Source organism: Lacrimispora sanguinis (assembly GCF_044987295.1).
Lineage (GTDB): Bacteria > Bacillota > Clostridia > Lachnospirales > Lachnospiraceae > Lacrimispora > Lacrimispora celerecrescens_B.
The window spans coordinates 1,499,459-1,557,129 of record NZ_CP173277.1; the positions used below are offsets into that span (position 1 = coordinate 1,499,459).

The 57,671-nt window shown below is 43.6% G+C and carries 49 protein-coding genes, 2 tRNA genes, 1 pseudogene and 1 riboswitch (2 of these 53 running past the window's edge); of the genes and pseudogenes, 15 read left to right on the forward strand and 37 right to left on the reverse strand.

Annotation, left to right across the window (positions count from 1 at the left end):
* The 5 genes and pseudogenes from ACHZES_RS07005 to ACHZES_RS07025 all read left to right on the forward strand — a co-directional run.
* A pseudogene (locus ACHZES_RS07005) lies at nt 1–160 on the forward strand (VirB4-like conjugal transfer ATPase, CD1110 family); it begins 1,974 nt to the left of the window's first position.
* Nucleotides 161–239: 79 nt separating this feature from the next.
* On the forward strand, nt 240–1,325 hold the full coding sequence (locus tag ACHZES_RS07010; protein ID WP_395548428.1) for a hypothetical protein: 1,086 nt from the start codon (nt 240–242) through the stop codon (nt 1,323–1,325).
* Between the two features lie 57 nt (nt 1,326–1,382).
* Complete coding sequence (locus tag ACHZES_RS07015; RefSeq protein WP_395548427.1) at nt 1,383–1,613, forward strand: hypothetical protein; 231 nt, start codon at nt 1,383–1,385, stop codon at nt 1,611–1,613.
* A 113-nt stretch (nt 1,614–1,726) separates the two neighbouring features.
* Entirely contained in the window at nt 1,727–2,410 is a 684-nt protein-coding gene (locus ACHZES_RS07020) for a hypothetical protein (protein ID WP_395548426.1), read from the forward strand.
* An 83-nt stretch (nt 2,411–2,493) separates the two neighbouring features.
* Nucleotides 2,494–4,011, forward strand: a complete 1,518-nt coding sequence (locus tag ACHZES_RS07025) for a PIN domain-containing protein (protein ID WP_395548425.1) — start codon at nt 2,494–2,496, stop codon at nt 4,009–4,011.
* A gap of 126 nt (nt 4,012–4,137) precedes the next feature.
* Here the strand turns inward: ACHZES_RS07025 and ACHZES_RS07030 are convergent.
* A tRNA-Ala gene (locus ACHZES_RS07030) sits at nt 4,138–4,210 on the reverse strand.
* A gap of 211 nt (nt 4,211–4,421) precedes the next feature.
* A riboswitch (FMN riboswitch) is annotated at nt 4,422–4,538 on the forward strand.
* An 83-nt stretch (nt 4,539–4,621) separates the two neighbouring features.
* Between ACHZES_RS07030 and ACHZES_RS07035 the strand changes: the two genes are divergently transcribed.
* Both ACHZES_RS07035 and ACHZES_RS07040 read left to right on the forward strand, forming a co-directional pair.
* Complete coding sequence (locus ACHZES_RS07035; RefSeq protein WP_395548424.1) at nt 4,622–5,290, forward strand: ECF transporter S component; 669 nt, start codon at nt 4,622–4,624, stop codon at nt 5,288–5,290.
* 329 nt (nt 5,291–5,619) lie between these two features.
* Nucleotides 5,620–6,420, forward strand: coding sequence for a CPBP family intramembrane glutamic endopeptidase (locus ACHZES_RS07040; RefSeq protein ID WP_395548423.1), 801 nt, complete (start codon nt 5,620–5,622; stop codon nt 6,418–6,420).
* A gap of 132 nt (nt 6,421–6,552) precedes the next feature.
* On the opposite strand, the gene ACHZES_RS07045 is transcribed toward ACHZES_RS07040, so the two are convergent.
* From ACHZES_RS07045 to xylB, 4 genes are all read right to left on the reverse strand, one after another.
* Entirely contained in the window at nt 6,553–8,031 is a 1,479-nt protein-coding gene (locus ACHZES_RS07045; protein WP_038277886.1) for an L-fucose/L-arabinose isomerase family protein, read from the reverse strand.
* A 75-nt stretch (nt 8,032–8,106) separates the two neighbouring features.
* Entirely contained in the window at nt 8,107–8,733 is a 627-nt protein-coding gene (locus ACHZES_RS07050) for a DUF4867 family protein (RefSeq protein WP_395548422.1), read from the reverse strand.
* An 18-nt stretch (nt 8,734–8,751) separates the two neighbouring features.
* Nucleotides 8,752–9,405 (reverse strand): fructose-6-phosphate aldolase, encoded by a 654-nt coding sequence (gene fsa / locus ACHZES_RS07055; protein ID WP_038277881.1) that lies wholly within the window; start codon nt 9,403–9,405, stop codon nt 8,752–8,754.
* 32 nt (nt 9,406–9,437) lie between these two features.
* Nucleotides 9,438–10,961 carry a xylulokinase gene (gene xylB, locus ACHZES_RS07060; RefSeq protein WP_395548421.1) on the reverse strand — a complete coding sequence of 508 codons (1,524 nt, stop codon included), beginning with the start codon at nt 10,959–10,961 and terminating at the stop codon, nt 9,438–9,440.
* A gap of 381 nt (nt 10,962–11,342) precedes the next feature.
* Here xylB and ACHZES_RS07065 point away from each other — a divergent pair, with 381 nt between their 5' ends.
* A complete protein-coding gene (locus ACHZES_RS07065; RefSeq protein WP_395548420.1) occupies nt 11,343–11,963 on the forward strand; it encodes a sugar O-acetyltransferase in 621 nt (206 codons plus the stop codon).
* 3 nt (nt 11,964–11,966) lie between these two features.
* Here ACHZES_RS07065 and ACHZES_RS07070 read toward each other — a convergent pair whose 3' ends face one another.
* The gene (locus ACHZES_RS07070; protein ID WP_395548419.1) at nt 11,967–13,817 is read right to left on the reverse strand and encodes an ATP-dependent nuclease; all 1,851 of its coding nucleotides are present in this window, start codon (nt 13,815–13,817) and stop codon (nt 11,967–11,969) included.
* A 131-nt stretch (nt 13,818–13,948) separates the two neighbouring features.
* Between ACHZES_RS07070 and ACHZES_RS07075 the strand changes: the two genes are divergently transcribed.
* Both ACHZES_RS07075 and asnB read left to right on the forward strand, forming a co-directional pair.
* Complete coding sequence (locus ACHZES_RS07075; RefSeq protein WP_395548418.1) at nt 13,949–15,319, forward strand: citrate transporter; 1,371 nt, start codon at nt 13,949–13,951, stop codon at nt 15,317–15,319.
* 27 nt (nt 15,320–15,346) lie between these two features.
* The gene (gene asnB / locus ACHZES_RS07080) at nt 15,347–17,197 is read left to right on the forward strand and encodes an asparagine synthase (glutamine-hydrolyzing) (protein WP_395548417.1); all 1,851 of its coding nucleotides are present in this window, start codon (nt 15,347–15,349) and stop codon (nt 17,195–17,197) included.
* A gap of 54 nt (nt 17,198–17,251) precedes the next feature.
* Here asnB and ACHZES_RS07085 read toward each other — a convergent pair whose 3' ends face one another.
* Nucleotides 17,252–18,541: an FAD-dependent oxidoreductase gene (locus ACHZES_RS07085; protein ID WP_395548416.1), complete on the reverse strand. Its 1,290-nt coding sequence runs from the start codon at nt 18,539–18,541 to the stop codon at nt 17,252–17,254.
* A gap of 244 nt (nt 18,542–18,785) precedes the next feature.
* On the opposite strand from ACHZES_RS07085, the gene ACHZES_RS07090 reads away from it, so the two are divergent.
* Nucleotides 18,786–19,580: a MerR family transcriptional regulator gene (locus ACHZES_RS07090; RefSeq protein ID WP_038277861.1), complete on the forward strand. Its 795-nt coding sequence runs from the start codon at nt 18,786–18,788 to the stop codon at nt 19,578–19,580.
* 19 nt (nt 19,581–19,599) lie between these two features.
* On the opposite strand, the gene ACHZES_RS07095 is transcribed toward ACHZES_RS07090, so the two are convergent.
* Nucleotides 19,600–21,510: an APC family permease gene (locus ACHZES_RS07095; RefSeq protein ID WP_395548415.1), complete on the reverse strand. Its 1,911-nt coding sequence runs from the start codon at nt 21,508–21,510 to the stop codon at nt 19,600–19,602.
* 270 nt (nt 21,511–21,780) lie between these two features.
* The gene (locus tag ACHZES_RS07100; RefSeq protein ID WP_395548414.1) at nt 21,781–25,530 is read right to left on the reverse strand and encodes a phosphoribosylformylglycinamidine synthase; all 3,750 of its coding nucleotides are present in this window, start codon (nt 25,528–25,530) and stop codon (nt 21,781–21,783) included.
* A 311-nt stretch (nt 25,531–25,841) separates the two neighbouring features.
* Between ACHZES_RS07100 and ACHZES_RS07105 the strand changes: the two genes are divergently transcribed.
* Nucleotides 25,842–26,159 (forward strand): hypothetical protein, encoded by a 318-nt coding sequence (locus ACHZES_RS07105; RefSeq protein WP_038277851.1) that lies wholly within the window; start codon nt 25,842–25,844, stop codon nt 26,157–26,159.
* Nucleotides 26,160–26,209: 50 nt separating this feature from the next.
* On the opposite strand, the gene ACHZES_RS07110 is transcribed toward ACHZES_RS07105, so the two are convergent.
* Nucleotides 26,210–26,818 (reverse strand): histidine phosphatase family protein, encoded by a 609-nt coding sequence (locus ACHZES_RS07110; RefSeq protein ID WP_154521531.1) that lies wholly within the window; start codon nt 26,816–26,818, stop codon nt 26,210–26,212.
* Between the two features lie 18 nt (nt 26,819–26,836).
* Entirely contained in the window at nt 26,837–27,445 is a 609-nt protein-coding gene (locus ACHZES_RS07115; RefSeq protein ID WP_395548413.1) for a sigma-70 domain-containing protein, read from the reverse strand.
* 140 nt (nt 27,446–27,585) lie between these two features.
* Between ACHZES_RS07115 and ACHZES_RS07120 the strand changes: the two genes are divergently transcribed.
* On the forward strand, nt 27,586–28,461 hold the full coding sequence (locus tag ACHZES_RS07120) for a LysR family transcriptional regulator (RefSeq protein ID WP_038277844.1): 876 nt from the start codon (nt 27,586–27,588) through the stop codon (nt 28,459–28,461).
* A 46-nt stretch (nt 28,462–28,507) separates the two neighbouring features.
* Here ACHZES_RS07120 and ACHZES_RS07125 read toward each other — a convergent pair whose 3' ends face one another.
* The gene (locus tag ACHZES_RS07125; RefSeq protein WP_395548412.1) at nt 28,508–30,874 is read right to left on the reverse strand and encodes an ATP-dependent DNA helicase; all 2,367 of its coding nucleotides are present in this window, start codon (nt 30,872–30,874) and stop codon (nt 28,508–28,510) included.
* 130 nt (nt 30,875–31,004) lie between these two features.
* Nucleotides 31,005–31,247, reverse strand: a complete 243-nt coding sequence (locus tag ACHZES_RS07130; RefSeq protein WP_038277839.1) for an HPr family phosphocarrier protein — start codon at nt 31,245–31,247, stop codon at nt 31,005–31,007.
* 437 nt (nt 31,248–31,684) lie between these two features.
* On the opposite strand from ACHZES_RS07130, the gene ACHZES_RS07135 reads away from it, so the two are divergent.
* Nucleotides 31,685–31,755, forward strand: a tRNA-Trp gene (locus tag ACHZES_RS07135).
* Between the two features lie 690 nt (nt 31,756–32,445).
* Here the strand turns inward: ACHZES_RS07135 and ACHZES_RS07140 are convergent.
* Nucleotides 32,446–33,498 carry an NAD(P)-dependent alcohol dehydrogenase gene (locus ACHZES_RS07140; protein ID WP_038278740.1) on the reverse strand — a complete coding sequence of 351 codons (1,053 nt, stop codon included), beginning with the start codon at nt 33,496–33,498 and terminating at the stop codon, nt 32,446–32,448.
* A gap of 237 nt (nt 33,499–33,735) precedes the next feature.
* Between ACHZES_RS07140 and ACHZES_RS07145 the strand changes: the two genes are divergently transcribed.
* Nucleotides 33,736–34,083, forward strand: a complete 348-nt coding sequence (locus tag ACHZES_RS07145; RefSeq protein WP_038278742.1) for a DUF3888 domain-containing protein — start codon at nt 33,736–33,738, stop codon at nt 34,081–34,083.
* Between the two features lie 132 nt (nt 34,084–34,215).
* Here the strand turns inward: ACHZES_RS07145 and ACHZES_RS07150 are convergent, their stop codons facing one another.
* The 23 genes from ACHZES_RS07150 to ACHZES_RS07260 all read right to left on the reverse strand — a co-directional run.
* Nucleotides 34,216–34,779, reverse strand: a complete 564-nt coding sequence (locus ACHZES_RS07150) for a 6-pyruvoyl trahydropterin synthase family protein (protein WP_395548411.1) — start codon at nt 34,777–34,779, stop codon at nt 34,216–34,218.
* Nucleotides 34,780–34,867: 88 nt separating this feature from the next.
* Complete coding sequence (locus tag ACHZES_RS07155; protein ID WP_038278747.1) at nt 34,868–35,254, reverse strand: transcriptional repressor; 387 nt, start codon at nt 35,252–35,254, stop codon at nt 34,868–34,870.
* Between the two features lie 184 nt (nt 35,255–35,438).
* Complete coding sequence (locus ACHZES_RS07160) at nt 35,439–35,834, reverse strand: hypothetical protein (protein ID WP_154521548.1); 396 nt, start codon at nt 35,832–35,834, stop codon at nt 35,439–35,441.
* Nucleotides 35,835–35,997: 163 nt separating this feature from the next.
* Nucleotides 35,998–36,471 carry an acyl-CoA thioesterase gene (locus ACHZES_RS07165; protein WP_395548469.1) on the reverse strand — a complete coding sequence of 158 codons (474 nt, stop codon included), beginning with the start codon at nt 36,469–36,471 and terminating at the stop codon, nt 35,998–36,000.
* Nucleotides 36,472–36,614: 143 nt separating this feature from the next.
* Nucleotides 36,615–36,800, reverse strand: a complete 186-nt coding sequence (locus ACHZES_RS07170) for a hypothetical protein (protein WP_038278755.1) — start codon at nt 36,798–36,800, stop codon at nt 36,615–36,617.
* A 76-nt stretch (nt 36,801–36,876) separates the two neighbouring features.
* Complete coding sequence (locus ACHZES_RS07175; protein ID WP_038278758.1) at nt 36,877–37,083, reverse strand: helix-turn-helix transcriptional regulator; 207 nt, start codon at nt 37,081–37,083, stop codon at nt 36,877–36,879.
* A gap of 5 nt (nt 37,084–37,088) precedes the next feature.
* Complete coding sequence (locus ACHZES_RS07180) at nt 37,089–37,385, reverse strand: hypothetical protein (RefSeq protein ID WP_038278761.1); 297 nt, start codon at nt 37,383–37,385, stop codon at nt 37,089–37,091.
* A 261-nt stretch (nt 37,386–37,646) separates the two neighbouring features.
* Nucleotides 37,647–37,970 (reverse strand): hypothetical protein, encoded by a 324-nt coding sequence (locus ACHZES_RS07185; protein WP_395548410.1) that lies wholly within the window; start codon nt 37,968–37,970, stop codon nt 37,647–37,649.
* 247 nt (nt 37,971–38,217) lie between these two features.
* Entirely contained in the window at nt 38,218–40,101 is a 1,884-nt protein-coding gene (locus tag ACHZES_RS07190; RefSeq protein ID WP_395548409.1) for a DUF2264 domain-containing protein, read from the reverse strand.
* A 47-nt stretch (nt 40,102–40,148) separates the two neighbouring features.
* Nucleotides 40,149–41,270, reverse strand: coding sequence for a glycoside hydrolase family 88 protein (locus ACHZES_RS07195; RefSeq protein ID WP_038278766.1), 1,122 nt, complete (start codon nt 41,268–41,270; stop codon nt 40,149–40,151).
* Between the two features lie 44 nt (nt 41,271–41,314).
* Nucleotides 41,315–42,211 carry a carbohydrate ABC transporter permease gene (locus ACHZES_RS07200; protein ID WP_154521559.1) on the reverse strand — a complete coding sequence of 299 codons (897 nt, stop codon included), beginning with the start codon at nt 42,209–42,211 and terminating at the stop codon, nt 41,315–41,317.
* A gap of 13 nt (nt 42,212–42,224) precedes the next feature.
* Entirely contained in the window at nt 42,225–43,151 is a 927-nt protein-coding gene (locus ACHZES_RS07205) for a sugar ABC transporter permease (RefSeq protein WP_038278768.1), read from the reverse strand.
* Between the two features lie 148 nt (nt 43,152–43,299).
* A complete protein-coding gene (locus tag ACHZES_RS07210) occupies nt 43,300–44,961 on the reverse strand; it encodes an extracellular solute-binding protein (RefSeq protein WP_395548408.1) in 1,662 nt (553 codons plus the stop codon).
* Between the two features lie 149 nt (nt 44,962–45,110).
* A complete protein-coding gene (locus ACHZES_RS07215; protein WP_038278772.1) occupies nt 45,111–47,375 on the reverse strand; it encodes a helix-turn-helix domain-containing protein in 2,265 nt (754 codons plus the stop codon).
* Nucleotides 47,376–47,423: 48 nt separating this feature from the next.
* A complete protein-coding gene (locus ACHZES_RS07220; protein ID WP_395548407.1) occupies nt 47,424–48,542 on the reverse strand; it encodes an alginate lyase family protein in 1,119 nt (372 codons plus the stop codon).
* 144 nt (nt 48,543–48,686) lie between these two features.
* A complete protein-coding gene (gene radA / locus ACHZES_RS07225; RefSeq protein ID WP_038278778.1) occupies nt 48,687–50,084 on the reverse strand; it encodes a DNA repair protein RadA in 1,398 nt (465 codons plus the stop codon).
* Between the two features lie 86 nt (nt 50,085–50,170).
* The gene (locus ACHZES_RS07230) at nt 50,171–50,584 is read right to left on the reverse strand and encodes a hypothetical protein (RefSeq protein WP_038278780.1); all 414 of its coding nucleotides are present in this window, start codon (nt 50,582–50,584) and stop codon (nt 50,171–50,173) included.
* A gap of 102 nt (nt 50,585–50,686) precedes the next feature.
* Nucleotides 50,687–53,137, reverse strand: coding sequence for an ATP-dependent Clp protease ATP-binding subunit (locus ACHZES_RS07235; protein ID WP_038278781.1), 2,451 nt, complete (start codon nt 53,135–53,137; stop codon nt 50,687–50,689).
* A 16-nt stretch (nt 53,138–53,153) separates the two neighbouring features.
* Entirely contained in the window at nt 53,154–54,185 is a 1,032-nt protein-coding gene (locus ACHZES_RS07240; RefSeq protein WP_395548406.1) for an ATP--guanido phosphotransferase, read from the reverse strand.
* Nucleotides 54,178–54,762: a UvrB/UvrC motif-containing protein gene (locus ACHZES_RS07245; protein ID WP_038278786.1), complete on the reverse strand. Its 585-nt coding sequence runs from the start codon at nt 54,760–54,762 to the stop codon at nt 54,178–54,180. Before ACHZES_RS07245 ends, ACHZES_RS07240 begins: the two co-directional genes overlap by 8 nt.
* A gap of 22 nt (nt 54,763–54,784) precedes the next feature.
* Nucleotides 54,785–55,171 (reverse strand): GntR family transcriptional regulator, encoded by a 387-nt coding sequence (locus tag ACHZES_RS07250; protein ID WP_038279289.1) that lies wholly within the window; start codon nt 55,169–55,171, stop codon nt 54,785–54,787.
* A gap of 217 nt (nt 55,172–55,388) precedes the next feature.
* On the reverse strand, nt 55,389–57,152 hold the full coding sequence (locus tag ACHZES_RS07255; protein ID WP_395548405.1) for a cadherin-like beta sandwich domain-containing protein: 1,764 nt from the start codon (nt 57,150–57,152) through the stop codon (nt 55,389–55,391).
* Nucleotides 57,153–57,176: 24 nt separating this feature from the next.
* On the reverse strand, nt 57,177–57,671 hold the final stretch of the coding sequence (locus ACHZES_RS07260; RefSeq protein WP_395548404.1) for a dockerin type I domain-containing protein. The gene runs 1,842 nt beyond the window's last position; only the last 495 of its 2,337 coding nucleotides appear in the window; the start codon falls outside the window, past its right edge; its stop codon occupies nt 57,177–57,179.

A 57,671-nucleotide genomic window follows, 5' to 3' on the forward strand; every position in this document is an offset into this window, starting at 1 on the left:
TATCTCGCCCCACCAGCTTTCTTATGTGACTCACTCCGGCGAGGGCGAAGGGCTGCTCTTTTATGGCAATGTGATTTTGCCATTCGTGGATAAGTTCCCGAAAGACACTGAGCTGTATCGCATTATGACCACCAAACTCACCGAAACTGTTAGGGAGTAGGAGTTACAATGCTCATAAGTTTTCTCTATAAAAAAAAGAAATTATGCGATATAATAACAAGAGAAAGGGGTGATGAGCTTTGGAATATGATATGCTACCAAAAAAGTTTTGGGGAAAACAGGATTACTTGTTGTACGTTTATGATGTAATTGCTGATATGATACGACAAGCTGATAGAAAAGAGCTTTCATCTTTCCATTTGACATTTGAAACAGAACAGCAGGCACAATCATTTGAAAAAGCTGAGGATATGCTTGAATGGATGGATAAAAATAATAAACATGACATTTCCTTGAAAATGTTTGAAAGTCATGTGTTCTTCAGCTTACTTAAAGACTTTTGTTTTTATATTTACGAATCCATAAGTTGTGCCAGTCGGGGAAAAGTTACAGTTGCATATTCATTATTAAGAAAGCCATTGAGGGATAACTTGCTATATCTTGAATGGCTATTAGCTGACAAGGAGGAATTTTATAAAAGTTTTTTATATGGCGATGTCCAGTCCTGTGATGTGGCAAACTACAAAGTCTTTGATAGGACAAGAATTAGAAAAATCATTAAAGAGGCAAGTAGTAAGTCCTATATGGGGCAATCAGTAAATTCAAATAACATAGTTTATAGGTTTAGATTCAATAGCAAAGAGGATATTGGCTTACAAAGAATTTGGAATCAATCCATGCACTTAGTGACCTCATCGCCTAATTATGCAACCGAAAATGGAAATTTGAATTTTGTCTTTGCAGATGCAAAAATTTGGGATGATTACTGGAACTATTACTATCTTGTAGTGCCTCAAATTATGGCGTATGCTTTAGAAATTTGTGAAGCTCTTTTCCTTAATGTTTGTAATGCAGATACATTTGAACTATTATTAAACCGTATTATTCGAATAAACAAATACATGAAGGTTATACCTGAAACAGATGAGCAGACAGAGGTTAGAGGCTTAGCACAGGAACTCATTAAAACACTTGAAGAAAGTAATGTCACGGCTCAAATGAAATGCCAGAATTGCTCTAAAGATATTGCTATTACAACAGATGTAATAAAACAAATGATTGAAAATTGGGCAATAATATGTCCTCATTGCCAACAAGAACATAATATTTGTAAGTATTACAACGAGATTGAATATTCAGTAGAAAGCGATACCGATACAGTATAGAAGCCCACCCACTGCGGTGGGTTTTCTTATGCCTAAAATTAAGAAAGGAGGTGTTCTATGAGTAAAAAGAGCAAAAAGCCGTTCCGTCCTGTGGGCAAGGTATCACGCCTTACCTTTACTGAAGAAGAACGTGCTGACCCTACCCTTGAAAAGCCACTGAAAAAGGCAGAAAAAGCTGGAGACAAATTAGAGCAAGCATATGGTAAAATCCCCAAAAAGAAAAATATTGCAGCAGAACGCACCGTTAATGCCGACACAGGCAAAAAGACGGTGCGTTTGTATTTTTAAGAAATCGACAAACCTAAGTCCCCTCCAAGCTGTCCCATGATGTTAAGAATATCCCTCAAAGGGAGCTGCTCAATAAAATCCATAAAGAGATCCGTGAGGGTGAGCAGGACAATGTGGGCGTGGAGTCTGCTCATAAGTCCGAACAGGCGGTAGAGTTTGGGGTGAGACGGATACAGAGTGCTTACAACAGCCATAGACTAAAGCCTTATCGTCAGCTTGCCAAAGCTGAAAAACAGACGGTCAAAGCTGAAACAAATTATTTGTATCATAAACGTCTGCGTGATGACCCATTGCTTGCTTCTAACCCCATATCTAGATGGCAGCAAAAACAAGCCATTAAAAAAGAATATATTGCCGCCCGTTATGGCAAGAGCGCAAAAACAGCACAGAAAACCGCTGAAAATACCAAAACAGCGTTTTTACAGGGTATCTGCGATATGATAGAAAGCCTTGTACAGGCCTATGAGGTAATTAAGGGCGCTGATGTACTGTTCCCTTCAAAGGTTGAAAGCATCGGTATATGCCCTCGCTGCGGCAGCAATGTTGCCGAGAATAAAAAGGGCTTTTGTTGTTCTGATAAGTCTTGCGGCTTTGCCCTTTGGAAAGAAAATAAGTTTTTTACCTCCAAGAAAAAGACCCTCACGAAAGCGGTTGCTACAGAGCTTTTGAAAAACGGCAGGATCAAACTCACAGGCTGCTATTCCGAAAAAACTGGCAAGACCTATGATGCCTTAATTATCCTTGATGATACGGGCGGTAAATATGTGAATTTCAAAATGGAGTTTGTTAAAAAATAGAAGTTCATTTACTTTTCCAATAGATTTTTAGTTGTTGCACATGGTAAAATATTTAAAACACTTAAAATGTAAGGAGGTTACATGTGAAATACTTACTTATGGATACCAATATATTCTTAGATATGATTATTGACAGAAAAAACAATGTATCTAAAGAGTTGGTAAATACATTTATAAAGCTATTAGATTTTAATCAAGTAAAACTTATTATACCATCTATTGTCGCTTATGAAACTAGTAAACACATCGAAGAACAATTATTTGAGGTAGACAAAAAAATTAAAAATGCTATTAAGGCAATTGATGAGATTTATGGGATCAATGGTTACACTATAGAAGGTCTTGAGGTAAAAGACTACAAAAAGAATTCAAGAAAGGAATTAACCATTTTAAAGGAAAGATATAAAACAAGTCATGCTCAGTATCTAGAAGAAATTCAATCACTTGTTCAAAAAATCATTCAGCATCCAAATTCTATTATAATCGAGGACAGTGATATTCTGAATGCCGCCTGTTTACAGAGAAGAATATATAAAAAGGCCCCTTTCCACATTGAGAAAAAAGAATCTTTTGCAGATGGATTGATTGTAGAAACTTTGTTGCATATTAGAGATTTAGTTCCATTAGCAGACAAAGATAAAATAATCTTTGTTACGGGAAATACCAGTGATTTCTCAGATAGCACTGCAAAAGATGCTCTACATGTAGATATACAAAAGGATATAGTAAAGAAGAATTTAGAAAACAAAATAAAATATGTAACACAATTTAGTAAATTAGTAGCAATAGATTTAGAAGCCGAAGCAAAAGAAGCAAACCTATATGAAGAGTTTGAAAAAGAGTTTCGTGAGAATGAAGAACAAGAGCAATTATTACTTGATGCAGAATTAGAGGATTACGAACGAGAATCTGTGGGATTATCTTCTCTTGGTGGATTTGAAGATAATTTCCTTGACAACTTCCGTGAATCTCCTTTTGTTGAAACTGTGGTTGGATTATTCGAAAGGCTAAATAAGTGCTATAGTGATGCAGAAGAATTAAACTACTTCTATTCAGAAGAGCTCCCAGATTTCATTTCTGCTATAGAGATAGATAGTATCAACTCCTTTATAACTAAATGGAATGAGTTGTTTTTAAAAAACGAAGAATATTTAACAGAATCTAATATAAGCGGCATTTTATATATTTTTGATACGCTACAAAGTAAAGCAACAGGGTACGATTTTTCTGAATGCATAACTAGCTTGCCCGATTATCTGGACTATGGGGATAATATTGATTTCTATGGGAAAAGTAGAAAAAAATATACATTGAAAATGGATGAGCTATATCTCTCTTGCGACAATGGTGAAACTGATCAATTAGACATCACTTTATTCAATTGTAGAGGTGAATCTTTAGGAATGGGTTCTATTAACCTTACCTACGGCTTTGTCGAATTTGATGATGATGGTAACGTAGGTGATGCTTGCGACGAAGATATCGAATATTGTACCACCGACATTATTTCTGCTTTAGAAAATATTGTGATAGAATTTGAGGAGAGTGTTGAATCTGATAAAGTCATTTTAGAACAACTCCAAACTGAACTTAATATTTAGATAGTTATGTTAAGCACCTATCAAAATGAAAATGTGCCTTTTTTGCCCTTGATTTATCAAGTGTCCCGTCTCTATAAAGTTATAATTTAAGCCACAGGCTTCTATGCCTGTGGCTTATTGTTTAAGTGGAGATAGTGGGATTCGAACCCATGACCTCTTGAATGCCATTCAAGCGCTCTCCCAGCTGAGCTATACCCCCGTATGGTCGAAAACCCTTTATCTATGCGGGTTTCCAGCATTTTACTTTTTTAAATCTACTTCTTCTTTGAGGGGTTGTTTACCGGATATCTTGCGCTCCCAGCTGAGCTATACCCCCATGTCCGCTATTATAGCAAAGCATTAAAAAAATTGCAACAACATATTGCATTTATTTTTTAAAATGTTATAATAATTCAAGAACATTTGAATATAGTTGTCTTCAGGGCAGGGTGAAATTCCCGACCGGCGGTAAAGTCCGCGAGCGCAAATTGCGCAGAATTGGTGTAATTCCAATACCGACAGTATAGTCTGGATGAAAGAAGATGTGTTAAATAGTGATAATACACCTGTTTATTTTTAACACCTGAAAGGCATACTTTCAGGTGTTACTTATTTTTCAGGAGGCTTTACCATGAATATGACAAAGCAAACAAGTAAACTCACCCTCATGGCCATGCTCTGTGCGCTGGCCTTTGTAGCCGTTGTGGCGATCCGGATCCCTCTGATCCCCTTGCTGCCTTTCTTAGAGTATGAACCCAAGGATGTTATTATCCTTACCGGCGGCTTCTTATTCGGACCAATGTCAGCAGCGCTGATCTCCGTCATCGTGGCTTTTGTGGAGATGTTTACCATCAGCAGCACCGGACCCATTGGACTGATCATGAACGTTCTTTCTTCGGTGGCATTTGTCTGTCCGGCGGCTTACCTCTATAAGAAACGGCATTCCCTTTTTGGTGCATTCCTTGGCATGGTGGCAGGTACCTTACTCATGACTCTGGTCATGGTCTTGTGGAACTACCTGATCACCCCAATTTATATGGGATATCCAAGGGACGCCGTGGTAAAGCTTCTACTCCCTGCATTCGTACCCTTTAACCTTTTAAAGGGAGGAATCAACACGGCCCTGACTCTTCTTATCTATAAGCCATTAGTCACCACGCTCAGAAAATCGAATCTCATGGTTCCGGCTTCAACGGATGCACCAAAAAAGCGCACTTTCAATCTTGGTATGACTCTTGCTGCAGGGATCATATTAATAACCTGTGTTCTGGCTGTCCTGGTTATGAAGGGAATTATCTAATCAAAAAGCATAAAAAAGAAGGAAAATCCCCGTAAGGTACGCACTCAATAAATAATATTATATAACGCACGGCATAGTCAGTTTCGGCTATGCCGTTTTGCTATTTGTTTCTTTCATATCCGGCAGTTCTATCATACAAACATAGTTGTAATGGATTACTACCTTCTCCCCCGCACCTCCTGTTTATCCACAAGGTTGGAAAACGGGTTGAAAATGAAAACTTCCCCTACATATGGATAAATATGGTATAATGGAGACAGGAAGAAAACCGAAATCCGCTTAGGGTACTAAAATATAATCCATCCTTCAACATGTGAGGTAAAGAAATCATGACAAACAAAAAAATCATAGTACAATTTACAATCCTGACATTTTCCATAGCCTATCTTGTTTCAGGTGCATTGATTATTCTTGGACAATTCGGATATTCGGTTTACAATTGGGTTCACACGTTACAACAATTCGTGATGAATATTCCTTTTTCAATCTATATCTTATCGCCCGCTATTGCCTCCTATATCGTTCTGAAGAAAAATAACAAAATAGCAAATTTTAAGGAATGGCTGAAAACCGTTTTTTACGCCAAAAATAACATATATCCCTATTTATTCGTAGTTGCAGGGCTTGCACTGTATTTTTCGATACATATAGTAGTTACAGGCCGCACAGAAATGGTGCTTCCATTTTATACGTTCTTCCTTTCTCTTCCTGGCTGTCTTATAATCGGCGGTTTGGAGGAATCTGGCTGGATGTACATATTGCAGCCTGAGCTTGATAAAAAATATGGGTATGTTTTATCTTCAATTTTTGCCGGTATCATTTGGACCTTTTGGCATATCCCTCTCTTCTTCATTCCGGGGACGAATCACGGAGATGGACTCATTAACTTTTGGATGTTTGCAGTTCAACTCATGGCATTTCGGTTTTTCAACGGGGCAATCTACAAAATATCAGGAAAAGGCCGTGTGTTTATGTGTGTATTATTCCACACCATGTTCAATGCGGCATCCCCCATCTTTGGCACCATGACTATGACTTGGGCCGGAACAATTGCCGCAAATTCTGCGCTTATTCTTGTTTCAATTATAACCGTTGTGATATACGATAAAAAGAGCAGACGAATCGCATAAGCAAGCATTTAGGGTAACCCTTTAGACCCTCGTTGTGCATGTCAAAGCTTCGCCCCGCCCCTCTCAACGCAAAAGACGGACTATCAGCTTCACGCCGATAGTCCGTTTTTGTTATCACATTGTCAAATTATTTTAACAAAATGGATTTTCTGATTTATAAAGCATTCCCTTTGGCTGATTAAATCCAATCTCTTCTACCCCAAGGTACTTAAACACTTCAAATAAAGCCTTGCCATAATGTCCGAAAGCAACTGCTCCATGATGAGGGAAGTTCTTCTCGATCAGCACATGGCGGTAAAATCTTCCCATTTCCGGAATAGCGAAAACACCGATGGAACCAAAGGAACGGGTGGCTACAGGAAGCACCTCTCCCTGGGCAACGTATGCACGGAGTAAATTGTCCGCAGTGCTCTGAAGACGGAAGAATGTAATATCGCCAGGAGCGATATCGCCCTCAAGAGTTCCCTGGGTAACCTCTTCTGGGAGTGCTCTTGCCATGATCATCTGATATTTCATCGTGCAGGAAGAAAGCTTTCTGGAGCATGTGTTTCCGCAATGGAAGCCCATAAAGGTATCCTGGTGGGTATAATCATGCTTACCCTTAATATCTCCCTCATACATATCGGCAGGAACCGTATTATTAATGTCAAGCAGGGTTACAGCATCCATGCTTACGCAGGTTCCGATGAATTCACTGAGAGCTCCGTAAATGTCCACTTCACAGGAAACCGGGATGCCCATTCCTGTCAGACGGCTGTTTACATAGCAGGGAACACAGCCAAACTGAGTCTGGAATGCTGGCCAGCATTTTCCTGCAATGGCTACATATTTCCGGTATCCCTTGTGGGCCTCTACCCAATCCAACAGGGTGAGTTCATACTGAGCAAGCTTTGGAAGAATTTCCGGCTTCTGGTTTCCTTCTCCCAGTTCCTTTTCCATATCTTTTACCACATCAGGGATTCTTGGATCGTTTGCATGCTTATTGAAGGCCTCAAACAGATCCAGTTCAGAGTTCTCCTCAATCTCAACACCCAAGTTATAAAGCTGTTTAATGGGGGCATTGCATGCAAGGAAGTTTAAGGGGCGTGGGCCGAAGCTTATGATTTTCAACTGGGAAAGTCCTACCAGAGTTCTGGCAATAGGAAGGAATTCCTCGATCATGTCGGCACATTCCTCAGCCGTTCCCACCGGATATTCCGGTATGTATGCTTTAATATTTCTAAGTTTTAAATTATAGCTTGCATTTAACATTCCGCAGTATGCATCCCCACGTCCCTGGGTTAAGTTATCTCCGCTTTCCTCAGCAGCTGCAATAAACATAACCGGTCCGTCAAAATGCTTTGCAAGAAGGGTCTCTGAAATTTCAGGTCCGAAGTTACCTAAATAGACTACCAGTGCATCACAGCCAGCTTTCTTCACATCCTCCAGAGCCTGAACCATGTGGATTTCACTTTCTACGATACATACTGGACTCTCGTAGATATTTGCGGCATCATACTTTGCGCTATACGCCTCCACCAATGCTTTTCTTCTGTTTACTGATAAAGCTTCCGGGAAACAGTCCCTGCTTACCGCTACGATTCCTATTTTTATTTCTGGGATATTATTCATTCTATAACTCCTCCTGTTGTTATTCAGGCATGTTCCTTAGGAATATATGCCTGTGATTTTATTGTTAAGCATTTGTCAAACAGATAGATTTTCTCCTGTTATTCCGATATAAGCATGTTCCGGGAGCCCGCCCTCTTTGTGTCCAATGAGCCATTTATTTTTGGCAAACAGCAGTCTGTCTTCTTCATTTACTGCTTCTCCTGCTGGCTCTAAGTCGGTATTGGTATCCTTTGGCAGAATTACAACACATCGGAAACCGCCTTCCTCTGCATGACAGGGTGCATAATGAAGGGTCGTGGCATAAACTTCGATCACGGTTCCTGCTGGAACGAGGAATGCCTCCATCTTACCGGAATCATAGGTATAATCCGGGGTAATATCCTGCTGCCTTCCTAAGATCAGGATTAAGTCCGTCACAGCAATATTGATTTCTGAACTTCTGTGATATTCCGCAGCATTCAGCTTCTTATTGTGGCCGTTGCAGTAGCCTACCTGAATGGGAAGCTGGCCGTACAGTTTCTTTTCCATTTCTTTTGAAACCGCCAGTTCCTCTAACTCCGCTACGGAAGGAACATAAACCACATCATCCGGAAGGGGTGTCTCCTTCATCTTTTCCAACAGTTCCCCTGCATCATATCCTGTAACCACTTTCCCATAAACATGAAAGGCAGGATCTGTCACTGGTTTGATTGTTAATCCCATGGTTTTACCTCTCCTTTTCTATTCTCCGAATACAGCCAGATAATCCTTTTTAAATTTTTCAATGCCCTGGTCCGTTAACGGGTGCTGCGTCATCTGTACCAGCACCTTATACGGTACCGTTGCTATATCTGCCCCTGCTCTGGCACAGTCGATTACATGAATCGGATTGCGCACGCTGGCTGCAATGATCTCCGTCTCGATCCCGTGCATCTGGAAAATATCCATAATATCTTCAATGAGATTGATTCCCGGCATGGAGATATCGTCCAAACGTCCCAAAAATGGGGAAACATAGGAGGCTCCGGCTCTTGCTGCCAGAAGAGCCTGGGCAGCGGAAAACACCAGGGTAACGTTGGTGGGGATATTTTCTGCGTTCAGCACCTTTACTGCTTTTAAGCCTTCTACTGTCATGGGGATCTTAACAACCATGTTTGGATGGATCGCCGCAATCTCCCGGCCTTCCTTTATCATGCCTTCTGCATCAGTCGTGGTAGCCTTCACCTCTCCGCTGATTGGTCCGTCAACGATAGATGCGATTTCCTCGATTACCTGCTTAAAATCACGCCCTTCCTTTGCGATCAGGGAAGGATTTGTGGTAACCCCGCAGATAATCCCCATTTCATTGGCCATTCTGATTTCTTCTACATTTGCCGTATCAATAAAAAAACGCATATCTTCACCCTCCTGTTTTCCTTTGTAGTTATTTACAAAGCTGCAAGTTTCTTATAGCTGCCTTTTAAATCTTCATACAGTTCTTTATATAACTGATGGTATTTCTTATAGAGGCCGACCTGGTTTTCCTCCGGTCCTGTAGACTTATCCGCAGAAATCAGGGCATCACAGGCAGCTTCCACGCTCTCATAAATACCGCACCCGACTCCGGCCAGAATGGCGGCTCCCAGGGCCGGTCCTTCTGTCTGAGCCACGGTCTTCACATGACAGTCATACATATCCGCAAGCATCTGACGCCATACCGGGCTCTTTCCGCCGCCGCCGCATGCCATCATCTCTCCGACTTGGATTCCCATTTCATTAAGGATATCATTGCAGTCGCTGAGAGAATAAGAAACTCCTTCCATTACAGCCCGCAGCATGTGCTTTCTCGTATGGATGGCAGAAAGTCCAAAGAACACTCCCCGGCAGTCCGGATCCAGATGAGGAGTCCTCTCCCCCATTAAGTATGGAAGGTAAATAAGCTTATCGCTTCCTGCTTCCACCTGGCTCACATCCCGGTTGATGAGATCGTAAACATCAATCCCCTGTTTATTTGCTTCTTCTACATAGTCCTGGCAGAAATTATCCTTAAACCATTTTAAGGACAGTCCAGCCCCCTGGGTCACTCCCATGACATGCCATGCTCCAGGAACCGCACAGCAACAGGTATGAACTCTACCTTTTGGGTCAATGGTTACCTGGCTGCTGTGAGCAAACACAACCCCGGAAGTTCCTATGGTGGTAAAGGCTGTTCCATCCTTCACAACCCCTGTTCCGACTGCAGCCGCCGCATTGTCTCCGGCACCTCCCACAACCTTTGTCTCCTCCGAAAGCCCGGTTCTCTCCGCAATCTCAGGAAGAAGTGTTCCTGTTACCTCACAGGATTCAAAGACTTCACCCAATAGCTTTGGATTAATATCAAGCTTATTCAAAACTTCCTCGGACCAGCACCTTCCGGGCACATCTAAAAGCTGCATTCCGCTGGCATCGGAAACCTCAGTGGCAAAAACTCCGGTTAATATGTAACGGATATAATCCTTGGGAAGGAGGATATGCCTGCACCGATCGTAATTCTCAGGCTCATTCTTCCTTACCCATAAAATCTTGGCTGCTGTCCAACCAGTAAGAGGCGGATTTGCGGTAATCTCGATCCAGCGCTCTTTTGGCATGATCGTAAGCATGTCTTCTACTTCGGCAGCCGTTCTCTGGTCGCACCAGATAATAGAGGGGCGTATCACCTCATTCTTTTCATCAAGCATCACAAGTCCGTGCATCTGACCTGAGATACCGATTCCTTTCACATCCTCTTTTAAAACCCCTGACTCCTTCATGACCTGGGAAAGGGTAACAAGAACCGCGTCTCTCCAGTCTTCCGGCTTCTGCTCCGCCCAGCCGTTCTTAGGCTGATAAAGGGGATATTCCCTAGATGCAGAAGCAATCACGCCGCCCTTTTCATCAAACAGGACGGTCTTAGTTGCCGATGTCCCCACATCAATTCCAATCAAATACTTCATCCTAATACCTCCTCGAAAGATCTCTAACCTGATTATAATATACATGCCAAAAAAAAGCGTGCTCTTATTTGCCCAAGTAGTAGCACTTTCTTGCACTTTTGCAATGAGCAGTGCGAAATAGGCCACGAGAAGATTTTCGTTGTGCTTGCACATAAGAAAATCTTTTCATGGCCTATTTCATAGGGCGAATGCCCGTGAGCGAGCAAAACCGCAGGTTTCGCGAGCTGCACTGCGGACTTACGGAACCATTTAACTCAGAGCCGTACATCCTGTCGCCCTCCCACAAATCCCTTCATCACATAGACATTTAAACATAGACAAGGTATAATTAATAAAAAAAGAATCTGTCTCCCCCCCCAAAAGTTAACAAGGAGGTATTCCATGGATTTAAAAGAAAAAATGAGAAGCGGAAAACTTTACGACTGTGTAGACGATGCCCTGATCGCAGAACAAACCAGCTGTCTGGAAATCCTTTACGACTTCAACCAAACCCGCCCATCCGAAGGAGAAAAACGGCAGGAAATCTTAAAGAAGCTTTTTGCCGAAATCGGAACAAACTGCTACATAGAACCCCCGCTCCACACAAACTGGGGACGTCACGTTCACATGGGCAATGACGTATATGTAAACTTTAATTTAACCCTCGTAGATGACGCAGACATCCACATAGGAAATAACGTCATGTTCGGCCCAAATGTTGTGGTAGACACGGCCGCCCATCCCATCCGCCCCGATATCCGTAAAAGGCAGATTCAGTTCAACGTCCCCGTTACCATTGAAGACAACGTATGGGTTGGAGCCGGAGCCATCATCCTACCAGGCGTCCGGATCGGTGAAAACAGCGTAATCGGAGCCGGAAGTGTTGTAACAAAGGATATCCCCGCCAACGTAGTAGCCTATGGAAGCCCATGCCGTGTCATAAGGGAAATCGGTGAGCGGGATATGAAATACTACTTTAAGGACTGGGAAATCGATCCAGAATTAATTAATACTAAAATATAATCCCTATGCCTTCCTGCTTTCAAAGTAAACGAACTTATCAATGGCATCTAAAATATCGCTGAAATCCTCCCGGGGAGCCAGATCAATGTATTGCTTCAGCAGCTCCCCTTCCTGCTTTTTATACGGCCCGTAAAAAATGTCATACAGATTATGCCCTCTCATATAAATCTTAAATTCCTCCATATGAACCTTTAAATCTTCCGGGGATTCCATATCCTTCCCCACTGCCTCCGCAAACTGTTTTCCGCTCTTTAACCGGTAAAGGTATTCCTTCCATTTATCAAACAGCGTCTGATAAAATGCATCTTCATCTTCCACCACCCCAAGTTTTGCCATGACCTCAGGATTCAGGAAATAATTTTCAAAAGAATAATACTTTAATATAAGCACATTTTTTCTTGTAACCTTAGGAAGCTTATCGACATCCTCCAGACTGCGGTCATCATAATACCGGCAAAGCTGGCCTGCCAGCTCCTCAGGATTCTTACCATCCCCATCCCGGATCATTAAGAACTGATCCCTTAAATAAACCTGGTTCATATACTTTAAGTTTGCATACGTCTTTATATTGGTGCAGCTGTTAGTGGTAATAATAGAGATCCTGGATAAATTCCCCTCCTCATCATAGATTTCCGAATAATATTTTTCTAACAGCAGAGGCAGACGGCTCTTATCCTGCTTGCCCTCCACAATAAACACAAAGCTGACCCCAAGAAGATCGTTGGCTCCATAGCCCAAATCGTCCAGAATAGCGTCAATATCGGTTCTGTCCCTGACAACAGAATAACCGTCACGTTCTAACACCACCTGTCTGATCTGGCGTCTGGTGAAATTAAACAGCATGCTGGGAGAATGAGTGGTAAAAATCACCTGATTCTTCTTGGATAACCGGTAAAGGATCTCACTGGATATTTTCTGAAGCTGGGGATGGAGGAAAATCTCAGGATCCTCTACAATAACAATGCTGGGAATCCGTTTTTCATCCTCTGTGTAAGTCTCCAAAAGTGACAGCATGTAAAGGCTTTTCATGCCATTGCTCAAGTTGTTTATAGGGCTTAGTTTTCCTCTATCCACATGATAAGTCTCCGCTGTTACTTTAAACAATTCGCAGGGGTTGCAGTTTAAAGAAAAGTGGATTTCCTCATAACCGCCGTTTTTTCTGTAATTGTCATTGACTCTTTCGGCAAAATTATTTAGGTTTAACTGATACATCTTATATTCCAGCAGCTTTGCCGTCTCATAGATCTGCAGTTCCTCCGGCTTCTTCTGGTTGATCAGTCCGATGCATTTAAAGCACTGGTTGCATTCTCTGGCACTGTCAAACATGCATGCCTGGGTCCGTAGCTTTGACAGCTGGTCATCCTCCTGGAAAAGCAGCAGATCATTCTGAAACTGGTTTAAATCCCGTTCCGAGTCAATGTAATAAAGCCTGGGAAAAATATCCCTGATATACCGGTTATTCTTCCTATACCCATCCTTAAACCGGACGACCCCGTTCCAGTTTACCTGATAGGTGAATTTCAGGCTTCCCTCTTTGTAAGAAGGCAGCTTTGTTTCAAAATCATGGAGCCACGCATCAAACCGCTTATACTGGCTCACCACCCCTCCCCTGTGAAAGGACGCCAAATCCTCCGGCGTAATTGCCAGGGTCATGGTGATCTCTATGTTCTGTTTCTTCTCATTAAAATCCTCTTCCGTAACTTCATAGGCACCTGCAACTGCCCGTATGGCATCTAAGACACTTGTTTTTCCCGTATTGTTCTTCCCTACCAGTATCAGGGCATTTTCCACATTTTGAATTTCCATATCCCGTATGGATTTAAAATTTTTGATATGTACTGATGTTATCTGCATAGGCCTCTCCTTTATAAAACTCAGTATAAAAGGCTGACAGGAAAATTTCAAGTTCTGCCTGAAAAAAAAATCACACTGTCCTTTCCTCTTCATCATAGTATACAATATATTATTTCACAGGAGTGGTTCCTATGTTTGATCCTTATCTGGTGCTTACACCTCTGCACTATATTTATCTCATCGGCGTCATTGTGATCCTGACTGTCATGGTTCTTAGAAAGGATACGCCCCTGGTTTGTATCCTTTTTCTCTTCCTCCTAGGTCTTGTAGGCCTTAAGTCCCTGACCGGAGGAATCATGACTGTATTCAACGCCATCTTGTATGCTTCCAGGGAGTTTATGGATATCATCGCCACGATTGCCCTAGTCACAGCCTTATCGAAATGCTTAAAAGACTTGGGAAGCGACTATCTAATGATGATTCCCATGTCAAAGGTCATGAAGACCCCTTCCCTGACCTGGTGGATTCTGGGAGGTACCATGCTGCTATTTTCCCTCTTTCTTTGGCCTTCTCCATCCGTGGCTTTGGTCGGGGCGATCATGCTGCCCTTTGCAGTCAGGGCTGGTTTGGATCCTCTGGCAGCTGCAATGGCCATGAACCTTTTCGGCCATGGAATTGCTTTAAGTTATGATTTCGTCATCCAGGGTGCTCCGTCTATCTCCGCAGCAGCAGCCTCTATTACAACCGACGAAGTCTTAATCAAGGGGCGGCCTTTGTTTTTGGTAATGGGCATTGTTACCGTTGCTTCCGCATATTTGTTAAACAGGAGCGAGATTGCTGCCTGCTGCCAGGAAGTCCATATCCAGAATTCCGAGGAACACCATGAAATCGGAATTGCCGCAATTACAATGGCAATTCTTACCCCTCTTTTTTTCCTGGCCGACATCCTTCTTATGCTGGCTTTTGATTTAAAGGGCGGAGACGCCACCAGCATGGTTTCCGGCACAGCCGTCCTGGTTATGTGCATTGGAGCATTTTTAGGCTTTGGCAGGCATTCTCTGGAAAAAGTAACATCCTATGTTACAGACGGCTTTCTTTTCGCCATTCGGATCTTTGCTCCCGTCATCATTATCGGGGCATTTTTCTTTTTAGGAGGAGGGGGAATCACCTCCATCATGGGAGATCAGTTCCAAAGAGGCATTATGAATGACTGGGCCATCTGGCTGGCTCACAACGTACCTCTCAATAAATATATGGCTGCCTTTTTCCAGCTGGTGATTGGAGGCTTAACAGGCTTAGACGGTTCTGGTTTTTCCGGGCTTCCCCTTACCGGCTCTCTGGCCCACACCTTTGGTACGGCAGTGGGAGCTTCGGTCCCGATTCTGGCTACCCTGGGACAAATTTCCGCAATTTTTGTCGGCGGCGGTACCATCGTCCCCTGGGGGCTTATCCCTGTTGCAGCCATCTGCAGCGTAAATCCCCTGGAACTTGCCAGGAAGAATCTTCCTCCGGTCATGATCGGTTTTCTTGCTACTTTTATTGCTGCCTGTTTCCTATTATAGATAATCCAGATTTAAGGAGGAATTTCCATGTGCGGAATTGCTGGTTTTTACAATCCGGTTTGCGATTACCAGAAAGATAAAGCTTATTATGAGAATATCCTGAAACAGATGTCAGAAACCCAGAGACACCGTGGGCCCGACGATTCAGGGATCTGGCTCTTTCATCAGGGAGGCATGTCTCATGCCCGTTTATCCGTTATCGACTTAACAACCGGCCGACAGCCCATAACAAAAACTGAGGCAGGCAAAACATTTGGAATTGTGTACAATGGAGAAATCTACAATACAAAGGAGCTTCGCCAGGACCTAAAGGACCGGGGTCATTCCTTTTCCACCTCCTCTGACACAGAAGTGATTTTAACCGGATATATGGAATACGGGCCTGATTTTGTGAAGCAGTTAAACGGCATTTTCGCCTTTGCCATTATGGACCCATACCGGGAATGCTTATGCCTTTGCAGAGACCGTTCCGGCATAAAGCCTCTTTATTACACCATACAGGATGGAGAAATCATCTTTGCTTCGGAGTTAAAAGGAATCTTTGCATATCCCGGCATCCGGCCTGTGATAGACCGGAAAGGATTAAACGAAATTTTCTCCCTGGGACCGGCTCATACCTCCGGATGTGGTGTTTTTAAAGGAATCAATGAAATTCTTCCGGGCCACATGCTTCTCTGTTCTAAGGACGGCTTCCACTTAAAATGCTACTGGAAGTTAGAAAGCAGACCTCATGAGGACAGCTATGAGGAAACCATTGAAAAGACCTCCTTCCTGGTTCAGGATTCCATCCGGCGCCAGATGGTTTCCGATGTACCCATCTGCACCTTTTTGTCAGGTGGGGTAGATTCCAGCCTGGTCTCGGCAGTCTGTGCTGCGGAGCTAAAAAAACAGGGCAGACAGCTTACTACCTTTTCCTTTGATTTTGTCAACAATGATAAATTCTTTAAAGCCAGCACCTTCCAGCCCTCTCAGGACCGCCCTTATGTGGACCAGATGGTAAATTTCTTAGATTCCGACCATCATTATCTGGAATGTGACAATGGCACCCAGGCAGACCGGCTTTATGACTCTGTTCTTGCCCACGACCTGCCGGCCATGGGGGACATTGACTCTTCCCTGCTCCACTTCTGCTCCATGGTCAAACAGTTTAATAAAGTAGCTCTGACCGGGGAGTGCGCAGATGAAATATTTGGAGGATACCCTTGGTTTCACAAGGAAGAATGCTTTAAAGCCCATACTTTCCCCTGGACCATGGATTTAGGAACACGAAAAGCCATCTTAAAGGATGAATTTCTGGATTATCTCAAAATGGATGAGTATGTGTTGGAAGCCTATGAAAAGTCTGTGGCGGAAACTCCCGTCTTTTCCGAGGATAATCCGACAGAGGCAAGAAGAAGAGAGATTTCCTATTTGAATCTCCGCTGGTTTATGCAGACCTTATTAAACCGTATGGATCGTGACAGCATGTATTCCGGTCTCGAGGCCAGAGTACCCTTTGCAGATCACAGGATCATCGAGTACGTGTGGAATGTCCCCTGGGATATGAAAACAAGGGATGGGGTGGTGAAAAATCTCCTCCGCCAGGCTGGAAGGGGACTTCTGCCTGATGAGATCCTATTCCGCAGGAAATCCCCGTATCCCAAGACCTATGATACCAATTATGAGGCGCTTTTGGCGGGGCGGGTAGAGGAAATGGTTGCTGGCGGTTCTGCTCCTGTCATGGAATTTTTAGACGGTAAGAAACTGGAAAAACTCCTGTCCAGCCCTTCGGATTATGGAAAGCCCTGGTACGGTCAGCTCATGGCTGGTCCCCAGATGCTTGCCTATATTCTCCAGATCAACTACTGGCTGGAAAAATATCAAATCACAGTGGAATAAAACAAAGAGGTGCAAAAGTCTTACATAAGACCTTCGCACCTCTTTACCTACTCTTTATTCAATCTCTTCCAGGATTCTTCCCATATCCGACGTATCGCCAATGAGTATGGCGCCTGTGAGCTTGCCTTCTGCATAATAATAAACCTTATAAATCTTCTTCTCTTCATCTTCTTCCCGGCGAACTTCATAGGTTCTTCCCGGGTCCTTTCCCGGGTCGCCTACTGCAAACAGGGAAGTATCCATTCCATTAAATGTGAGAGCTGCTGTCACGGTTTTATAGGAAATCTTCTCTCCGGCGGCATTGGCTCCTGCTGCCTTCCCCATCTCCACGGCCTGAGGCCAAATGGCATAATTGATTCCTTCATATTCTGCACAGTCCCCGCATGCATAAATGCCGGGTACCGTGGTTTCCATGTGCTCATTAACGATTACTGCCCGTCCGGATTTCGCCCCGGCATCTTCTGCCAGAGATACATTAGCCCGGACTCCTGCGGATATGACCACCAGATCTGCCGGCAGGACCGTACCATCTTCCAAGCGGACACCGGTCACCTTCTCTTCCCCTTCTATCTCACGGGTAACTGCCTGGAATTTCACATCAATTCCCTTTTCCAGAATGATAGACTTTAGAAACTCACCGGACTCCTGATCCAGCTGACGCTTCATAAGCTGGTCACCATGCTCCAATACCGTCACGAAAAGGCCTGTCCTTTTTAATTCCCAGGCTGCCTCCAGTCCCAGCACACCGCCGCCAATGACCACGGCCTGCTTTGATTCTGAAAGGAGGGAATTAAGCTTCTCAATATCAGAAAGCCGGCGTATGGCAACCACTTCATTCTTTTCACTTCCAGGAATAGGAGGAATGAAGCATTCCGATCCCAAAGCATAGATGCATTTGTCGTATTTAAGCCGGATTCCGTCATCAAAGGTAACTTCCTTTTCTTTCGTATCAATCTTCTCCGCCTGTTTTCCCGTAAGGTTTAAGATCCCTTTCTCTTCGTACCATGCCGGGTCATGAAGAAGCAACTCTTCCCTTTCATCCTTTCCCATCACGGCTTTTGTCAGCATGGGCCTTGAATAAGGCAGGCAGTCCTCTTTCGTTACCATGACAATGGAACAGGTGGAATTTCTTTCCCGAATCGCCTCAGCCGCACTGACGCCAGCCGCGCCATTACCAAGTATGAGGTATAACTCCTCCGTGTTTTTATGGAAATTATTTTCTTCTTCCTCATAAGGGACAAAATTTTCCGACCCTACTCCGCATACCGGACAAACCTCATTTCCCTCCTCAAATACGGCGCCGCATACCAGGCATTTGACCATGTTCTTCTTGCCTTTTCCCATGTAAAAGTACCCCCTTCTCATGTCTCTTATGTTAGTAAAAGTTCTACCTATGATCCTATCATAACATAGTTTTTTACGATTTCAAGCACCTTTCCGTTAATAATTCGTAAGCATAGAAAGAAAACCGTAAAGCCGAAAATCCGACATTTTATGATAAACTATTCACGTAAGAAAATTTTAGCCCATGAGCGAGTGAATCCTGTTGGTTTACTCCATGCACTTCGGACTGAAAAGAGGTATCAAAATGAAAAAATACAGCATTGGAGAAGTTTCCGACCAGTTAGGCTTAAGCCGTGACACCCTTCGCTTTTATGAAAAAAAAGGGATCATACAACCGGAAAAGCAAAAAAACGGTTACCGAACCTATACATATGATGATATAAAAAAGCTTTCAAGCATCATGTTTTATCGCAGATTGAACTTCAGCATCGAGGATATCGGACGTATCCTGTATAAAAGCTCCTTTCCTTCCTACTGTTCCATGATACAGGAAAAAATCACTGAAGAAAAACAACAGATGGAAAAGCACCGGCAATCCCTCATCCATCTGACTCATTTGCAGAAACACTATAAAAACGTAGAAAAATATTTAAACCGTTATGATTTAAGACCCATGCCTCCCCATTACCAGATGCCCGACAATCACTTCATCAATCAAGAAGGTATCTCTGATTTATGCTATATATGCCAGGAATATGGGATAGAGGGGAACCAGGCGAACCAGATAAACGAATTCTTCATGATCGCTGAGGATACTGCCTCCATTATGAAATTAAAACAGGAATTAAACGGCTATCCCTTACTAAAACAGGAACGATGTGTATATACCGTGGTTGCATCAGACAGCCCTGTTTTAGAATCACAAGCCGTTATAGACGCAGCTGACTGGGCAAGGCAAAAAGGATATTCTCCTCTCGGAGTTGCCTACAGCGGACACTTATTAAGCTGCGCCTTTAAGGATACCGCAAAAGAAAATCAGGAAAAAATGGCAGATACACCTATCAATTACATTGAAGTGTATCTGCCGATTCAGGCATAAAGGCTTTACTGCATGTTCTTTATGCTCTGTCTTTTTCCGTATTTTCGTCTATCTGCTTTGGAGCAGGCTTAAATACCGTACTGTAAATATAAGGTACCAGAACCATAGAAACATTTCTGTGCTTTCTCAGCCTCTGCATTATGAAATAAGTGGTCTGGTTATGAAGAATATTGGCAAACCAGCTCTCTTCCATAAAACGGGACATAACAACTGTGATCATTTCTCCCGGAAGCAGATCAGCTTCTTTTTTGCTGATATACTCTTCCACCGGTTCAATAAGCTCCCGGTAAGGTGACATGATGACCTCAAGAGGTATATCAATTCCTGTTTCCTTCCATTTTTTCTGAAGCTGCTGGCTTTGTTTCTCATCCGTAGCTATGTGCAGAGCAACCACATTGGAAGTAATTAAATTTGCATAATTTAACGCTTTCAGTACGGACCGGTTAATTCCCCCAGTCAGTACAATGCAAAGATTGGTGTCATGACTGGTGCTTTTATGATAATGGGACATAAAGTCGTTTACCACCAACTGCCGTCCGACAAACTGATAGTGAATTTCAATGCGGTGCATAATATAAACAAGAACCGGTATGAGAATGGCAAGCGCCCAGGCACCTTGTGAAAATTTAGTCACAAATACAATGACTGTTCCCGTAGCCGTCATAATTGCACCAAGGCCGTTTATACACATTTTATACCAATAGCCATTTCCTTTCACCCGGATCCATCTGATAAGCATTCCATATTGGGACAAGGTAAATGACAAGAAAACTCCGATGGCATAAAAGGGAATCAGATAATGGGTTTCTGCTTTAAATACAATCAGCAAAAATGCTACTGCAAAAAAGATGAACATAATCCCATTGGAAAAGCTGAGCCTGGTCCCGCGGTGCATGAACTGACGTGGTACAAATCCATCCTCCGCCAGAATCGCCAGCAGCGTAGGCAGACCGTTATATGCAGTATTCGCAGCCAATAACAATATAAGGGAGGTTGCAAACTGTAGAATATAAAACATTGGCCCTGGTCCAAACACTGCCATGCCAAGCTGGGAGATCACCGTCTTCCCCTCTAAAGGAATGATATTTAAAGAAGTAACCAGCAGCACCGAACCTCCGAGAATGGTGATAATGATCCCTACCAGAATAAAAAGTACACGTTTAGCGTTCCGCTGTGACGGTTCACGAAAGCTTGGAACCGCATTGCTCACGGCTTCCACTCCAGTGAGAGCCGAACATCCGGAAGAGAAGGCTCTTAGCAGCAGGAACAGGGAGATCGTTCCTGCTCCGCCTGCAACAGGCTGAATCGTTTCAGAATAATGGACCGGCGGTAAATTCCCCGTTATAAGCCTTACAAATCCGGTTGTAATAAGTACCAGCATAATAATGATAAACACATAAGTAGGAGCTCCGAATAGCTTGGAAGACTCCTTCATTCCCCTTAAATTAAGGAGTGTAATGGTACATAGAAAAAGCAGGGCAAACAACAAGCGGTAATCTGCAAATTCCGGAAAAGCGGAAATGAGGGCTGCCGTTGCAGCAGAAAGGCTAACCGCTACCGTCATCACATAATCAATAATCAGGGCTGAGGCTGCTACCATTGATGAGCCTCTTCCAATATTTTCAGAAGATACGATATAGGCGCCTCCGCCGTTTGGGTAGTTTGCAATAATCTGCGAATAGGAAAAAGCTAAAACTAAAAACAGCAGTATGATCGGTAATGTAACATATCCAAGGTAATGAACCGCCGACAGTCCCAGAACCGGAGCCAGAACCAGCAGCATTTCTTCAATTGCATATGCCACTGAGGAAACCGCATCACTTGACATAATGGGAACTCCCCAAAGGATCCCCATCTTTTCTCCTTCCAGATCATTGCTTTTCAATGTATTTCCCAACAATATATTTTTTATCTTTCTCTTTGAATGCATTTTAAATCCTCTCTAACTCCTTATCTTTCTAATTTTAGTATTACCAATAATCTCAATCCTATATAAAAATACACCTGATGAATCATAGGCTTAAATTTATTTATTGTCAATAGCGTTATTCCTATTCGGCCGTTAAGAATCGTTACGATTTTAAATGGTTTAAAACAAAAAGCGTTTCTTCCGTGGATACCAACCACAGAAGAAACGCTTTTTTATTTTGTATTGTACATATTTAACGAATCATTTCCCCATGCATGAAACTGCCTCGGCTCACTGGAAATATTTCACGCCGGATTCAAAAATCTTCATATCCTGCTCACCGTAAATGTTCATGGCCACCGATTCGCCGCGTCGTTCGGAATGGGCCATCTTGCCCAGGATCCGCCCATCAGGGCTTGTGATACCCTCAACCGCCATGTAAGAACCGTTGGGATTCCAACACTCATCCATGGTAGGGCATCCCTTGTCATCCACGTATTGAGTAGCCACCTGGCCGTTATCAAACAGACGTTTTATCCATTCCTCCCCTGCAACGAACCGTCCTTCACCATGAGAAGCCGGATTGCAGTAAACGCCTCCTAATTCAGCCCCTGATAGCCACGGCGATTTATTCGTTACCACCTTTGTATAAACCATCTTGGAAATATGGCGGCCAATGGTATTCATTGCCAGCGTAGGAGAATCATCCCGCTGCTCTGTGATCATTCCTTCCGGTACAAGCCCCAGCTTTATTAGAGCCTGGAAGCCATTGCAGATTCCTAACATCAGGCCGTCTCTTTCATTTAAGAGCTTCCCGATTTCCTCCTTGATCACTTGATTGCGGAATAAGTTGGCAAAAAACTTGGCAGAACCATCCGGTTCGTCACCTGCGGAAAATCCTCCGGGGAACATGACGATCTGGGCATTGGATATTTCCCTGCGGTAGACTTCCACCGATTCCCTGATGTCCTGGGCCGTTAAATTCCGAAAGACCTTGGTCACTACATTGGCACCTGCTCTTTTAAAAGCCCTCTCGCTGTCATACTCACAGTTTGTGCCAGGGAACACCGGGATAAATACATTGGGCTTTGCCACTTTATTCCTGCAGACGTATATATCCTTTGTATCATAAAGCTGTTCAGATACAGGAGTCTTTTCTGCTCCTGACTCCGTTGGGAACACATCCTCTAAGGGTTTTGTCCACGCGTTCAGCGCCTCATCTATGGCAATCGCTGTGTCGCCGTATTCAAACATGCCCCTATCCGTGACTTCGCCGATAATGGTGTGGGGAACTAACAATTCCGCAAGGCTTCCTTCCGGTACTTCGCATATCACGTCTCCCCATCCGGCCTTAAAGAAATCTCCTGGATCCACGTTGCGGCTGATCCTTATGCCCATCCGGTTTCCAAAGGCCATCTTGCTGACCGCCTCACAGATCCCGTGGCTCTCTGCAGCATAGGCAGATAAGATCCGTCCTGCGCAGATATCTTCAAACAGCGCTTCATACCCTTTCATAACCTGGCTGTATACCGGAAGATCATAGGAATCCTTTTCAATCCGGAATACCACAATCTTGCTTCCCGCCTTTTTAAATTCCGGCGTAATGATATGCTTCCCATCTGCAACATCTACAGCAAAGGATACAAGGGTAGGCGGCACATCAATGTCATGAAAGGTGCCTGACATGCTGTCCTTTCCTCCGATGGAAGGAAGTCCAAATCCCATCTGGGCGTTGTATGCCCCAAGGAGAGCGGAAAACGGCTGGCTCCAGCGCGTTGGATCTTCCGTCATCCTGCGGAAATACTCCTGGAAGGTAAAGCGGATTCTTCTGTAATCGCCGCCTGATGCCACGATTTTGGCAACAGAGGACAATACTGCATAAATTGCGCCGTGATAGGGGCTCCAGCTTGACAGGTAGGGATCAAAGCCACAGCTCATCATGGTTACGGTATCTGTTTTTCCATGAAGTACCGGAAGCTTTGCCACCATGGTCTGAGTCTCTGTCAGCTGGTACCTGCCTCCATAGGGCATGAACACGCTTCCAGCCCCTATGGAACCATCAAACATTTCCACAAGCCCTTTCTGGGAGCAAACATTTAAGTCAGAAAGCAGCTTCAGCCAGGCTTCCTTAACATCTGCGATCTCCTGTCTCATAAAAACACCCGGCTCTCTGTCAGGGACTTCCACAACAACCGCGGCTTCCTGATGGGCTCCGTTGGTATCTAAGAAGGCCCGGCTGATGTCCACTATGGTCTTTCCTCTCCATTCCATCACAAGCCTTGGTTCTGACTTTACCACTGCAACAACTACTGCCTCTAAGTTTTCCTCTGCCGCATAGGCCAGGAACCGGTCTGCATCTTTCGGATCTACCACAACCGCCATGCGTTCCTGGGATTCTGAGATGGCAATCTCCGTACCATCCAGTCCTGCATACTTCTTTGGTACCTTATCCAGATCGATCCGCAAGCCATCTGCCAGTTCTCCTATTGCAACCGACACACCGCCTGCACCAAAGTCATTGCATTTCTTAATAAGTCTGCTCACTTCTTCTCTTCGGAACAAACGCTGTATCTTTCGTTCTGTTGGCGCATTCCCTTTCTGGACCTCTGCTCCGCAAGTCTCAATGGAAGCTTCCGTATGAACCTTTGAGGAGCCGGTAGCTCCGCCGCAGCCGTCCCGTCCGGTACGGCCTCCAAGGAGAATGATTAAGTCTCCCGGATCCGAAGTCTCCCGGATGACATTCTTTCTTGGGGCAGCGCCTATGACAGCACCTATTTCCATTCTCTTTGCCACATAATTCGGGTGATAAATTTCCTTTACATATCCGGTTGCCAGACCAATCTGGTTTCCGTAGGAGCTATAGCCGTTTGCAGCTCCTGTCACGATCTTTCTCTGAGGCAGTTTTCCTTTTAATGTTTCATTCAAAGGCCTTGTAGGGTCAGCTGCACCTGTTACCCGCATGGCCTGATATACGTAAGTACGGCCGGAAAGGGGATCACGGATCGCACCGCCAAGGCAGGTGGCCGCACCGCCAAATGGCTCGATCTCCGTAGGATGATTGTGAGTTTCATTTTTGAAATTCACCAGCCATTCCTCTTCCACACCGTCAATCAGGACCGGGACCACAATGCTGCAGGCGTTGATTTCATCAGACACCTCAAGATCTTCTACTTTTCCCTCCATGCGAAGCTTCTTCATGGCCATGAGAGCCAGATCCATAAGGCATACAAATCTGCCGTCTTTTCCCTTTAAGACCACCTCCCGGTCAGCCAGGTACTGCCTGTAGGTATCCTCCATGGGCTTACGGTAATCTCCTGAACGAAATGTCACATCCTTTAATTCCGTCTGGAAGGTAGTGTGGCGGCAGTGGTCCGACCAATAGGTATCAAGGACCCTTATCTCTGTCATGGAGGGGTCTCTTTGTTCTTCCTCTTTAAAATAATTCCGGATATGGAGAAAATCCTTAAAGGTCATTGCCAGATTTAATGACTCATACAATTCCATTAATGCCTCTTCTGCAAGATCCGTAAAGCCATCAAAAACAATCACATCTTCAGGAGTATCAAATAGCGCGGCAAGAGTCTCCGGCTTTCTTTCCTCTGCTTCCCTGGAATCCACCGGATTGATGCAGAAAGCTTTGATGTCGGCAATTTGAGCTTCTGTAAGAGCGCCGGAAATCACATAGGTGGTTGCAGACCGGATCACAGGCTCCTCATCCTCTTTTAGCAGCTTTACGCACTGCTCTGCGGAATCAGCCCGCTGGTCAAACTGGCCCGGTAAGTATTCAACGGTAAAAACCACATCCTCTTCCTTTTTCGGGAAAGCCTCTTCATAGACCTCATCTACGGGTGGCTCTGAGAAAACAGCGGTAAGAGCTAACCCATAGACTTCGTCGGACAGAGCCTCCACATCATAGCGGATCAGCACCCTTACACCGGTCACCGTATTAATACCAAGATAGCCTGCGATTTCCTCTCTTAATTCATTTGCCTTTACGGCATAGGCCGTTTTTTTCTCAACATACACTCTTCTTACACTCATGATTTCCTCCTTGCAAAAGCTCCCCATGGTTTATCAGGACAGGAATTTCCCTGTTATTCTCTTGTATTAATCATACCACAAGTTATATAGATTAGAGAAATTAATATATCTTATGTTATTAATCAGTATAGTTAATATTACTGATGCCATCAGCAGTAGGAAACCACCGGCCTGCCTATCTGTATCATCTGGACGCTTCCGCCTTTGACACATTTCGACATTTTTCGACATTTTTTATAAAAATACTTGAAAATTAGAAATATTTGCTCTATAGTAATAAAAGATTTTTTTATAAAGGAGTGCTAGATTTTATGGATCTTCATCAGCAATTAAAGGACTTATCCCAAAAATATTCATTTGAAAACGTCCACTTAAAGAAAGAGGAACAAAGTCCCTATCTGGAGGTAAGCTTACAGCTTCAAGAGGAACACATTGAAAAGTTCATTGAAAAAGCCGGGCAGCTTAGCTCCATCGTGGAATCATGTGCTAATATGGTCAGCATCTTTGACGATTCCGCTCCAAAGGAGGCCCTAATGCAGACCTCCCTGCGCTGTGCTGGAAGGGATACGCTGTTTATCCGCACCACCCCTTCCATGGTGAAAATCCTCATAGAAACACTATTTGATTAAGTACCGGTTCAATAGAAGCAAGGAGGCCAAAAGGCTTCCTTGCTTCTTTATTAGTCCATATGGGAAGTATCATTCATCTCCAACAGCATGAAGTCTTCCGTCAGCGGACTGTAATTAACCGTTGTAATGCTGGCATTTTCTACGATAATACTTTCTACCTCCGGATGATCCTGCATCATATAGGAGATTAAATAGGCGATGGTAGCACCGTGGGATACAATGGCAACATCTTCCCGGCCGCCGGTGATTCTTAATATTTCCCTGATCGTCCAAACACAACGGCTAATAACATGGTCCCTGGTCTCTCCTTCCGGAGGGGACGCTTCGTCCGGGCAGGAAGCCCACAATGCGTATTCCTTTGGATACGCTTCCATGATCTCATCCCATGTCATGCCTTCCCATTTGCCAAATTCCACTTCAATAAGCTGGGGCATGGAACAAATTTCCACCTTCTGCCTGGTGCTGATCCTTTCGGCGGTTTCCGTGGCACGGATTAAGCTGCTGGAAAAAATCTTAGAAACCGGGCGGGAATCCATTCCCTTTGCCAGCAGCTCCGCCTGCGCTCGGCCCGTTTCATTAAGGGGAATATCGTGGCTCCCCTGGATTCTGCCCTGAATATTCCAGTCTGTCTGCCCATGACGTATCAGATAAATCTTCATTTCATCTCTCCCAGTCTATTATTCTTCAAAATCGTAATCTTCAGATTCTTCATCCTCAGTAATTTCAATGCCCTCCACTCCTGCCAGGGCTTCTAAATCCATGGACTCAGCATTCATGCTCATGGCATCCATTGCAATCTTCATAATTCCACTTATTTCTTCCACGGTCATCTTCATCTTGTCTGCCAGTTCTTCTACCGTTGCCTCACGTCCAAGTTCTTTAGCAAGAAGCTGGGAAATCTGCTGGAGCACATTCACCCGGGCAGCCAGTTCTTCTCCTGTCTGCTTTGCAGACTGCTGCTCCTCAACGGCTGCAGCAAGGGCTTCTCTGATCCTCTGACTTTTAAAATTGTCAAACTCTTGTCTGACTTCCTCTTGTACATACTCTTCCACAGCCATCATAAGAGCCATATTGGCTTCCTGAACCAGATCTGTCATAAGAACACCTCTGCCGTCATATTCTCTGGCATATTCCAGGGCCACACGTAAGTTTCCTTCCACAATCCTTTTTTTCGCTTCCTTACTGCCCTCTGCTGCTTCCTTTAAAAGGTCTTCCTGCTCTTCCCTGGTACAGGGAGGGATATGTCCCATCTCTTCCAGATACATTTGGTAAAAATCATCATGCATATTCTTATACCGCTCCTTCTTTTTTCATATCCTGGCTCCTGTGCCCGTACTATACCGCACCCAAGGAAATTTGTCAAACGCCTTTACAAACCAATCAGATCCATGATAGAATATCCTTATGTTTATAAGGAGGACTAATAATGGATATTAATTATGAACTTTATAAAGTCTTTTACCACGTTGCCACCACCTTAAGTTTCTCGGAGGCTTCCAAACAGCTTTTCATCTCCCAATCGGCAGTCAGCCAGTCCATCAAGGTGCTGGAGAAAAAACTAAACCAAACCCTTTTTGTCCGTAGTACGAAAAAGGTCCAGCTTACTCCGGAAGGAGACATCCTCCTAAAGCACATAGAACCAGCCATTAATCTGATTCAAAAGGGAGAAAACCAGCTGCTGGAGGCTAATACCTTAAACGGCGGCCAGCTGCGGATCGGTGCCAGCGACACCATTTGCCGTTACTACCTTGTTCCTTATTTAAATAAATTTCATAAAACCTACCCCAATGTACACATTAAGGTTACCAACCAGACTTCCATTGAATGCGCTCATCTTTTAGAAAGCGGACAGGTAGATTTTATCATTACCAATTATCCCAACTCAGGGCTTTTAAGCTCCCAGAATACCCGGGTCATTAACGAATTTTCCGATGTATTCGTCGCCAATCAGGAATATTTTCCTTTGAAGGGACAGACCGTAAGCCTTGGAACGCTCCAGACCTATCCTATTCTGATGCTGGAAAGAAAAAGTACGACCAGCGAGTTCCTTCATCACATGTTCCAGAAGGAACAGCTTGATCTGGTCCCTGAAATCGAACTGAGCAGCAACGATCTTTTGATCGACTTAGCCCGTATCGGCCTTGGGATCGCATTTGTTCCGGACTTCTGCATTCCTGAGAATGACAGAGATTTATTCCAGGTAAAGCTTTCAGAAAAGCTTCCTACCCGTCAGATGGTCGTGGCTTATAATGAAAACATACCCGTTTCCCAGGCTTCCAAACAGTTCATGGACATGCTTTGACCGGTATACTGCTTTTACGCTGCCGCCCCTTTTGGGGCGGCAGCTTTTATTTTCGCCCGTCCCAAAAGCTTTGCACCACTTCATCCACATTTTTTAACTGCACTTCATAATACCCGTCCCATTCTCTTGGAAATAAGGCCTGATAGTCTGGTTTTAAAAAACGTTCATCTAGCAATGCGATAACTCCTTCATCCCGGACCGTACGAATCACCCTTCCTGCTGCCTGCATGACCTTATTCATCCCCGGATATTGGTAGGCATAATCAAATCCGTTCTGCTCCCTGGAATCGAAATACCCTTTTAAGATCTCCTGTTCCGTACAGACCATGGGAAGTCCGGTGCCAACGATGATGGCTCCGATCAGACGGCCTTCCTTTAAATCAATTCCTTCTGAAAATACACCACCCATAACGCAAAGGGCCACAAAGGAATCCTTCCGATCCTCAGAAAATTCCTCTAAAAACTCCTCCCTCTCCTGTTCACTCATGTGGGTTGCCTGGGATAAGTACGTAAACTCTTTTTTCAGTCCTTCTGTTTCGTCAAGAATTGCCTCGACTGCCTTTAAATACTGGTAAGACGGCAGAAACACCATGTAGTTTCCTTTATGGGCTGAAACAATTTTCCGCATATAATCCACTACCTTCTGGTATTCCCGGCGGTTTCTCCTGGTATAACGGCTGCTTACATCAGAAGCAACCAGGAGTAGACGTTTCTCCTGATCAAAGGGTGACTGGGCATATACTGCATATTCTTCCAGGTCACCGCTTAAAAGCTCCTTGTAATACCGCACCGGGAGCAATGTGGCAGAAAAGAACACAGTGCTGTTTCCCTTATCCAAACACTCTTTTAAGTTTTTCGCCGGATTCACACAAAATAGCCGGAGCATAAAACGTCCATCAGGCAATAGCTCTGTATAGATCCGGTAATTTTCATCCACTCGGTCATAGATATTCAGAAGGTCCCTTAGACTAAAATAGAAATCCAGAACCAGGTCCCGGTCTTTAAATTCCTCACCGGTATCCATAAACTTTTCCATTTCCCCGAAAAGGGTCATGATACTGGTCATAAAAAACCGGATGTCTTCCAGGATCTGAAACTCCTCACATTCCCGTTTCATTTCCAGAAGCTCTTTGTTGCACCGTTCCAACATTCGGACAAGCTTTGGGCTCATAGATTTCAATATCTTTTTAATAAGAAGAAAGTCCTCCTTATAGACCGTTGCACTGTACATTTCCCTGGCTCTTGGAACCAGGTTATGGGCCTCGTCTGTCAAAAACAGGTAATCTCCGGTGACACCTTCGGAAAAATACCGTTTCAGACGGATATTAGGGTCAAATACATAATTATAATCACAGATGATGGAATCCACCCAGTTGCTGATATCCAGGCAGAATTCAAACGGACACACCTGGTATTCCTCTGCATAGCGCAGTACCGTTTCTCTGGTGATTCCGGACTCCTTGTGGATGATATCGTAAACCGCATCTCCCACCCGGTCAAAATGGCCCTTGGCATAAGGACAGGCATCCGGGTTACATTCCGGTTTTTCAAGGAAGCACAGTTTTTCCTTTGCCGTTAAAGTCACTGAGTTTAAATACAGCCCTTGCTCCCGCAAGATATCAAACGCTTCTTCTGCCACGCCTCTGGTTATGGTTTTTGCAGTCAGATAAAACAACTTATCTCCAAGTCCTTCCCCAATGGCCTTTATGGCCGGATAAACGGTGGAAAGGGTCTTTCCGATTCCCGTAGGAGCCTGAATAAAAAGATTCCTCTTTCTGGCAATGCTCCGGTAAACGGCGACGACCAGTTCCTTCTGCCCCTTCCGGTAAGGATAGGGAAAGGAAAGCTCTTTAATGGACTCATCTCTTCTTATTCCATGGTTGTATAAATATCTTGCCCATTTAATATACTCATGAATCACGGACTGAAACCAGCTTTCCAGCTCCTCAAAGGATTTTTCTACTTGAAAACGCCGTATCTCCTCTGTTTCAATGTTGCAATATGTCATCTGCATGACAGCCCCATTCAGCCCGTGGTCATAGCAGTAAAAATACCCATAGCACATGGCCTGGGCTAAATGTACTTCAATCGGTTCTGATAAATAGGATAAATCCATATACATGCCTTTGATCTCATCAATGGTCACCCCTTCCGGTTTCTCAATGATGCCGTCGGCCCGTCCCTCTACCAGAATTTGAAACTGATCCACTTCTACCTCATGCTTTAACACCACTTCCGCCCGGTAATCTGCTCCCATGCGGCGCTGGATCTTCCTGTGTATCCGGCTCCCTTCCTGCATGGCGGTCTTCTCAGCCCCTCCAGAACGCCGGTTATCCAGGTCACCGGAGCGCAAAACTAACTCAACCAGATTCCTGACAGATATTTTCAGGATTTTTTTCTCTGTTTCATCCACTCCGGTGTCCTCTCCTTCTTTATTTTCCCCGTATTTTCCTTCTTACATCCATTGCGGAGCATATTCCATGAATAAAAAAAAGGAACTGCAAGCCGTACGGCATACAATTCCCTCTTTCCGTTGCATCTGTTTATGCTGCTGAACATTTCCCAGGAGCTTTCGCTGCCAGAAATGCCTCAAACTCTGCATCTTCCCCGTTAAATTCAACGGTCAAAACCTGTGTCAAATCTAAACTTAATACTCCTAATATAGACTTCGCGTCAATGGTTACTCTATTGTAATACACGTCTATGTCAAAATCACATTTAGCAGCAGCAGCAACAAATTCCTTCGCCTCGGCAACAGTTGGCAACATAATCTTTAACTGTTTCATAATCACAACTCCTTTTTATAGTGAAGAAAAAGTTATAGAATATATATATCACGTTTGACATGATTTGTCAAATTATGTTTCATATACGATTATATGGCCCTTTTTTGTGCAAATTCTGTAATTATCTCTGAGGGAAAGCTTTGTAGATAAGCATATTTTAGATGAGACAAGTTTTATTTTGGGAATGATTATCATCGTAACTTTTCATTCTATTTCAATTTCACGGTTTTACCTTGTGTTTTTCATATAAAACGCCAAACCAAGCCCATGAAACCTGACTTTTGCCCTTGGACTTCCTTTTCTATAATATTTTACCACAAATCAGGATTCAATAACAGCAGAATTAATTTTTTATTTTTTTCTAAAAACTGTTGCAATTTAAAAACTTCTATGCTATACTCTCTAAGTGCTCAGGCAGAGATATAACGCCGATCCATAGGGGAATAGTTCAATGGTAGAGCAACGGTCTCCAAAACCGTAAATGGGGGTTCGAGCCCCTCTTCCCCTGCTTTTGTTAAGCTCCAAATTCCTTTTTATTTATAAGGAATTTGGGGCTTTTTCTTTTTATTCATTGAATACACTTGACTACACCTATACTTCAGAATGAATTTTGAATCACTTATTTTATTCACATGAGCCATACAAAAAAGACCACCAACTTGTAGTTAGTAATCTTATAAATTGTAATTTATATTCCATTTCAATATGTATGGATTTTCTGCATTATTGAAATGTCGTATTCAGAAGAGAGTGTATGTCACACCCTTTTTATAGATAATAAATAACATCTTTTATAATATTTTACTCTGACTCATTTTTTATTATCCCTTTCACTACTCGGCAAATTGGTATTGATATTAATAATAACGGAAACAGCCATACCGTACCATTATAATATGCAATTGACGAATTAGCTTTGAGCACACATATTATTAAACTTTCAAAAGTAGCCATTGAAATATAAATGCTATTAGATATTTTTAAATCACTCATTTTTAACCTCATTCACTCCCTAGTGCTTATTTATTATGGTGTCATGTTTATTATATAACTTTACATAATAAAATCAAACACCTACTAGTCGCACTCTTCGACAACAGGTTTCTAATTTTGAAGTAAACGAATATAATAAATAGTGAAAAGTCCTGGTTATCCAGGGCTTTATCTCTTCACTGTTATTTGAAAATTTCAGAAATTATTAATCAATAAAAACTATTGGTTTAATTAGATCCTTTGGCTTCTGATCCATTAAATAAAAAGCGTCTTCAATTTTTGAAAAGCCGTTATATCGATGTGTAATAAGTTTTGTTGTATCAACTCTACCATGTTGAACCATATGAAGCATTTTTCTGATCCGAAGGGCACCGCCAGGACAGAATCCTCCACGGATTGTTTTATTTGACATGCCAAGTCCCCATGATAATGTGGGCATAGAGAGCACGTCCTGACCGTCAAAGAAATTAACATTGGAAATATATCCTCCAGGAACCGTCATTTCCACTGCCTGTCGTAGGATATCGCCATTTCCACCGGCAATGATGACAGAATCAGCACCTCCCTTGGTTAATTCAAGTACCTGTTTTACGATATCACCATCTTTGTAACTTACAATGTCTGTTGCCCCGTATTCCTTTGCAATTTTAACACAATTCGGACGTGTTCCGATTGCAATCAGTTGACCTGCACCGTTCAGTTTAGCTCCTGCAACTGCCATAAGTCCAACAGGCCCTATGCCGATGACAACTACCTTATCACCGAATCTGACATTCGCGTTCTCCACACCATGAAAACCAGTAGACATCATGTCAACTGTCATTAGAGCAGCTTCCGGTAATACGTTTTCTGGTAAAAGGACTAGATTGGCATCTGCCTGATTAACATGAAAATATTCCGCAAAAGTACCATCTTTAGAACCTAAGAACTTAAAACTTTTCATGAGTCCTTCATCATGCGTATTATATTCCCCCTGTACGTTCTCGGCAAGCCAGTTCGGAGTAGTACAAGGAACGACAACGATATCTCCTATTTTAAAATTCTTGACCAAATTGCCAACTTCAACGATCTCTCCCACCGCCTCGTGTCCAAGAATTAAATCTTTTCGGTCTCCAAAACCACCGTGGAGAAGATGGTTGTCAGAGGAACATGGAGCGAGTACTGTCGGGCGGATAATTGCGTCTAGAGCCCCACATTCCGGACGTTCTTTTTCAATCCATCCCGCTTGATCAATAGAGAGCATTCCAAAACCTTTCATTATGTATACCTCCTTTTAGTTATATATAGAGTATATAACATTGATAAATTTATATCAATATATTTTTACTGATTTAATATATAATTTATATGTATCTGGTTATTATTTTACCTATCCGAGATGAATTTTTTAATCTTATGCCAAGTAAATTTACTTGGCATTCTTTTTCATAAAGGTTTTATAAGGTAAATTATAATCATATAAATTATTAATTCTAACAATGAGGAACATCTTATATTGATTAACCTATCACAAAACAATTTAAAAGATGAACTAATTTTATCTTTACTAAATTCTTATATAACCTCTGCGATCAACCAATATTATAATCAGTATTTTAATTCCGAATTAGAGGTCTACAATTATGAAAATGAAGTTCTTGATATCACAAGTTTAAATTACCTGACTGTAAGAATCGGAGTGTTCCCTCAAATTGGCGCTCATAATCCTGTTGGGTACGATAGACTCACCTACATTGTTGATGCAAGTGGAACTGCCATATTGCAAAAATATGAGCATCTGGCATCTTATGAGATACCACCTCATTTAAAAGATACTATTACTAAACCACTACCTAGAAATTGACTTTTTATAACTTCCTTTGAAAAGTTCTTACGCCCATAGGTAATATCAAAACAAGAACAGCCGACAGGCGCTCTCCTTGAGCATCTGTCGGCTGTTTTATGTATTATTATAGATCTTTAAAGTCGTGTGAAATTACTTTTTATATCCACACTTTGGACACACGCCGTTTTCATTTAAGGCAATACCACACAACGGGCAACGGTCAATGTTATTTTTAGTATCAAATTCTTCGGAAGCTGCGTTAACGCCACTAGTAAATGTAATCTTTGCGATGTTCAGCTTATCTTTTAGCAGATCATAAACAATCTTGATCATACCTTCAACGGTCATGGTCTCTTTGGTCACAACCAAACGGCACTCAGGATATGCGGTTGCAAGTTCAGTTTTAAAAGCGGGACCCTTCATTTGATTGGTCGGCGCACCGTCCTTAATACCCTGTTTTTCGTAAACATCGAGGATTGCTGGCAAAAGGGGATCGTCTTCCCGAAGGATCAGCGCGTGGTCGAAGTTTTTCAGGACTTCCCATGCGGTCTTCTGAATTTCATTGCAAGGGAAAACCATATTGACTCCGGAATTAACAGAATCTTCAACTTCAATAGTTAGGACGCCAGTGTGACCGTGCAAATACTGTGCTTCTCCTTTGAACCCAAAGAATCTGTGTGCGTATTGCAGGTCTAATGTTGTAATACTTCTCATCATCATTCTCCTTTATACTTTATATTTACGGGTTGTTTTGCTGCTCCCGTATGAGCACTTAATAACACCTTGCCGGGATACATGCAGTCTATGGATTACTCTTGCATTCCGAGCAAATACCCTTAAAAACGATATCGTGCCCAGTAAATACGAACCCATGGGTATCCCTGATTGATTTCTCCATATCTGCTATATATTCCATGTCCACATCAAAAACACGGCCGCACTTTACACATCTCGCATGATAGTGATCGCTGCAAAGATGGTCGAAACGGTCAGCCCCGCCGGGAATCTCTCTTTTTCGTATATCGCCCAATTCACAAAGCCGCTGCAGGTTCCGATACACTGTCCCTCTACTTATATTCGGGTGTTCCTTAACGACTTCATCATATATCTGGTCTGCAGTTGCGTGACACCTTAGCTTATTTACGGCCTCATGAACTAAAGCGCATTGAATCGTATTTCGTCTAATCATAAAGCTAACCTCATTACAGTATTTATTACTTATTAGGATTATATCCTAATAAGGATTATATGTCAAGTCTTTTCCAGAAATGGAAGAGGCTTATTCATTCTCATATCTTTTTATTATAAGCACTATAAAAGACATTGGATTATTCTCCAATGCCTTTTAATGAGGTTGGTTCTATATAATATGTTTAATCATCTGTTTCAAAATTAATAATTGGTAATCGGTCGATCTGTTTGAAAATATAGGTTTCTCCATCCATTATAATTGTAAACGTTAGCTTTTTTCCATTATTTAATATTTTGGTATTTTGAAATTTAGAACTATTGATAAAATGTTCATTATCTGTTCCCTTTGAATAAGTTCCCTTATCTATTTCATCAAAATTGTAGTAATAAAATGTATAGTCATTATTAAGATCAAATACCATAGATGTAAAAGGAAGCTTATCACATGTATAAGTTCCTTGCAGAATTGGAGATTCTTTCACTATATACATGGGTATTATTCGAACAAGAAAAAGACCAAATACACATATAAATAAAAGGACAAGAAACCTAACCAGGCTTTTTTTATATACTCTCATTTATACCCCACCTTCACTATTACTAAATAACCCCCGAAGACACTTTTGTATATTCAGTGCCTACGATTTCCCACTTAGCCCCCTGCATATATTAGGCTTAATATTACCATATGATCAATTAGAGCAGGAATTCACCAGAAATCCATGCTTTAGATAGAATAGATTAGAAGCCTTCCTTACGTCTCAATTTACGTAAATCATTTCGCTTTACCGCACTATTCCATTCAGCTCTTTCTCTTTCTGTCATAAGTTTAAGACTCGGTACTTTAACAGGAGTTCCATCTTCATCAATTGCTACATATACCAGATAGGCACGGTTAATCGGCCTTCGTATCCCCGAAAGGTCCTCCGAGTAGGTATCCACTCTTACTTCCATTGAGGTATTACCCACATAGGTTAACTTTCCTATCAACACAATGGTGTCATTAATAAAGGCCCCCGCCTTGAATTGAAGATTATCAATTGCAACTGTCGTAGTGTTACATTCAGAATGGCGTCTGGCAGTTATCGCGCCCACTACGTCAATCCACTCCAGTAGCTGTCCTCCAAAAAGTCTGCCACTCCCATTGATGTGGGCTGGCATTAAAAGGTGAACCTGCTCTACCATTGATTCCTCGACTGTCTTAAATTCTTTCATTGGTTTTCCCTTCTTCTGTTGTTCAATCAAATATATTGTTTATTACTTATATATATTTCACTACTATAAATCCAGAGATATTATCATGTCAACCGTTTAGAAAAATGTTGACTCAAAGGAAAAGCCTACGATAGGAAAACTGATTAATTTTTCTTTTTTATGCACATTCCAACTATCATTCCTATCATATACCCAAAGCCTAAACACATCACACCAAATATTATATGTCCAAATATAATACTAAAACACATTGCTACTGCTCCGGCCATCATACCAAAACACATTCCCATTACCATGTAATTTTTTTCGTTATTATCTTTTTTACTCATATTATTTACCTCTATATTCTGATTTCCAGATTATCCCCTCAATAAAGCGCCTTTTTAATATGATACTGCGCAGTTTTTATTTTAGTGTGGCTGGATCAGGTTCAAAAAGCTCGTCAACTGTTGTTCCCAGTATGCGTGCCAGCTTAAAGGCTAATAACAGAGTGGGATCATATTTGTCATTTTCAATCGCATTAATGGTTTGTCGTGTGACACCTAACAACGTAGCCAAATCTTCCTGTCTATATTTTTTTTCTTTACGTAATTCTCGTATGCTATTCTTCATAATTCTCAACGACCAATCGTAAAATACAGGATTGCGCCAAAGAAAATGAGCATAAATATTACACCGAAAGAAATTAGAATTTGTTTTTTGCCACTGTTATCGTCAACTTTTATCTTTTCAATACTCGTGACGAAAAAGTAAACCAGAAACTGCAGCCCGAACAGGATAAACGGAAGTGATGTCTGTTGACTTTTTACATAATTAAATACACCCCATATAACGAGGGAGAACACCAAAAAGGCCCAACTCCATTTAATCCCCACCTGGTTTATCATTGATTCCATCTCATCCATCTTTCTCATAATAAACCTCCATAATGTCAAAAGTATTTTACATTCTTAGAATACAATTTATTCACAAAAATGTCAAGAGATTTTTACATTTTTACAATTTCAAAAAATCACCTAGGTCAGTTTACAAGAAACTACACGCAGGCTGGAAACGGGAATGTTACAAAGTCGAAGAAAAAGTTATTCCAATTTAAAGAGCTTTGTATATAAATAGTAAAGCCTTAGAATCCTTATTTTACTTAAGATTCTAAGACTTTATTATTTTAGTGAAAACTATTCTTCATTCGTATAATCAAGATTGTCATTTATCTGCCCATTTAGAATCTTACTTTTATCGATCTTCACACTTGCAATCATCTGTTGACAATCCTCACAAACATGTTTACCCATGACGTTAAAAAAGGGATTTTCGGAGGTACCGCAGATACAACAATAATCAAATGGAGCTGTTATGATTAAACATTTACCTTCCTGCTCAAACTCTATTTGTACTACTGTTTTTGGGGTCCAGCCAAGGGCACTTAGAAATTCTTCTGGAAGTTTGATCGTTCCATCTTCTCTTATTTCAGCTTTCAGATCTAAACAATTTTTAAACATCAAATCCCATCCTTTCGTAAAAAAACTATGTTATGTATGTGTAGTTTTCTCAATTGTTTTTCCAGAAATTTAATTTAGAATATATTATAAATCAGAATTAATAATGATTAATGTTCCCAATTCTGCTTTTTGGGTACGGAATCGCAGCAAATAAATAAAAAGCGACCATTGGTGCATTGGAATTATCCAATCAACTACCAACAATCGCTTTCTACAATCAAATTTTATTAATGTAATGATCTATCTCCTACAGTTCTTTCACCCAGACCTTCACCTGCCCCTGGAACCCTATGGTCACTTTATCTTCTTCCAGAAGTATCTTAGGACGTTTATCCAGCCAATCCTGGGCCAACTCCGAGCGATCTCCCAGGAAGGCGGTAACCACCAGATGATCTCCCGGCTCCAAAGCAGTCTTGACCGTAGGAATTACCGTAAGGTTATAAAACAGATTGGTATTCGGATAAGCAGTTACCAATGCGCTGTTCCCGCCCGTGTAGCTGACTGCCGCACTGACTCCCCACGGGAATACTGCTGCAGTACTGTCTGGCTTCTGCTCTACCATGGCTGGCTCATATTTTCCGTTTGCAGCCCCTGACACTACATGAAAGCATTTTTCCGCTTCAATGGCAAAACCTCCGTCAGCCACATCGATCGCTTCCTCCGTATGGATCCGGTGAATTCTTACATGCCACGGTGCAAGGGGTATGATGGTTGTCTCTACCATCACTCTTGGCATGATCTCGTATTTCATATAAAGCCGGTCATCATAAATCCGGTACTCTTTCGTTCCATATCTCATCTGATAATGCTCATAGCCTGCCAAAGAGATTGCTAACGTATTGTCAAAGGCACCTTCCTCCAGTCCATGTCCTCTTGATACACTGAAGCCAAACTGATTGGAATACACGAATTTCTCATATTTCTGTTGGCAGTATCCATGATTCTTAGAATGCTGGCCTGTCACAAATGCCATTACATGATCCTTTTCATCATGAGTGACTAACATGTGAGGCTCCGAAAGAACTTTCAGCTTATCAAAAGGATATGCTTCCGGCTCTGAGGTCCAAAATGGATGATCGTCCGGCAAAACCAGCATGAAAAAGGTCTTAAAACCCCAGTAAGGAGAGCCTGGAGCATTATAGCGCTCGCTCATGTATAGATTGGGGTATCCATAGCCAATGGAGAGAACACCGGAAGGCTCAAAGATTGGCCGGGCCATCCAGGTTTCTAAGTTTCTCAGCGCCAGATTCTTCATGATCCCGTATCCCGGCCCTTCCATTCCGGCAAAGCCCATGGCAGAAAAATATGCCCCATGAGCAAAGCGGTAGGTTAAACTCCTGCCAAAGGGAATTTCATTGCCGTCATTACCAAACCAATAGATAAAGGTTTTGGAAAATTCCTGTGCCCGCACTTTTAACTTTTCCGACAATTCAGGCTCATTGTTTTCCATAAAACCGGCATAAATCAGGGCATAAAACTGAATGGCAAAAGGAATGTAGTAGTCCACCTGGCCCGGATTGCCATCATAATACCAGCCCTCCCTGGTATAGCAGTCTTCTATGACCTTGAAATCATCCTCCATACACGCCTCAGACCAGGGAAGCCCTAACCGGCAGAAGGTCATATTCACCAGTATCCTGAAAAAACGCCAGTTATTCGGATGGACCTTCTTTTCATTGATTTGATTCAGCCACTGGTACAAATGACTTTTCTGATCTTTTGTGAGCGGCTCCCAGAATTTATCAGGAGACAGGCTGATGGCTACGGCAAGGGAGGCCATCTCCACCATCTTCTGATCATAATTATTCAGACTTCCCCAATATTCCTCATGATCTGGGTCCGTTCCATGGATTAGACCGGCCTGATAGATTGCCAGCCACTCTTCGCTCTCTTTTTTAAGATCCGGAGAAAGCCCTTTGTCTCCTCCGCCCCACAGGGCACCAAGCCCCCAGAGTACTCTGGCAAATCCCTCCATTCGGGCCGCCTTTTCCCCGTAATGAGCCGCAGTATTGCCCACGTGAAGCCAGGCACAGCCCGGGCTGAACATAGGCTTCAGTGGCCGGACCATTTCTAGCAGCAAAGCTGCCACATCATTTCTATCTTTCAATTTCTTCTGCTCTATTTGAAACATCTTCCGCTTCCTTCCCTATTTCTTCAGACCTTTCGTATATATTTCCGTTACCAGATCATGAACGATTTATCCATCAGCCTTAAGATTCCTTCCACAAAGAAGTAGTCGCCATAGATGATGGGAACATGGGTTTCCTCCTCTTTGTGATATGCAGCCGTGCCATATTGAAGAATGCCGTCTTCCTCTTCCTTCCAGTTGCAGAAATCCTTTTCCAGTTTCTTCAGTATTTTTACCCCATTTTCATAGTAAAGGTTCTTTTCCAGTTCCGGTACCAGCTCCGCAATCTCCAGCATGCCGCAGGCAGCGCAGGCAGAGGCAGTGGTATCCCACTGAACCGGCTCTTTGGGAGCTCTGAAGTCTACCAGGGAAACATAATCCGTCATCGCTACATTGGCAATGAAATAGTGTGCCACTTTTTTAGCCGCCATTAAATATTCTTCCTTGCCCGTATGTCTGAACGCCAATGCAAAGCCGTAGATAGCCCATGCCTGGCCTCTGGTCCAGGAAGAGCCCTGGGAATATCCCTGGCCTTCCGGCTTTTCCAGTACTTCACCTGTGACCGGATCCAGAACCGCAATATGATTGCAGGAGCCATCTTCTCTTACCAGCACACGGAGAGCCGTGTCCGCATGACGGTTTGCAATCTCCGCAAATCTGGGATCTCCCAGTTCATCGGACGCCCAGTAAAGCAGAGAGATATTCATCATACAGTCCACGATCATCCAGCCTGTACGGTCTAAATTCCATGCACGGATGAAATTACCTGATACATTGAAACGTCCCGCCAGAATCGTGGCCGCATGAATGGCTCTTGACCTGGATTCCGGATTTCCAGTCAGGCGGTAATTCGCCACTGCTGTGTGCAGCCACATAAATCCCACATCATGATGGAGACCTTCAAATCGGCGAAGAGCCTCATCTAACGTAACCTCTGTCTTTTCGGCATATTCCTGATAGATCTTATTGCCGGTAGTCTGAAACATCTGCCACATCATACCAGCCCAGAAGCTGTTCGTCCAAAAGCTTAAATTGACATCCCGCATATCCTTTTCGTAACGTCCGTTTTCTGCAATATAGGGAATCTTGTCACCCATGCGGCTACATTCAGCCAAAAGCTTTTTATCTATTTTCTTATAGATTTCATCTAAATTTTCAATCCACTGGTCCACTTCATTTACCTGCCTTTCTTTCTATCCATTTGTCAGCTCTGCCTTTATTCTTTTACCGCACCTACCATGGTCCCCTTTGTAAAATGTTTTTGGAGGAAGGGGTAGACGCAAAGGATCGGGATCGTGGCCACCATAATGGTGGCATACTTGATGCTCATGCCAATGGCTTCCTGATCTGCCGCACCCACGCCTGTTGTCATGGAAGAGGTATCGTTTTGAACCAAAATCTCTCTTAAAATGATCTGCAGCGGATACATCTGCCTGTCACGGATGATTGCTGACGCCCAGAACCAGGAGTTCCAGATGCTGACTCCGTAATACAGCACCATAACTGCCAAGATCGCCTTTGAAAGGGGAATGACAATACTCATTAAAATCTTCAAATGACTGGCACCATCGATCTGTGCTGCTTCTATCAGGCTGTCTGGTATGCTTTCAAAGGAGGTCCTTAAGATAATCAGGTTCTGGGTGGTGATCATAAAGGGAATGATCAATCCCCACAAACTATTGGTTAAGTGAAGATCCTTTAAATTTAAATAAAATGGAATCATGCCTCCTGAAAAGAACATGGTAAAAATTACGAGCATCAGGATGGGTTTCTTAAACATGACGCCTCTTCTGGATAAGAAATATGCCCCAAGGGATGTCATGATCAGATCCAGAAACACACCAATAACGAGGATGAACAGTGTATTGCCATATCCTCTTAGGATCATGGGATTCTTAAACACTTTTTTATATGCATCAAAGCTTAAACCAAGGGGTTTCATCAGAAGGCCCGTATGTACCGTCAGCATGTTACTGTCGCTGAAAGAAGCTACCGCCACATACCATACAGGGTAGAGGCAGATAATCATAAGCACGGTGAGAAATGCATAGTTAAACACGGAAAAGGCCTTCTCTCCCTTAGAACGCTTTCTTTTGATTGCTGTTTCATTCATGACTGTTTCCTCCTTACCACAGACTGGTCTCACTGTAGCGCTTTGACAGCCGATTAGCAAAGATCAGCAAACCAAAGTTAATCACCGAGTTAAAAAGACCGATCGCCGTGGAATAGCTCCAATCCTGCTCTAAAAGTCCCACACGATATACATAGGAAGAAATAATATCCGCCGTATCATAAGTTGCAGGGTTATATAAAAGGATGGTTTTCTCATAACCCATATTCATAAGTCCGCCAATCTTTAAGATCAGCATAATGATGATTGTGGGTGCAATTGCAGGCATTGTTACATTTAATAACTGTTTCCATTTTCCGGCGCCGTCGATCTGGGCCGCTTCGTATAGCTGGCTGTCTACTCCCGCCAATGCGGACAGATAAATGATAGAGCTCCAGCCGATTTCCTGCCACACGCTGGAGGCCACATAAATGGTCCGGTACAGCTTTGGATTCTGAAGCAGGGCAGAACGGGAACCTCCAAGCATAACAATGATATCATTGAATAATCCCGATGTCATGGCAAAGTTGGTCAGCATGCCCGTTACAACGATCAGGGAAATAAAATGGGGCAGATAGGTGATGGTCTGCGCCACACTTTTGAATTTTTTACTTCTGACTTCATTTAAGAGAAGTGCCAGGATGATCGGAGCAGGGAAACCGAAAATCAGATTATAAAGGCTTAAGAGAATGGTGTTTTTGATCAGTCTTACAAAATAAATGCTTTTGAAAAAACGGTTAAAATTCTCAAGTCCAACCCATGGGCTGCCGTTCACACCAAGCCTTGGGGTATAATCCTTAAATGCAATGATAGCTCCATACATGGGCTTATAATGAAACATGATGTAGAAAATCAAAACAGGCAAAACCAAAAGGTACAAAGAACGATTCCTTTTCCAATCCTTTGCTGCCCGGTATCTGAAACTACTTTTTTCTTTATTCATCTATCATACCTCTTTTCATTCATTCTAGCTGCAGATAACGATACAGACTGCTGCATTTCCGGACAGACCGCCGCCAGGTTCCTACGGTTCAGGATTCCCTGTCCATTAAAACCTGGCGGCTTTGTCTTTCCTGTAAAGGAACGATCAATTATCTTGAATTGTAACGGTCTAAGGCTGCGTTCTCGATATCTAATGCTTCTTCCAGGTTCATATTCTTAATGTTGGTTACATAGGTATCAAAATTATCCAGGCTCTCTGTACCAAAGATGAATTTAAGTGTCATTTCGTCTCTGTATGTATTGATTTCATTCATAATAGTAGAGAATTCCTTGCTCTCATCCGATGTAGGTGTAACCGGAAGCATAATATGCTTCTTTCCATTGTGAGCTCCCCACACTTCAGGAGTTTCCTTCTGTGAATCCATGGTGTAATACTGCTCTAAGTAACGTACATCCTGTACAAGTGGTCCATTATAGCAGCCACGGAACCATGCAGCCATTGACTGGGAAACAGGAAGACCATCAGGATTCTTCATAATCAGGTCCGTATAAGTAGGATATCCGTTTTCCATTGTGTAGGATTCGCCTTCTACACCAAAGTTGAACATCATATGGCCTGCTTCTCCATAAGCGAAGTCAAGAAGTCTTGCAGCTCGCTCCACATCCTTGCAGGAGGTGGTGATTGCTACGCTGGCTCTGCCTGAGAATGGAAGCTCGATCCAGCCAAACTCCGGTCTTGCTCCTTTTTCAAGAGATGGGGAAGGAGCTGCCTTTAACATGTATTCCGGTGTTGTCTTTACTGCTGCGCTGATCCAGGTACCCATACGGCTTCCTGCCTGGCCCATAGAAGCACCGGACTGGCCGTTGGTCATCTTTGCCGCAACCTGATCGGATCCCATGCTGGCAAGGTCAGGATCAATGAGCCCTTCCTTATACCACTGAGCCATTGTTGTCAGATACTGCTTATATCCTTCTTCTACGGCACCAAAGTGAGCCTTGCCGTCATCACCTAAGTAAAAGCCTCTGCTGGAATTAAATGCAAAGAGGAATGGGTTGCTGTCTAAATACTGAGGATTGGTATATTCAAAGGTATAAGGAGCGGTAGCACCCTTCTTCTCTTTGAATGCAGTCAATACATCATGCCACTCATCAATTGTCGTAGGAACATCCATGTTCAGTTCCTTCAGCCAGTCTTCCCGAAGCATCAAACCAATGGTATTGCAAAGCTTCTCATCACCTCTGATAAATGGGAACACATAATAATGACCTTCATCCGTCTTAATCATCTTATCGATATCAGGGTTTTCTTCTAAATATTTAAGGATGTTGGGACAATATTTCTGGAATACATCATTTAATGAAATAATGACGCCATCTTTAATGGCTTTTTCCGGGCCGCCAGGATAATCCGCGGTCCAGCTGTATTCCATCATATCAGGAAGATTGCCGTCCGCCATGATCAGTCCAAACTGCTGCTTTGTCTGGCCCACCGGCGGATGCTGGTATTCTACATCAACACCTGTATCCTTGGCCCATTCCTTAGCAAATGGGGTATCACCCAGGTTGGCATAGTTGGCAGCCACGGTACTGGTAAGCTCGCACCAGTATGTCAGCTTATCTCCTGATGCCATTGGATAGGAAAATTCAGCTACTGCCTCCTTTGTTCCTGCTTCTGTTTGTGCTTCCGTGGCAGCACCTCCCCCTGCCGTGGTAGCTGTCGTATCCGCTGATTTGCTTCCGCATCCTGCTAACGACATGGAAGCTGTCGCTGCTGCCAGCATCAGAGATACTAATTTCTTACTTCTTTTCATGTTGCTCCTCCTAATAAATGAATTTACTTGCTTCTTGCTGTAACATTATCATATCATCTTATTTTCATAAAAATATATAGAAAAAACAGTAAATCCATATGCAATCTTTTAAAACCGCATATGGATTTTCTCAACTGGATGTGCAATATTTAGTTTTTCTTTTTTAACTGCCCTGGTGTGAATCCCATTTTTTTCTTAAAGACTCGGATAAAGCTTCCGCTGTCCCGAAATCCCACCATCTGAGCTACCTCCACGACGCTGTGGTCTTCTCTTAACAGCCGCTCTGCTTCCGCCAAACGGAACTTGTTGATATAATCCAAAAGGCTTTCCTGGGTCTGCTTTTTATAAATCGTTGATAAATAGGCCGGTGTCATACCAAAAGATTGCCCTACCATGGAGATATTTAAATCAGGGTCCTGATAATTCTCCTGGATATAGGCCTGTACCTTTTTGCTGAGCTTGTTGTCATTCTCTTCTTCTCTCTGAAGGCTTTCTATCTTATCACAAATCTGATCCACCAGCTTGCCGAACCGGCGCTTTAATTCTCCAACAGGCAGCCTGGCTGATAAATCCTTTGAGAAATTAAACTCCGACGAGAAATTATGATATCCTCCTTCATCTGCGCCCTTTAACAACGTTCCCATCATATCATAGATCAGGCAGCGGCATACATCGATGGATATTCCATCGATGATATTTTCATCAAATGCCCCACCAATGGCCTCTTTTGCCACATCTGCGTGACCAGTTTTAATGGCATTGATGATCCTCTGCTCCGTATCAATGGAATACCGGTATTTTTTCTGTACATTCTTTACATCACAGTATACGATTAAATCTGTATTAAGAAGTTCTACATATTCCCCAATCTCACAAGCTTCCATATAAGACAGGTGGATTCCCTCCAGGCCTTCATGGATATCTCCCACCAAAGCTGTTACAGCAAATTCAAATTTGTCTTCTGTCATCTGCATAAGAGTCTCAACCAGCTCAATCAGCTTTTCCTGATATTCCTTACCGTCAGCCGGAAGGCCCACGACAGCGGCCAGCCGTTCTCCGATCTCAACGGTCTCAATATGAAAATAATCAAGAACCAATTCTTCAAATATATTCTTTAAAATGAATCTGCGCAGCGCATATTCACCCGCCAGTTCCCGATCCGCATCCGCCTTTCTCTGACCTACATCAAAGATAATGACTGCGTTAAAACCCAGTCCTACCTTGATGTTGTAATTCTCCAGGGTTTCCTTCATGTGCTCCATGTCATACGGGTATTCCAGCACCTTTAAGAGTGTATAAAGCCTCAGGCTCTTTTGGCTGTCTGCCAGCAAAAGCCTGGTATCCGTGTGCTCTTTGAAAAATTGCTCTGACTGCTGCCTCAGCCACTGGTATTCGTTCTCTCCCTTAGAAGGCTTTCTGCCTCCCTGGCCCATAAAAATCTCAAGCAAGCTTCTGATCGGATTATAATTCTTCTTTGTCATGTAATAAGAAAATGCAGACCCCATAAAAATGCATGCAAAAAGGCCCACCATGGCATACTTTTGAATATCCCTGGCATTTTTCTCTATGATCGACTGAGGAATCAGCATGACATACTTCCATTCCAGATTTTCAGATTCCCGTACAAAGGTGCTGTATGGCTCATCTAAAAGCTTCCTGTCCACGTAGTTGCCTGCCGGCAGCGAATCATAATCCAGACTCAATTTTTCCGGCACTTCCCCTGTCTGGGCTATGACCTGGTTCTTGCTATTAATGATAAGAAGAAACATCCTCTTATCCCACAGCATGGATTCCATGGTCTTCTTTAATGCTGTTAAATTCATGGAAACCCCTGCCGTGAAATTACGGGGACCTCCCATGACGGAATTGATATCGCTCATGGTAAAGATCAGCTTGTTCTCCCCATTGCACCTGACCAGATTAAGTGTATCCCAAAAATGAGGAGCGTCCAGGTATTTTTCAAATTCCTGTATCCTGTATTCCGAATTATCACAATAAAGGTCATAATACATCTCTATGGACATATTGCCCTTAATGCTGCACACCGCACGAAGGCGATTAAAGTAAACAAATATATCATCAACAAACTTTTCCGATAAATTGTTCTTTGATAGATCCTGATACAGATAGTACATCATAAGCCTGTTCTCAGGACTTAATTCTCCCTTTACCGAAGCCAGCTCTTCTACCTTGGAATTCATGGCCACGCTGTTGGTGACCTTGATGACCTCCTCCACCTTATAATCCAGTTCCCGCTGAACCATTGTCAGCAAATTGTCATTCATCTTATCCGTCTGGCTCTTAGTAACCCCCAGCGCAAGCCAGTAAATCACACCGCCTGCCAGAATGGGAATCGCCAAAATCCCCAGATAAGACAGAAACATATTGAGATATACCCCTAATTTTTTCTCCATAACCCTACCCTTTACTATTCATTGCCTAAATAATATCATACTTAACCCTTATCCCATCCACAGCCATGGCAGCCTGACAGCAATATTTCGTCTTGCCTCTTCGTCTACGATATCAGCAGGAAGACTCTGATAAAAATCCAGTAACTCTCTTTGCCCCAACCTGCATCCTGCAAACATCAGCATGGAGCTTCTCGCCGGAAACGCATCAAAATGCATGACATCCGCAGGATATGGCCAAAGCTTCTTATCCTTTATGTAAGGAAAGATGAAATCCAGACCCTTTTGAATTCCCTGACCCTCAGGCAGAGTGTAGAACCATAAATCATCCTGGGGCGTTGACAGCAATTCACAGATGGATACCATGTTATCCATCACAAAAATAGAATAACTATAGGGCTTTGTTCTGTCTAATTCCCTGGGAAAGGAACCGTTCACTTCCATCTGTTTTAATAGCACATGTTTGTAATGATTCCTGCAGAACTCTACGATTCTTTCATTCTCAGTAAACAATGCAAACGCAGACGCCTGTACAAAATAACAGACGCTGTGATTGTTATCAGCGTTCATCTCTTCCATACCGTTTTTGCTGGTTAGCATCCAGTCTAAATAGGTTGCAAACCATTCCCTTAATCTTCCGTAGGTTTCTTCCTCCAAAAGTCCCGACCGGTAAAATTCTTCTATGGCAAATACCACATCTACCAGATGAAGGGTATCAATGATCCCGATACCTCTCCCCTCACAGACTCCCGGTATGGCCTGGGCATAGGTGAGGTTGGGATTCATCTTAGTTTCCTCATCCAGAAAAAACTGCTTCAGCAGCCTGATTCCATGCAGGACATAATCTTCCCTGCCCGTTAAACGATAAGCGCCTGCTAAATAGGCCGCTTTCGTTCTCATCCGCCGAAGGATCATCCGGTGGTCATTGAAGTTCTCCGGATTGGTCTCTCCGTCACGTCTGATGAACGGAAGTCCGTCCGGTTTTTTAAGGTCAGGCCACCAGTAATCCCCATTGGAATAGTAATCGTGAATCCCTCCTGCACTCCATTTTGCGCTGACATCCGTTATGCTCTCCATTGGCTGGACAAAAGCCTCTTCTGCTTTTTTTATAACAAGCTCCTTGTCCAGCCATTCCGGCTGAATCAGATATTTTTTCTCATATGAAATCATCCTGTTTTCCTCCCATTCTTTAACCGATACCTTTATTTTACCGTCTGGAGTCCACGATGTATATTTGCAAAATCTCATATGGATGCGCAATATCTTGAATTGTTTAATATCCCTAAGTAAAATAAGGGTGAAGCCTTAAATGCTTCACCCCATAACCCTCATAATCGCCTCTCTTACATTCGTGGCTCCAATCAGTCGCATCCCTTCCACTTTCCCCATCTTTCCCAGGGAAATCTCCGGCATCACGCAGGTGTTAAATCCCAGCTTCTTCGCCTCATTCACTCTCTGCTGCACCATGGATACGGCCCTAACCTCTCCTGCCAATCCCACTTCTCCGAAAATAATGGTTTTCGGGTCTACGGCCTTGTCCTTCATACTGGACACAATAGCCATAATAATAGCTAAGTCTAAGGCCGGTTCATTCATACGCAGACCGCCCGTAATATTCACATAAGCATCAAAATGGGACAGGTCGTAATGGCACCGTTTTTCCAACACAGCCATAAGCAGATTCACCCGGTTATAATCCGTACCTGCCGCCGTACGCCTTGGCATACCGAAAGCGGTTGGAGTGACCAGGGCCTGAACCTCCAAAAGCATGGGCCTGGTACCTTCCATGGAACAGGCTACCACCGCACCGGAGGCATCCTCCGGTCTTCCGCTGAGCATGTATTCCGAAGGATTCTTCACTTCGGAAAGCCCGCTCTCAACCATTTCAAAGACACCGATCTCATTGGTGGAGCCAAAACGGTTCTTCACGCCCCGGATAATCCGGTAAGAAGCGCTTCGGTCTCCTTCAAAATACAAAACCGTATCAACCATATGCTCTAAAACTCTGGGACCAGCCACCACGCCTTCTTTTGTTACATGGCCTACGATAAATATGGCGATACCCGCTCCCTTTGCGATCTGCATCAGGATATTGGTGGATTCCCTCACCTGGCTGACACTTCCCGGAGCGGAAGAGATTTCTTCCCGGAACATGGTCTGTATGGAATCTATGATCACCACATCTGGTTTTTCCTCTTCAATGGCATGTTCAATCAGCTCCAGGCTGGTTTCACAAAGGAATAATAAATCCCCTTTTACTTCCCCGATCCTGTTCGCCCTCAGCTTAATCTGTTTTAAGGACTCTTCTCCTGATATGTAAAGCACCTTCCTGCTATCGGCCGCCAGGTTGCGGCATACCTGCAAAAGCAGCGTGGATTTACCGATTCCAGGGTCGCCGCCTACCAGCACGAGCGAGCCTTTGACAACACCCCCGCCCAGTACCCGGTCCAGTTCCTCATATCCGGTTTTCATCCGGTCCTGCTCATCTAAATGAATATCAGACAATCGGGAGGGCTTGGCATTCTGGAACTGATTTCCTGCAATCCCATCTCCTTTTCCACTGATTCCCCGCTTCGCAGCCGGCTCCCTTTTCCCGGAGGGTTCCTCCACAAACGTATTCCATTCCTTACAGGCCGGACACTGTCCCAGCCACTTTGCCGATTCAAATCCACATTCCTTGCAGAAAAATGCGGTTGTCTTTCCCTTTGCCATAGGAATTCCCTCCTATTGTTCATTGTTTATGCAAAAAATCTGGGCCCGGCTCTTTATAAAAGGGCCGAACCCAGCTTCTCATACTTTTATCTTCTTTTGATCTTCACTGCTACAGGTGTTCCTTCATTCAGTTCCACACTGACGGACAGCTTTCCGCTCATATTGGTTCTCATGCCACCCACGGCAGTCTCATCCACATATACCTCATATTCGGTATCCTCTGCCAGCTGAACAGTCAGCTGGGCATCCTTGTCACCTTCTACTAAGAATGCCACCCCATCATCGGACACGGTGAAATTCATGGCAGCAGTTCCCGGTACGGATTCATATACGAACATGCCGTTACGTTCCAGCTTGGTTATCTCATAAAAGGTCTTTACTTTATATAAATCACCATCGTGTTCGAAATCCTGCAATTTTGACTTTGTCTCTAATTTGTAATTACCAAAACTGATCGTCCCGTCTTGCTCTGAGCGGATTAATTCTTCAATTACCGGCATTGGTTTGCCCTCCTAGTATTTTGTTTACTTATCCTTTTTTAAGGCGATGAACTAATGATCTCGCTTGTAGCTATTATACACGAATTGATATCAAATGGCTAGTTATTTTACCAGCTCTCTGACAGAAAATTTTAGTCCGTCCTCGCCTGCAGTCACAATAACATCATCCCCTGTTTTTACCGTCCCATTTAAGATCTCTTCTGCCAGCTTATCCTCCAGGCAGTTCTGAATGGTACGTCTTAACGGCCTTGCACCGTATTTCTCATCATAGCCTTTATTGATCAGATATTCCTTGGCATCCTCTTCGATCGCCAGAGTAATGCTCATCTGTTCTGATGTCCGCTTCATGATATCTTTCACCATGATCGTCACAATATCCTTCATATGAGTTTTATTTAATGTATGGAATACGATGATCTCATCGATCCTGTTAATGAATTCCGGCTTGAACAGTTTCTTTACTTCTTCCATTACCCGGTCCTTCATAAGCTTATAATCAGCCTTTTCATCCGCAACCGCGCCAAAGCCTAAACGTTTGGGAGAGATGATGTTCTCCGCACCTGCATTGGAGGTCATGATGATGATGGTATTCTTAAAATCAATCTTCCGGCCCTGGGCATCTGTAATATGGCCGTCATCCAATACCTGAAGCAGGATATTGAACACATCGGGATGAGCCTTTTCAATCTCATCAAACAGTATAACAGAATATGGATTCCTGCGGACCTTTTCACTAAGCTGTCCGCCTTCATCATAGCCTACGTATCCTGGCGGTGAGCCGATCATCTTGGAAACGCTGTGCTTCTCCATATACTCAGACATGTCTACACGGATCAAAGCATTGTCCGTACCAAACATTGCCTCGGAAAGAGCTTTGGATAACTCGGTTTTTCCCACACCCGTAGGTCCTAAGAACAGGAAGGAGCCAATGGGGCGTCTGGGATCCTTAAGTCCCACTCTCCCACGCCGTATGGCCTTTGAAACAGCAGTAACCGCTTCCTCCTGGCCAATCACTCTCTCATGGAGAATGGCTTCTAAATTGCGGAGGCGTTCACTCTCTCCCTCTTCCAGCTTTCTTACGGGGATTTTGGTCCAGCTTGATACCACATCAGCGATCTCTCCCTCATCAACGATAAGGTTCTTTGATGTTTTTTCCTTCTGCCACCGTTCTCGGATCTTTTCTATTTTTTCCCGCTTCTTTTCCTGTTTCTTCTTAATCGCTCCTGCCTTTTCGTAGGCTTCGGCTTTAATGGCGGCTTCTTTCTGATCCTCCAGCAGCTCGATCTCAGCTTCCAGTTCTTTAATTTCTCCCGGCTCCACAAATGTGGTCAGGCGTACCTTGGAAGAAGCCTCGTCAATCACATCGATCGCCTTATCCGGAAGGAAACGGTCATTGATATATCTGGAGGCCAGCTTGACTGCAGCCTTTAAGGCATCGTCTGTAATGGTTACCTTATGATGGTCCTCATACCGTCCTTTCAGTCCTCTTAATATGCCGATAGCAGCCTCTTCTGACGGCTCCTCCACCGTAACCGGCTGGAAACGCCGTTCCAGGGCAGAGTCCTTTTCAATGTATTTGCGGTACTCTTCAATGGTGGTTGCACCGATTAACTGCAATTCCCCTCTGGCCAGAGAGGGTTTTAAGATATTGGAGGCGTCAATGGCTCCCTCCGCTCCGCCTGCACCGATAATCGTATGAATCTCATCAATGAAGAGAAGAACTTCCCCATCTTCGATTACTTCGGCAATCACCTTTTTAATTCTTTCTTCAAATTCTCCCCTGTATTTGGAACCGGCCACCATGCCGGATAAATCCAGGGTCAGAAGCCTCTTGCCTTCAATGGTTTCAGGCACATCGCCTTCTGCGATCATCTGAGCAAGGCCTTCCACAACTGCGGTTTTACCCACTCCAGGCTCCCCGATGAGACATGGGTTATTCTTGGTCCTTCTGCTCAGTATCTGGATCAGACGCTTGATCTCCGATTCTCTTCCGATGACCGGATCAAGCTTTCCCTGAACTGCAAGCTCTGTTAAATCCCTGCTGTAACTGTCAAGAGTCGGCGTACTGCCCTTTGCCTTTGGTGATTTCATAATCTCTTCCTTATTGGCAGGAGCATCCTCACCCATGGCTGACAGTACATCAATATAAAGCTTTTGTATGCTGATTCCCATGGTATTTAAAAGCCTGGAAGCAACGCAGTCATTGTCACGGATTATGGATATGAGCAAGTGCTCCGTACCGATGAGATTTGCCTTAAAACGTACGGCTTCCCGGTAGCTGTTTTCCAGAACTCTTCTGGCACCCGGGGTATACCCACCGTCTTCTTTCAGCCGGACTGACTGATCAGGAGCGATCAGCTGACTGATCAGGTTTAAAACTTTATCCTCTTTTACACCATTCTCTTCCAGAACCCTGGCAGCTACACCGCTGCCCTCTTCTAAAAGCCCGATTAATAAGTGCTCAGTCCCCACATAGCTGTGACCGAGACGTTCCGCTGACTTCACGGCCAGATTAATGGCTGTCCTGGCCTTTTCTGTAAATCTGTCTATCATAAATGCAATCCTCCTGTCATAGTTCCGGCAATTCCCTCCGGATAAATTCCGCCCTGGCTCCATCCAACTCTTCCTTACTTAATGGGCGGTCTGAAAGTTTCTGCAGATTCGCCGGCTGGATTCCTAGCATCAGACGGTAGACGGAAAAATCTTCCTCCGTATGGATCAGGCCGTCTGCCAGCCCTGCCATGATCTGTGATAGAAATATCATGGCATCCCTGGAAGTCAGCCGTCTGGAGTATTTTAATACTCCGTAGGATTTGTATACCTCATCCTCTCTCTCGTCCTTGTGTCTCTGGAGAGAAAGCTTCCTTACCTGAAGTTCCTGATTGGTCAGCTGGATCGCCGCCTTTGTAACTGTATCAATAATTTCCCGTTCCGTCTGGCCCAGGGTTTTCTGGTTCGATATCTCATATAGGGAACCGAAATTCTCATCTCTTTCCCCATAGACGCCCCGGACAGAAGCTCCAAAGCGGCCCATATCGCTGATAAGGCCCTGGAACTTTTTTCCCTGTGACAGCATGGGAAGATGAACAACCACGGATGCCCTTAAGCCAGTTCCCATATTCGTTGGAAAGGAGGTGAGATAACCGTAACGGTCATCAAATGCATAAGCAAACCGTTCATTGATATAATCATCAATTTTACCTGCCCTTTCCCAAAGTTCCTCTAAGTGAAGGCCCATCTGGAGAAGCTGGATCCGGATGTGATCATCGCAGTTAAGCACGATGCCGGTGTCCTCATTCTCTGAGATAAAAATACCTGCAGGTTTTTTATTTGAAACAGCTGCGGAATTAAGGACTCTCCGCTCTTTAAGGGCCACCCGGTCCAGCTCTTCTAAGTCCCCAAGCATGGCAAATTCAAAATTATGACCTTCATCCTTACCCAGATCCTTTAAGCCAAACTCCAGGCTGCGGACCATCTCACCGCTTTCCTTTTCATCAAGGGTCGAAGGGAACCGATAGTCCTGCCAGTTTCTTACCAGACGGATCCGGCTGCTTATCACTCCAGGCCGACCAGTATCCTTCTGTTCAAACCATCTAAGCATCTGCCTCATTTCCTTTCTTCAGCTCTTTTATCTTATCGCGGCATACAGCTGCCGTTTCATAATCTTCAAATCGCAGGGCTTCCTTTAATTTGGCATTCCACTGAAAGATTTCTTCATAATTAACAGCGCTGTTTGGATCCTCTGTGGAATCCTTCTCATGTTCTCCGGTTCCCGATCGTAAATCCATGTAGTCCTGCCTCTGGTAAACCGGTGTTTTTCCCGTGTGGATAAGATTTCCATGAAGCTGCTTTAAACTGTCCTCCATAAGAGGACCGAATACACTGTAACAATCTGCACAGCCAAATCTGCTGTCTCTTACAAATTCATCGTAACCAGTCCCACAGGTCGGGCATAAGATCTGATGGAGTTTATCCGGACCCTTATCCGTGTCCTCGATTCCTAAAAGGCCTGAAAGCAGCTTTCCCAAGGGAAACTCCCCATCAAAAATAGCCGCATATACGCCAAAATCCATCTCTTTCGCACACTGGGCACAAAAATGGTGCTCTTTCTTCGTGCCGTTTATAACTTCTGTATATTGTATATTTGCATCACGAATTTTACATTTTTCGCATAACATAATGAACCTCCAATCCAGTGAATTACTCTTCCCTCTGGCCCCTTATAAATGACTGGAATATCTCATCTACCAGCTGGTGAACCTCTTCACATGATACATTCTTACAGACTCCTCTGGCAAGCACAACTCCTAAATCTTTGCGCATTTCATCAAGGACCTGGATTTTATCCACGTCCAGAGCCACTACGGCCCCTTTCCTGCGGTCCAGCTTGACAAACCCTTCCTGTTTCAGCACAGAGTACGCCTTATTTACCGTATGCATATTAATCCCTATGTTGTCGGCCATCTGGCGTACGGAAGGCAGGGGGTCCCCTTCTCTTATACTTTCTGTGGCGATTCCTATGATTATTTGGTTCCGAAGCTGAATGTAAATCGCTTCATCACTGTTAAAATCAATTTGCAAAAACATATTTTCACCATCTTTCGTTATATCTGTTATACGCATAATAGCACAATCCATTATCTTTTTCAACACAAAATATCAATTGGAATCACTATATCCTAATCAATCCGAAGGTTCTGTATGCATCAAAACGGATGGGAAAATAAATATGATCGAAACCAATAACGAAAAGCACCTTCATTCAGGTGCTTTCGTCACTATCATTCCAATTGTTTACAGTACATTAATCATCAAGATCTAAAAACTCAAAGTCGTCTTCATCCTTCTCTGAATTCCCTGACTCGTTAGATTTCAAATCCCGTTCAAAGTCTTCCAAACTGGTTTCTTCGATAAAATCGTCCTCTTCCAGGGCTTTTTGTTCTGCATCACCTGCATATACAGGCTCGTCCATAGATTCTTCCTGGTAATCCGGATCCGGTTCTGTTCTGGAGCTTTGTCTGTCATACTCTTCCCTGCTGTATCTTTTAATCTTGCTTGTAGGAATTTCTTCCTCCGGTTCAGTCCACCGCTGGTCATCATCTGGTTTTTGCTCTTTTCCTTTCCCTTTTCCGAAGCCGACGCTGCCGGGTCTGCCAGGGCCGGATCCATTGCCTTTTCTTGCAAGGACGATGACTGCGACAAGCAAGCCAAGGGCAACGACGCTCACTCCAATAAGAATGTAGAGCTGTCTGTAGTAATCCTTGGTCAATTGATCATATGTGTTGGCCATTTCCACATACTTGCTATTTGAAACTCCGGAAGCATAGTATCTTTGAATGGTCTTCTCAGAAATATCATAACGGTAGAAATGCTTCTCTCCGTTCCAATTCATTGCATAGAACAGGCAATACTGAGGCTCAGCCTCTGAATCTTCTACCCAGCCGGTCACCCGTGCCCCGTCGATATCAGCTTGCCGTTCATGGAAGCCCTCTGGAACAACCGTATCCTTATCAAGAGGAATGATGACAATGGCTTTAGCTATGGTCTCAACCTGTACAAACTGGGACCAGGAATCCGAACCCTCATTGTAAATGTAGAATCCGCCGTTTCCTCCGGAATCCTTTAAATAAAGCAGAAGTAAGTCTTTTTCCAGTCCTTTTCCAGCCATGACATCTGTTCCTTTATAGGAATAGGTCTCAGACTCAAAGCCTTCCGGAAGCGCTGATTCATCAAAGGATGAAGCAATGCTGTAATCGGTTCCGTTAATGGTCACCACTGCTTCGCCGAATTCAGCCTCAGACGTTTCCGTATTTCCACCTGTGGTAGGAGCGGTTTGTCCGCCCTCTGCTTTCGTAACCTGAATGGTATAGTTTTTAATTGTCTGCCCATCCTCTGCAGTTACCTTGATGACTACCTGGTTTACTCCGGACTTTAAGCCCTTTTCTCCCTGAAGTGCTACATGGGCACCTGCATTGGCTGCCACCGCATTTACTACCAGGTCCGCTGTGTTTGCATCAACCTCAGCCGTATAGCTTTCAACAGACGCAGAGAAAGCCGGAGTCAGAGTCCCTGGGGAAATCTTTAATGATTTTAAGGTTGCATCCTTTGAATATGTGGCAGGAGATGTAACCTTGACCGTTGAGCTCCCCTGCTTGCTTAAAGAAAGCGTCTGGGAATCTACATCATAGATTTCCTGGGAGGTCACGCTGATCTGGGTATTTCCTGCCTGCAGCGCCTTAAACTTCAAGGTAAAGCTAAAGGTTTTCTGATTGGCAGAATCCATGGTTCCCAGGACCTTAATTGCTCCTGCGCCGCCATTTGCATTGGTTCCGCTGACAAACTCCAAAATACTCGGATCATAAGACAGCATAACTTCTGCTGTACCCAGAGCGCTGTCACTGGTCACTTTCATATTTACTGTTACTTCGTTTCCCACCATGACCGATGGGTCAGAAAACGCGATCTTAGCATCTGCGGCCCAGGATACCAGCCGTCCGGCAGGACAGGATATGGCAATCACACAGGCCAGCATCAGACCGGCCGTTAGTTTTTTCAGTTTCCTATTCATATTGTCTCCTATTTCTGTTGGACTTTAAAGTCCGAGGATTTTTTTCTGCAAAAGCAGAAGATCCTGTGAATTCACCTTGCCGTCTCCGTTTAAATCAGCTGCCAGCTTGCCCTTCTCAGATATGGTTTCCAATCCCAGAAGGTATCGCTGAAGCTTCAGTACATCCAGGCTGTTTATTTTTCCATCCCCATTGATATCTCCAATCCCAAAGGCGGAGGACTGAACGGCGGCCGGAGCCTGGGTCTGCTGGGGAGTGCTTGCAGCAGTTTCTGTCACTTTGATGTCAGTTCCGGGTCCCTGGGCTATCACTCCCGTAGAGGTCTGAACGGAAATGCTTGCGGAACCATTAGGAGCTATGCTCACATTGCTTCCTCCCGGTGTTCCTGCATGATCCGTACCGGAAGGATTGGATACTCCAGGGCCTATATTGCTGCCAGGACCGTTAGAAGTATTGCCACCGGTGCCTGAGCCTGAGCCGGTTCCGGTTCCAGTACCAGCGCCTGAGGAATACGTTGGTCC

Coding starts and splice junctions, on each gene's coding strand:
- ACHZES_RS07015 (WP_395548427.1), top strand. CDS start 1,383: ATGAGTAAAAAGAGCAAAAAGCCGTTCCGTCCTGTGGGCAAGGTATCA.
- ACHZES_RS07035 (WP_395548424.1), top strand. CDS start 4,622: ATGAATATGACAAAGCAAACAAGTAAACTCACCCTCATGGCCATGCTC.
- ACHZES_RS07040 (WP_395548423.1), top strand. CDS start 5,620: ATGACAAACAAAAAAATCATAGTACAATTTACAATCCTGACATTTTCC.
- ACHZES_RS07045 (WP_038277886.1), bottom strand. CDS start 8,031: ATGAATAATATCCCAGAAATAAAAATAGGAATCGTAGCGGTAAGCAGG.
- ACHZES_RS07050 (WP_395548422.1), bottom strand. CDS start 8,733: ATGGGATTAACAATCAAACCAGTGACAGATCCTGCCTTTCATGTTTAT.
- fsa (WP_038277881.1), bottom strand. CDS start 9,405: ATGCGTTTTTTTATTGATACGGCAAATGTAGAAGAAATCAGAATGGCC.
- xylB (WP_395548421.1), bottom strand. CDS start 10,961: ATGAAGTATTTGATTGGAATTGATGTGGGGACATCGGCAACTAAGACC.
- ACHZES_RS07065 (WP_395548420.1), top strand. CDS start 11,343: ATGGATTTAAAAGAAAAAATGAGAAGCGGAAAACTTTACGACTGTGTA.
- ACHZES_RS07070 (WP_395548419.1), bottom strand. CDS start 13,817: ATGCAGATAACATCAGTACATATCAAAAATTTTAAATCCATACGGGAT.
- ACHZES_RS07075 (WP_395548418.1), top strand. CDS start 13,949: ATGTTTGATCCTTATCTGGTGCTTACACCTCTGCACTATATTTATCTC.
- asnB (WP_395548417.1), top strand. CDS start 15,347: ATGTGCGGAATTGCTGGTTTTTACAATCCGGTTTGCGATTACCAGAAA.
- ACHZES_RS07085 (WP_395548416.1), bottom strand. CDS start 18,541: ATGGGAAAAGGCAAGAAGAACATGGTCAAATGCCTGGTATGCGGCGCC.
- ACHZES_RS07090 (WP_038277861.1), top strand. CDS start 18,786: ATGAAAAAATACAGCATTGGAGAAGTTTCCGACCAGTTAGGCTTAAGC.
- ACHZES_RS07095 (WP_395548415.1), bottom strand. CDS start 21,510: ATGCATTCAAAGAGAAAGATAAAAAATATATTGTTGGGAAATACATTG.
- ACHZES_RS07100 (WP_395548414.1), bottom strand. CDS start 25,530: ATGAGTGTAAGAAGAGTGTATGTTGAGAAAAAAACGGCCTATGCCGTA.
- ACHZES_RS07105 (WP_038277851.1), top strand. CDS start 25,842: ATGGATCTTCATCAGCAATTAAAGGACTTATCCCAAAAATATTCATTT.
- ACHZES_RS07110 (WP_154521531.1), bottom strand. CDS start 26,818: ATGAAGATTTATCTGATACGTCATGGGCAGACAGACTGGAATATTCAG.
- ACHZES_RS07115 (WP_395548413.1), bottom strand. CDS start 27,445: ATGCATGATGATTTTTACCAAATGTATCTGGAAGAGATGGGACATATC.
- ACHZES_RS07120 (WP_038277844.1), top strand. CDS start 27,586: ATGGATATTAATTATGAACTTTATAAAGTCTTTTACCACGTTGCCACC.
- ACHZES_RS07130 (WP_038277839.1), bottom strand. CDS start 31,247: ATGAAACAGTTAAAGATTATGTTGCCAACTGTTGCCGAGGCGAAGGAA.
- ACHZES_RS07140 (WP_038278740.1), bottom strand. CDS start 33,498: ATGAAAGGTTTTGGAATGCTCTCTATTGATCAAGCGGGATGGATTGAA.
- ACHZES_RS07150 (WP_395548411.1), bottom strand. CDS start 34,779: ATGAGAAGTATTACAACATTAGACCTGCAATACGCACACAGATTCTTT.
- ACHZES_RS07155 (WP_038278747.1), bottom strand. CDS start 35,254: ATGATTAGACGAAATACGATTCAATGCGCTTTAGTTCATGAGGCCGTA.
- ACHZES_RS07160 (WP_154521548.1), bottom strand. CDS start 35,834: ATGAGAGTATATAAAAAAAGCCTGGTTAGGTTTCTTGTCCTTTTATTT.
- ACHZES_RS07165 (WP_395548469.1), bottom strand. CDS start 36,471: ATGAAAGAATTTAAGACAGTCGAGGAATCAATGGTAGAGCAGGTTCAC.
- ACHZES_RS07170 (WP_038278755.1), bottom strand. CDS start 36,800: ATGAGTAAAAAAGATAATAACGAAAAAAATTACATGGTAATGGGAATG.
- ACHZES_RS07175 (WP_038278758.1), bottom strand. CDS start 37,083: ATGAAGAATAGCATACGAGAATTACGTAAAGAAAAAAAATATAGACAG.
- ACHZES_RS07180 (WP_038278761.1), bottom strand. CDS start 37,385: ATGAGAAAGATGGATGAGATGGAATCAATGATAAACCAGGTGGGGATT.
- ACHZES_RS07185 (WP_395548410.1), bottom strand. CDS start 37,970: ATGTTTAAAAATTGTTTAGATCTGAAAGCTGAAATAAGAGAAGATGGA.
- ACHZES_RS07190 (WP_395548409.1), bottom strand. CDS start 40,101: ATGTTTCAAATAGAGCAGAAGAAATTGAAAGATAGAAATGATGTGGCA.
- ACHZES_RS07200 (WP_154521559.1), bottom strand. CDS start 42,211: ATGAATGAAACAGCAATCAAAAGAAAGCGTTCTAAGGGAGAGAAGGCC.
- ACHZES_RS07205 (WP_038278768.1), bottom strand. CDS start 43,151: ATGAATAAAGAAAAAAGTAGTTTCAGATACCGGGCAGCAAAGGATTGG.
- ACHZES_RS07210 (WP_395548408.1), bottom strand. CDS start 44,961: ATGAAAAGAAGTAAGAAATTAGTATCTCTGATGCTGGCAGCAGCGACA.
- ACHZES_RS07215 (WP_038278772.1), bottom strand. CDS start 47,375: ATGGAGAAAAAATTAGGGGTATATCTCAATATGTTTCTGTCTTATCTG.
- ACHZES_RS07220 (WP_395548407.1), bottom strand. CDS start 48,542: ATGATTTCATATGAGAAAAAATATCTGATTCAGCCGGAATGGCTGGAC.
- radA (WP_038278778.1), bottom strand. CDS start 50,084: ATGGCAAAGGGAAAGACAACCGCATTTTTCTGCAAGGAATGTGGATTT.
- ACHZES_RS07230 (WP_038278780.1), bottom strand. CDS start 50,584: ATGCCGGTAATTGAAGAATTAATCCGCTCAGAGCAAGACGGGACGATC.
- ACHZES_RS07235 (WP_038278781.1), bottom strand. CDS start 53,137: ATGATAGACAGATTTACAGAAAAGGCCAGGACAGCCATTAATCTGGCC.
- ACHZES_RS07240 (WP_395548406.1), bottom strand. CDS start 54,185: ATGCTTAGATGGTTTGAACAGAAGGATACTGGTCGGCCTGGAGTGATA.
- ACHZES_RS07245 (WP_038278786.1), bottom strand. CDS start 54,762: ATGTTATGCGAAAAATGTAAAATTCGTGATGCAAATATACAATATACA.
- ACHZES_RS07250 (WP_038279289.1), bottom strand. CDS start 55,171: ATGTTTTTGCAAATTGATTTTAACAGTGATGAAGCGATTTACATTCAG.
- ACHZES_RS07255 (WP_395548405.1), bottom strand. CDS start 57,152: ATGAATAGGAAACTGAAAAAACTAACGGCCGGTCTGATGCTGGCCTGT.